Source organism: Streptomyces sp. NPDC048479 (assembly GCF_040651435.1).
Taxonomy (GTDB): domain Bacteria; phylum Actinomycetota; class Actinomycetes; order Streptomycetales; family Streptomycetaceae; genus Streptomyces.
Genome location: NZ_JBEZKA010000009.1, coordinates 1 through 53,837, shown reverse-complemented (window position 1 = coordinate 53,837; position 53,837 = coordinate 1). Strand labels below are relative to the sequence as shown.

Annotated in this window: 56 protein-coding genes, 2 tRNA genes and 2 pseudogenes; 26 read left to right on the top strand and 34 right to left on the bottom strand. The window is 69.9% G+C overall.

Going from position 1 to position 53,837, the window contains the following annotated elements:
• Positions 1-94 precede the first annotated feature (94 nt).
• The gene (locus AB0D12_RS16270; protein WP_362682255.1) at positions 95-892 is read right to left on the bottom strand and encodes an exodeoxyribonuclease III; all 798 of its coding nucleotides are present in this window, start codon (positions 890-892) and stop codon (positions 95-97) included.
• Positions 893-953: 61 nt separating this feature from the next.
• Here AB0D12_RS16270 and AB0D12_RS16265 point away from each other — a divergent pair, with 61 nt between their 5' ends.
• Both AB0D12_RS16265 and AB0D12_RS16260 read left to right on the top strand, forming a co-directional pair.
• On the top strand, positions 954-1,439 hold the full coding sequence (locus AB0D12_RS16265) for a GNAT family N-acetyltransferase (RefSeq protein ID WP_362682252.1): 486 nt from the start codon (positions 954-956) through the stop codon (positions 1,437-1,439).
• A gap of 110 nt (positions 1,440-1,549) precedes the next feature.
• A complete protein-coding gene (locus AB0D12_RS16260) occupies positions 1,550-2,503 on the top strand; it encodes a peptidase (protein ID WP_362682249.1) in 954 nt (317 codons plus the stop codon).
• A gap of 62 nt (positions 2,504-2,565) precedes the next feature.
• Here AB0D12_RS16260 and AB0D12_RS16255 read toward each other — a convergent pair whose 3' ends face one another.
• The 9 genes from AB0D12_RS16255 to galU form a co-directional block, all read right to left on the bottom strand.
• The gene (locus AB0D12_RS16255; protein ID WP_362682246.1) at positions 2,566-4,911 is read right to left on the bottom strand and encodes an MMPL family transporter; all 2,346 of its coding nucleotides are present in this window, start codon (positions 4,909-4,911) and stop codon (positions 2,566-2,568) included.
• A 175-nt stretch (positions 4,912-5,086) separates the two neighbouring features.
• Positions 5,087-5,269, bottom strand: a complete 183-nt coding sequence (locus AB0D12_RS16250; RefSeq protein WP_362682243.1) for a hypothetical protein — start codon at positions 5,267-5,269, stop codon at positions 5,087-5,089.
• Between the two features lie 204 nt (positions 5,270-5,473).
• Positions 5,474-5,547 (bottom strand) — tRNA-Ala (locus AB0D12_RS16245).
• A 100-nt stretch (positions 5,548-5,647) separates the two neighbouring features.
• Positions 5,648-6,763, bottom strand: a complete 1,116-nt coding sequence (gene glpR / locus AB0D12_RS16240; protein WP_362682240.1) for a gephyrin-like molybdotransferase receptor GlpR — start codon at positions 6,761-6,763, stop codon at positions 5,648-5,650.
• A 136-nt stretch (positions 6,764-6,899) separates the two neighbouring features.
• Positions 6,900-7,511, bottom strand: coding sequence for a GNAT family protein (locus AB0D12_RS16235; RefSeq protein WP_362682237.1), 612 nt, complete (start codon positions 7,509-7,511; stop codon positions 6,900-6,902).
• Between the two features lie 17 nt (positions 7,512-7,528).
• Positions 7,529-8,134 (bottom strand): MogA/MoaB family molybdenum cofactor biosynthesis protein, encoded by a 606-nt coding sequence (locus AB0D12_RS16230; protein ID WP_362682742.1) that lies wholly within the window; start codon positions 8,132-8,134, stop codon positions 7,529-7,531.
• A 65-nt stretch (positions 8,135-8,199) separates the two neighbouring features.
• Complete coding sequence (gene moaC / locus AB0D12_RS16225) at positions 8,200-8,679, bottom strand: cyclic pyranopterin monophosphate synthase MoaC (protein WP_362682234.1); 480 nt, start codon at positions 8,677-8,679, stop codon at positions 8,200-8,202.
• Positions 8,680-8,749: 70 nt separating this feature from the next.
• Positions 8,750-10,051 (bottom strand): gephyrin-like molybdotransferase Glp, encoded by a 1,302-nt coding sequence (glp, locus tag AB0D12_RS16220; protein ID WP_362682231.1) that lies wholly within the window; start codon positions 10,049-10,051, stop codon positions 8,750-8,752.
• 4 nt (positions 10,052-10,055) lie between these two features.
• Positions 10,056-10,958 (bottom strand): UTP--glucose-1-phosphate uridylyltransferase GalU, encoded by a 903-nt coding sequence (galU, locus tag AB0D12_RS16215; protein ID WP_362682228.1) that lies wholly within the window; start codon positions 10,956-10,958, stop codon positions 10,056-10,058.
• A gap of 94 nt (positions 10,959-11,052) precedes the next feature.
• Here galU and AB0D12_RS16210 point away from each other — a divergent pair, with 94 nt between their 5' ends.
• Positions 11,053-11,646, top strand: a complete 594-nt coding sequence (locus AB0D12_RS16210; protein ID WP_362682225.1) for a 5-formyltetrahydrofolate cyclo-ligase — start codon at positions 11,053-11,055, stop codon at positions 11,644-11,646.
• Here AB0D12_RS16210 and AB0D12_RS16205 read toward each other — a convergent pair.
• Entirely contained in the window at positions 11,636-14,371 is a 2,736-nt protein-coding gene (locus AB0D12_RS16205) for a penicillin acylase family protein (RefSeq protein WP_362682222.1), read from the bottom strand. The two genes, AB0D12_RS16210 and AB0D12_RS16205, sit on opposite strands and share 11 nt — an antisense overlap.
• Positions 14,372-14,562: 191 nt before the next feature.
• On the opposite strand from AB0D12_RS16205, the gene AB0D12_RS16200 reads away from it, so the two are divergent.
• The 6 genes from AB0D12_RS16200 (at position 14,563) to mscL (ending at position 20,350) form a co-directional block, all read left to right on the top strand.
• Positions 14,563-16,113, top strand: a complete 1,551-nt coding sequence (locus tag AB0D12_RS16200) for a potassium/proton antiporter (protein WP_362682219.1) — start codon at positions 14,563-14,565, stop codon at positions 16,111-16,113.
• Positions 16,114-16,375: 262 nt separating this feature from the next.
• Positions 16,376-17,638, top strand: coding sequence for an MFS transporter (locus AB0D12_RS16195; RefSeq protein ID WP_362682216.1), 1,263 nt, complete (start codon positions 16,376-16,378; stop codon positions 17,636-17,638).
• Between the two features lie 68 nt (positions 17,639-17,706).
• Positions 17,707-18,051: an FmdB family zinc ribbon protein gene (locus tag AB0D12_RS16190; RefSeq protein WP_362682213.1), complete on the top strand. Its 345-nt coding sequence runs from the start codon at positions 17,707-17,709 to the stop codon at positions 18,049-18,051.
• Positions 18,052-18,144: 93 nt separating this feature from the next.
• Positions 18,145-18,996 carry an S-methyl-5'-thioadenosine phosphorylase gene (locus AB0D12_RS16185; RefSeq protein WP_362682210.1) on the top strand — a complete coding sequence of 284 codons (852 nt, stop codon included), beginning with the start codon at positions 18,145-18,147 and terminating at the stop codon, positions 18,994-18,996.
• 271 nt (positions 18,997-19,267) lie between these two features.
• A complete protein-coding gene (locus AB0D12_RS16180; RefSeq protein WP_362682207.1) occupies positions 19,268-19,744 on the top strand; it encodes a hypothetical protein in 477 nt (158 codons plus the stop codon).
• Positions 19,745-19,885: 141 nt separating this feature from the next.
• The gene (gene mscL / locus AB0D12_RS16175; RefSeq protein WP_362682204.1) at positions 19,886-20,350 is read left to right on the top strand and encodes a large conductance mechanosensitive channel protein MscL; all 465 of its coding nucleotides are present in this window, start codon (positions 19,886-19,888) and stop codon (positions 20,348-20,350) included.
• A gap of 7 nt (positions 20,351-20,357) precedes the next feature.
• Here the strand turns inward: mscL and AB0D12_RS16170 are convergent, their stop codons facing one another.
• The gene (locus tag AB0D12_RS16170; RefSeq protein WP_362682201.1) at positions 20,358-20,564 is read right to left on the bottom strand and encodes a hypothetical protein; all 207 of its coding nucleotides are present in this window, start codon (positions 20,562-20,564) and stop codon (positions 20,358-20,360) included.
• 266 nt (positions 20,565-20,830) lie between these two features.
• Here AB0D12_RS16170 and AB0D12_RS16165 point away from each other — a divergent pair, with 266 nt between their 5' ends.
• The 4 genes from AB0D12_RS16165 to AB0D12_RS16150 all read left to right on the top strand — a co-directional run bounded on the left by AB0D12_RS16165 (position 20,831) and on the right by AB0D12_RS16150 (position 25,019).
• The gene (locus tag AB0D12_RS16165) at positions 20,831-22,027 is read left to right on the top strand and encodes a low temperature requirement protein A (RefSeq protein WP_362682198.1); all 1,197 of its coding nucleotides are present in this window, start codon (positions 20,831-20,833) and stop codon (positions 22,025-22,027) included.
• Positions 22,028-22,096: 69 nt separating this feature from the next.
• The gene (locus AB0D12_RS16160) at positions 22,097-23,221 is read left to right on the top strand and encodes a P1 family peptidase (protein ID WP_362682195.1); all 1,125 of its coding nucleotides are present in this window, start codon (positions 22,097-22,099) and stop codon (positions 23,219-23,221) included.
• A gap of 145 nt (positions 23,222-23,366) precedes the next feature.
• Positions 23,367-24,134 carry a DUF6227 family protein gene (locus AB0D12_RS16155; protein WP_362682192.1) on the top strand — a complete coding sequence of 256 codons (768 nt, stop codon included), beginning with the start codon at positions 23,367-23,369 and terminating at the stop codon, positions 24,132-24,134.
• Positions 24,135-24,311: 177 nt separating this feature from the next.
• On the top strand, positions 24,312-25,019 hold the full coding sequence (locus tag AB0D12_RS16150; RefSeq protein ID WP_362682189.1) for a VC0807 family protein: 708 nt from the start codon (positions 24,312-24,314) through the stop codon (positions 25,017-25,019).
• 58 nt (positions 25,020-25,077) lie between these two features.
• Here the strand turns inward: AB0D12_RS16150 and AB0D12_RS16145 are convergent, their stop codons facing one another.
• Both AB0D12_RS16145 and AB0D12_RS16140 read right to left on the bottom strand, forming a co-directional pair.
• Positions 25,078-25,251: a hypothetical protein gene (locus AB0D12_RS16145; protein ID WP_362682787.1), complete on the bottom strand. Its 174-nt coding sequence runs from the start codon at positions 25,249-25,251 to the stop codon at positions 25,078-25,080.
• 110 nt (positions 25,252-25,361) lie between these two features.
• Complete coding sequence (locus AB0D12_RS16140) at positions 25,362-26,876, bottom strand: MFS transporter (RefSeq protein WP_362682186.1); 1,515 nt, start codon at positions 26,874-26,876, stop codon at positions 25,362-25,364.
• Positions 26,877-26,939: 63 nt separating this feature from the next.
• On the opposite strand from AB0D12_RS16140, the gene AB0D12_RS16135 reads away from it, so the two are divergent.
• Positions 26,940-27,896 (top strand): transcriptional regulator, encoded by a 957-nt coding sequence (locus tag AB0D12_RS16135; protein WP_327324210.1) that lies wholly within the window; start codon positions 26,940-26,942, stop codon positions 27,894-27,896.
• A gap of 469 nt (positions 27,897-28,365) precedes the next feature.
• Here the strand turns inward: AB0D12_RS16135 and AB0D12_RS16130 are convergent, their stop codons facing one another.
• Entirely contained in the window at positions 28,366-29,364 is a 999-nt protein-coding gene (locus AB0D12_RS16130; protein WP_362682183.1) for a sigma-70 family RNA polymerase sigma factor, read from the bottom strand.
• Positions 29,365-29,511: 147 nt separating this feature from the next.
• Here AB0D12_RS16130 and AB0D12_RS16125 point away from each other — a divergent pair, with 147 nt between their 5' ends.
• Positions 29,512-30,042, top strand: coding sequence for an N-acetyltransferase family protein (locus AB0D12_RS16125; protein WP_362682180.1), 531 nt, complete (start codon positions 29,512-29,514; stop codon positions 30,040-30,042).
• 75 nt (positions 30,043-30,117) lie between these two features.
• On the opposite strand, the gene AB0D12_RS16120 is transcribed toward AB0D12_RS16125, so the two are convergent.
• Positions 30,118-30,900 carry a class III extradiol ring-cleavage dioxygenase gene (locus tag AB0D12_RS16120; RefSeq protein WP_362682177.1) on the bottom strand — a complete coding sequence of 261 codons (783 nt, stop codon included), beginning with the start codon at positions 30,898-30,900 and terminating at the stop codon, positions 30,118-30,120.
• Positions 30,901-30,990: 90 nt separating this feature from the next.
• Between AB0D12_RS16120 and AB0D12_RS16115 the strand changes: the two genes are divergently transcribed.
• Positions 30,991-31,506, top strand: coding sequence for a MarR family transcriptional regulator (locus AB0D12_RS16115; protein ID WP_362682174.1), 516 nt, complete (start codon positions 30,991-30,993; stop codon positions 31,504-31,506).
• Positions 31,507-31,590: 84 nt separating this feature from the next.
• On the opposite strand, the gene AB0D12_RS16110 is transcribed toward AB0D12_RS16115, so the two are convergent.
• On the bottom strand, positions 31,591-33,108 hold the full coding sequence (locus tag AB0D12_RS16110; RefSeq protein WP_362682171.1) for an MFS transporter: 1,518 nt from the start codon (positions 33,106-33,108) through the stop codon (positions 31,591-31,593).
• A 110-nt stretch (positions 33,109-33,218) separates the two neighbouring features.
• Positions 33,219-33,869 (bottom strand): helix-turn-helix domain-containing protein, encoded by a 651-nt coding sequence (locus AB0D12_RS16105; RefSeq protein ID WP_362682168.1) that lies wholly within the window; start codon positions 33,867-33,869, stop codon positions 33,219-33,221.
• Positions 33,870-34,193: 324 nt separating this feature from the next.
• Between AB0D12_RS16105 and AB0D12_RS16100 the strand changes: the two genes are divergently transcribed.
• A complete protein-coding gene (locus AB0D12_RS16100) occupies positions 34,194-35,477 on the top strand; it encodes a M6 family metalloprotease domain-containing protein (RefSeq protein WP_362682165.1) in 1,284 nt (427 codons plus the stop codon).
• On the opposite strand, the gene AB0D12_RS16095 is transcribed toward AB0D12_RS16100, so the two are convergent.
• Both AB0D12_RS16095 and AB0D12_RS16090 read right to left on the bottom strand, forming a co-directional pair.
• Complete coding sequence (locus tag AB0D12_RS16095; protein WP_362682162.1) at positions 35,464-37,230, bottom strand: class I adenylate-forming enzyme family protein; 1,767 nt, start codon at positions 37,228-37,230, stop codon at positions 35,464-35,466. The two genes, AB0D12_RS16100 and AB0D12_RS16095, sit on opposite strands and share 14 nt — an antisense overlap.
• A 646-nt stretch (positions 37,231-37,876) precedes the next feature.
• A complete protein-coding gene (locus tag AB0D12_RS16090) occupies positions 37,877-38,560 on the bottom strand; it encodes a TetR/AcrR family transcriptional regulator C-terminal domain-containing protein (RefSeq protein ID WP_362682159.1) in 684 nt (227 codons plus the stop codon).
• Between the two features lie 64 nt (positions 38,561-38,624).
• Between AB0D12_RS16090 and AB0D12_RS16085 the strand changes: the two genes are divergently transcribed.
• Positions 38,625-40,133, top strand: coding sequence for a monooxygenase (locus AB0D12_RS16085; RefSeq protein WP_362682156.1), 1,509 nt, complete (start codon positions 38,625-38,627; stop codon positions 40,131-40,133).
• Positions 40,130-40,693 (top strand): annotated as a pseudogene (locus tag AB0D12_RS16080) (NAD(P)-binding oxidoreductase); the annotation flags it as partial. The gene AB0D12_RS16085 and the pseudogene AB0D12_RS16080, both read left to right, overlap by 4 nt.
• Positions 40,694-40,905: 212 nt before the next feature.
• Here AB0D12_RS16080 and AB0D12_RS16075 read toward each other — a convergent pair.
• On the bottom strand, positions 40,906-41,481 hold the full coding sequence (locus tag AB0D12_RS16075; protein WP_362682153.1) for a helix-turn-helix domain-containing protein: 576 nt from the start codon (positions 41,479-41,481) through the stop codon (positions 40,906-40,908).
• 374 nt (positions 41,482-41,855) lie between these two features.
• Between AB0D12_RS16075 and AB0D12_RS16070 the strand changes: the two genes are divergently transcribed.
• Together AB0D12_RS16070 and AB0D12_RS16065 are read left to right on the top strand one after the other, a co-directional pair.
• The gene (locus AB0D12_RS16070; protein ID WP_362682151.1) at positions 41,856-42,746 is read left to right on the top strand and encodes an SDR family NAD(P)-dependent oxidoreductase; all 891 of its coding nucleotides are present in this window, start codon (positions 41,856-41,858) and stop codon (positions 42,744-42,746) included.
• A gap of 66 nt (positions 42,747-42,812) precedes the next feature.
• On the top strand, positions 42,813-43,391 hold the full coding sequence (locus AB0D12_RS16065) for a TetR/AcrR family transcriptional regulator (protein ID WP_362682148.1): 579 nt from the start codon (positions 42,813-42,815) through the stop codon (positions 43,389-43,391).
• A gap of 188 nt (positions 43,392-43,579) precedes the next feature.
• Here the strand turns inward: AB0D12_RS16065 and AB0D12_RS16060 are convergent.
• Both AB0D12_RS16060 and AB0D12_RS16055 read right to left on the bottom strand, forming a co-directional pair.
• Positions 43,580-43,858: pseudogene (locus AB0D12_RS16060) on the bottom strand (hypothetical protein); the annotation flags it as partial.
• A gap of 98 nt (positions 43,859-43,956) precedes the next feature.
• A complete protein-coding gene (locus tag AB0D12_RS16055; protein WP_362682145.1) occupies positions 43,957-44,166 on the bottom strand; it encodes a hypothetical protein in 210 nt (69 codons plus the stop codon).
• Here AB0D12_RS16055 and AB0D12_RS16050 point away from each other — a divergent pair.
• On the top strand, positions 44,153-44,854 hold the full coding sequence (locus AB0D12_RS16050) for a recombinase family protein (RefSeq protein WP_362682142.1): 702 nt from the start codon (positions 44,153-44,155) through the stop codon (positions 44,852-44,854). The genes AB0D12_RS16055 and AB0D12_RS16050 overlap by 14 nt on opposite strands.
• Positions 44,855-44,931: 77 nt before the next feature.
• On the opposite strand, the gene AB0D12_RS16045 is transcribed toward AB0D12_RS16050, so the two are convergent.
• The gene (locus AB0D12_RS16045; protein WP_362682140.1) at positions 44,932-45,960 is read right to left on the bottom strand and encodes a WYL domain-containing protein; all 1,029 of its coding nucleotides are present in this window, start codon (positions 45,958-45,960) and stop codon (positions 44,932-44,934) included.
• Positions 45,961-46,190: 230 nt separating this feature from the next.
• On the opposite strand from AB0D12_RS16045, the gene AB0D12_RS16040 reads away from it, so the two are divergent.
• From AB0D12_RS16040 to AB0D12_RS16030, 3 genes are all read left to right on the top strand, one after another.
• Positions 46,191-46,616, top strand: coding sequence for a VOC family protein (locus AB0D12_RS16040; protein WP_362682137.1), 426 nt, complete (start codon positions 46,191-46,193; stop codon positions 46,614-46,616).
• Between the two features lie 210 nt (positions 46,617-46,826).
• Positions 46,827-47,567 (top strand): aldo/keto reductase, encoded by a 741-nt coding sequence (locus AB0D12_RS16035; protein WP_362682134.1) that lies wholly within the window; start codon positions 46,827-46,829, stop codon positions 47,565-47,567.
• Complete coding sequence (locus tag AB0D12_RS16030; protein ID WP_362682131.1) at positions 47,564-48,658, top strand: winged helix DNA-binding domain-containing protein; 1,095 nt, start codon at positions 47,564-47,566, stop codon at positions 48,656-48,658. Before AB0D12_RS16035 ends, AB0D12_RS16030 begins: the two co-directional genes overlap by 4 nt.
• 55 nt (positions 48,659-48,713) lie before the next feature.
• On the opposite strand, the gene AB0D12_RS16025 is transcribed toward AB0D12_RS16030, so the two are convergent.
• A complete protein-coding gene (locus tag AB0D12_RS16025) occupies positions 48,714-48,914 on the bottom strand; it encodes a hypothetical protein (protein ID WP_362682128.1) in 201 nt (66 codons plus the stop codon).
• Between the two features lie 146 nt (positions 48,915-49,060).
• On the opposite strand from AB0D12_RS16025, the gene AB0D12_RS16020 reads away from it, so the two are divergent.
• Positions 49,061-49,136 (top strand) — tRNA-Arg (locus AB0D12_RS16020).
• Positions 49,137-49,204: 68 nt separating this feature from the next.
• Here AB0D12_RS16020 and AB0D12_RS16015 read toward each other — a convergent pair.
• The 9 genes from AB0D12_RS16015 to AB0D12_RS15975 form a co-directional block, all read right to left on the bottom strand.
• Positions 49,205-50,356: a site-specific integrase gene (locus AB0D12_RS16015; protein WP_362682125.1), complete on the bottom strand. Its 1,152-nt coding sequence runs from the start codon at positions 50,354-50,356 to the stop codon at positions 49,205-49,207.
• Positions 50,356-50,544, bottom strand: a complete 189-nt coding sequence (locus tag AB0D12_RS16010; RefSeq protein ID WP_362682122.1) for a helix-turn-helix domain-containing protein — start codon at positions 50,542-50,544, stop codon at positions 50,356-50,358. The genes AB0D12_RS16015 and AB0D12_RS16010 overlap by 1 nt, the downstream gene beginning before the upstream one ends.
• Positions 50,545-50,567: 23 nt before the next feature.
• Entirely contained in the window at positions 50,568-51,932 is a 1,365-nt protein-coding gene (gene repSA, locus AB0D12_RS16005) for a replication initiator protein RepSA (RefSeq protein WP_362682119.1), read from the bottom strand.
• Complete coding sequence (locus AB0D12_RS16000) at positions 51,929-52,123, bottom strand: hypothetical protein (protein ID WP_362682116.1); 195 nt, start codon at positions 52,121-52,123, stop codon at positions 51,929-51,931. Before AB0D12_RS16000 ends, repSA begins: the two co-directional genes overlap by 4 nt.
• A gap of 96 nt (positions 52,124-52,219) precedes the next feature.
• Positions 52,220-52,777: a GGDEF domain-containing protein gene (locus AB0D12_RS15995; protein ID WP_362682113.1), complete on the bottom strand. Its 558-nt coding sequence runs from the start codon at positions 52,775-52,777 to the stop codon at positions 52,220-52,222.
• A gap of 89 nt (positions 52,778-52,866) precedes the next feature.
• Complete coding sequence (locus AB0D12_RS15990) at positions 52,867-53,154, bottom strand: SpdD protein (protein WP_362682110.1); 288 nt, start codon at positions 53,152-53,154, stop codon at positions 52,867-52,869.
• A gap of 23 nt (positions 53,155-53,177) precedes the next feature.
• Positions 53,178-53,333 (bottom strand): hypothetical protein, encoded by a 156-nt coding sequence (locus AB0D12_RS15985; protein WP_362682107.1) that lies wholly within the window; start codon positions 53,331-53,333, stop codon positions 53,178-53,180.
• 20 nt (positions 53,334-53,353) lie between these two features.
• Entirely contained in the window at positions 53,354-53,542 is a 189-nt protein-coding gene (locus tag AB0D12_RS15980) for a mobile element transfer protein (RefSeq protein WP_362682104.1), read from the bottom strand.
• A gap of 3 nt (positions 53,543-53,545) precedes the next feature.
• Positions 53,546-53,764 carry a hypothetical protein gene (locus tag AB0D12_RS15975; protein WP_362682101.1) on the bottom strand — a complete coding sequence of 73 codons (219 nt, stop codon included), beginning with the start codon at positions 53,762-53,764 and terminating at the stop codon, positions 53,546-53,548.
• Positions 53,765-53,837 lie beyond the last annotated feature (73 nt).

Genomic DNA, 53,837 nt, shown 5'->3' with positions numbered 1-53,837 from the left:
CATGGACCGCTACCGCTCGTGCACCGCCACAGCCCATGGACCGCTACCGCTCGCGCGCCGCCACAGTCCGCAGACCGCTACCGCTCGTGCACCGCTAGAGCTCGTAGACCGCCGTCACCGGCGCATGGTCGCTCCACCGCTCCCCGTGCGTCGCCGCCCGCTCGACCCACGCCTTCACCGCGCGCTTCGCCAGACCCGGCGTCGCCACTTGGTAGTCGATCCGCCAGCCCGTGTCATTGTCGAAAGCCCGCCCCCGGTACGACCACCAGGAGTACGGACCCTCCTCGTCCGGATGCAGCGCGCGCACCACGTCGACGTACTCCGCCTCGTCAAAGACACGGGTCATCCACTCCCGTTCCTCGGGCAGGAAACCGGAGTTCTTCTTGTTGCCCTTCCAGTTCTTGAGGTCGGCCTCCTGGTGCGCGATGTTCCAGTCGCCGCAGACCACAACCTCGCGTCCGTCAGCCGCCGCCCGCGCCTTCAGCTCGGTGAGGTACGGCAGGAACTCCGCCATGAACCGCGTCTTCTCGTCCTGCCGCTCCGTCCCCACCTCGCCCGACGGCAGATAGAGGCTGGCGACCGTGACGCCGGGCAGATCCGCCTCGACATACCGACCGCTCGCATCGAACTCGCTCGACCCGAACCCGATCCGCACCTGGTCCGGCTCACGCCGCGTGTAGAGCGACACGCCCGCGCGGCCCTTCGCGGCGGCCGGGGCATGCACCGTGTGCCAGCCCTCCGGCTCGCGGACCTCGTCGGGGAGCTGGTGCGCCTCGGCCCGTACCTCCTGGAGGCAGATGGCGTCGGCGGCGGTACCGGCCAGCCACTCCACAAAGCCCTTCTTGGCCGCGGCGCGGAGACCATTCACATTCACGGTTGTCACGGTGAGCATCCCGGCACCCTACCGAGCACCACACCGACAGCCCGCATTGCATACATGTACGATCGTCCGCATGATTTTCCGCCACGTGCCCTTCGACCACCCCGATGCCGTCAAACTCAATGACCAGGTGCAGCTCGAATACGCCGAGAGGTACCAGAGCGAGGGCGATGTCACACCGCTCGACGCCACGATGTTCCTGCCGCCGCGCGGCCTCTATCTTCTCGCGTACGACGATCACGACCGTCCCGTCGCCAGCGGCGGCTGGCGCTCGCAGGAAGCAGGCGGCGAGGGCTACAGCGACGGAGACGCGGAGCTCAAGCGCATGTATGTGATCCGCGAGGCGCGTGGTCTGGGCTTCGCCCGCCGGATCCTCGCCGCGCTGGAGGACGACGCCCGCGCCGCCGGCCGTACCCGGATGGTTCTGGAGACCGGCACCAAGCAGCCCGAGGCGATCGCCCTTTACACCTCGTCCGGCTATCTGCCGTGCGCCAAATTCGGCCACTACCGCCATCACGACGAGAGCCGCTGCTTCGCCAAGCCTTTGTCGCGCCCCTGACATAAGCGCGATTCCCGTGGCACTCTGCCTCACGCACGCCGATCCGCACCGCCTCATCCCCCACCCTGCCCGCGCGACTCCATGCGCGGGCACGGCAGAAGGAGACATGCGTGAGACGCCATCGCACCGCCGCCGGGATCCTGTTGACCGTCGGCACCCTGCTCACCGGAGCGCTGTCCGCCACCACAGCAGGCGCAGCCCCCGCTCCGTCCCCCACACCCACTGTCTTCAAACAGCAGCAGACACAGGGCTTCTGGACCGCGGAGCGGATGCGCAACGCCACTCCGCTCGATCTGATCCAGGCCGTCCCCGGCTCGGTCAGAGCCCCGCGGTCCGGTAGCAAGGAGACGGTCGTCCCGCCGACTGCCGTATCCCCCACCGCCTTCCCGCAGGCCGGCGGCGCGTGGACGGGCGGCGGCGCCGTGGTCAAGACGTCCGGCCGGGTGTTCTTCACCTTCCAGGGCCGTACGGCATCCTGCTCCGGCGACTCGGTCACCAGCCAGAACGGCAGCACAGTGATCACAGCGGGCCACTGCGTGAAGTACCAGGGCAGTTGGCACACCAACTGGGTCTTCGTGCCCGCGTACAACAACGGCCAGGCGCCGTACGGTCAGTGGTCCGCCACCAAGACGTTCTCGACGGACCAGTGGGTGGCGAGCGAGGACATCAACTACGACGTCGGCCTGGCCGTCGTCGCCCCGCTGAACGGCAACAAACTCGCCGATACGGTCGGTGCGCAGGGCCTGAGCTTCAACGGCGGCTACAACAAGCCCATGTACGCCTTCGGCTTCCCCGCGGCCGCCCCGTACGACGGCACAAAGCTGATCTACTGCAGCGGCAACAGTTCGAAGGACTTCCTGTTCTCAAAGGACCACAGCCTGGGCTGCAATATGACGGGCGGCTCCAGCGGCGGCCCCTGGTTCACCTCGTTCAGCGAGGCCACCGGCACCGGACTGCAGGCATCGGTGAACAGCTTCGGCTACACCTTCCTGCCGAACCGGATGTTCGGCCCGTACTTCGGCAATGAGGCCAAGGCCGTCTACGACAAGGCCCAGACCTCCTGATCCCTTCGGGTGCCGGCCGGGGCCGCTCAGCCCCCGCCGGTCCCGCGCGCGTTCGGGCCGGGTCAGCGCCGCCCGCTGCCCGCAGGCACGCCGTCACCGGCCGCACCCGCCATCTCGTCCTCGTCCTCGCCCTCGGTGTCCACATGCGGCAGGATCCGGTCCAGCCACCGCGGCGTCCACCAGGCCGCCCGCCCCATCAGCGTCATCACCGCCGGCACCAGCAGCAGCCGCACCACGGTCGCGTCGATGAGCACGCTCACGGCCAGGCCCAGGCCCAGCATCTTGACCACGATGTTGTCGCTGACCACGAAGGCGGCGAAGACGCTCACCATGATGAGCGCGGCGCAGGTGATGACGCGTGCGGTGATCTCCAGCGCGTGCGCGACGCTCGCCTTCGGGTCGCCGGTACGCAGCCAGGCCTCGTGCACGCGGGAGAGCAGGAAGATCTCGTAGTCCATGCTCAGCCCGAAGACGATCGCGAACATCATCATCGGCACATAGCTCTCGATGGGCACCTTGCCCGACACACCCAGCGCCGGGCCGCCCCAGCCCCACTGGAAGACAGCCACCACAACTCCGTACGAGGCGGCGATGGACAGGACGTTGAGCACGGCCGCCTTGACCGCGACCAGCAGCCCGCGGAAGACGATCAGGATGATGAGGAAGGCGAGGGCGACCACCACGGCAATGATCAGGGGCAGTCGGCTGGAGACGATGTCCAGGAAGTCGACCTGGGCCGCGGTCGTCCCGGTGACATAGCCCTGTGCGGAGGTGCCGTTGACGGCCTCGGGCAGGACGTCGTCGTCCAGCCGGTTGACCAGCTCTGTGGTGACCTCGTCCTGCGGCGCCTGCTGCGAATAGGCGGTGCCGACCAGTACGTCTCCGTCCTGAGTGGGCTTCAGCGGGGTGATCACGGCGGCCCCGGACACATGGGCGAGCGCCTTCTGAGCCTGTGTCGCGAGCGCCGCGCGGTCGGCGGCCGGCACCGAGCTCTGGTCGATGACAAGGGTAATCGGCCCGTTGGACCCGGGGCCGAAGGCGTCGGACATCAGGTCGAACGCCCGCCGGTCCGTGAAGGACTTCGGGTCGGCGCCGTCCCCGATGTGGCCGAGCTGGATGGAGAACAGCGGGATGGCGAGCACGGCAATGACGACCACCCCGCCGGTCAGGAACCACCACGGCCGTCGCTCGACGCGCTGCGCGTACCGGCGCCAGCTGCCGTGCTCCCCGGCGCCCGGCTCGACGCCCGGCACGGCGTCCGTCTCCGCGACCGGCTTGCGCACCCGGTACTTGTCGATCCGCCGGCCGATCAGCCCCAGCAGCGCGGGCACCAGGGTGAGCGCGCCGGCGACCGCCGTGATCACGGTGACGGCGGCCGCCACCCCGAGTTTGGAGATAAAGCTGACCCCGGAGACCGACAGTCCCATCAGAGCGATGATGACCGTGCATCCCGAGACGAGCACCGCCCGGCCGCTGGTGGCCACCGCCTTGCCCGCGGCGACCACCGGATCGGCGCCGTTCATGAGGTTCTGCCGGTGCCTGGTGATCAGGAACAGCGCGTAGTCGATGCCCACGCCGAGGCCGATCATGGTGGCGAGCGTGGGTGAGACGGTGGCGAAAGTGAACGCGGCGGCGAGCAGCCCGAGGCAGGCAAGCCCGCAGATCACGCTGATCAGCGCCGTCAGCAGTGGCACACCGGCGGCGAGCACACTCCCGAAACCGATCAGCAGAACGAGGATCGCCACGCCGAAGCCGATCAGCTCACTGATCCGGTCGTTGGCCGCCGGCCTGGCCAGCTCACCCAGCGGGCCGCCGTACTCCACATCCACCCCGGCGGAGCGCAGCGGCTGGACGGCCGTGTCCACGCCGTCGAGATACGACTTCTCCAGAGTGGACGGCTGCACATCGAAGCGGACGGTGATGTACGCGGTTGCGCCGTCCGTGGACAGGGGGCCGATGTTCTGTCCGGACGGCTGTTGCGGGGGCGGCGTCGAGCCCGGCGGAGGCAACGGGTTCTGCGCGGACAGCACATGCGGCAGCTTCTGGAGGTTGGCGATCACCGTGGACATCTGCGAGGCGAAGCCGGTGAGCGGTTTGGCCGTGTCGCTCAGGACGATCTGGGCCGCGTAACCGCCGGCAGCGGGATCGTGTTCCTTGAGCACCTCCCGCCCCTCCGTCGACTGGACGCCGGGCAGCGAGAAGTTGTCGGAGTATTCGCCGCCGTACGCGTGCTGCAGAACCTGCAGGCCCGCGAGGGCGACGAGCCAGGCAAGGATGACGACCGCACAGCGGCGGGCGCACCATTCACCGAGCCGCCGCAGCAGGCCTTTGCGGACCGCGGGGGCGGGGGCAGGGGCAGAGGCGGAGGATGCGGCCGGGGAGTCGTGCGGGGGCTGAGCCAACGACATGCCTTTCTCCCGACGGGAACCGGCGCACGGATGGCTTCCGAGGTCTGGAGGTGCTCTCTCCGACATCGGTCCAGAGAAAGACACAGCGGACATTCAGCATTAAAAGCCCGATCCGCCCGCGCGGCATGCGCACTTCCGTGTGGAAGGCGCCCCTTGAGCGTTGGTCGGAGTCAGCTCACTTCGGATGCGTGGAGCCGAGTGCGCCGGGACTTCTGGGCACCCAGCCGGGTACGGCCGCCACCTGCTTCGGATTGGGCTCGCGCATCAGCGCGCGCCAACCGTCCTGGCCGCCGTTGCCGTCGAGCCGGACGTCAATGTCCTTGATCTGTCCGGTGTCGTGGAAGTACAGCACCACCATTTGGCGAGGATCCGCTCGATCGGGTTGCGCGTGCCGCGACAGCGGGCCAGGACATCGTCCAACGTGGTGTGGCTATTTCCTCGGTCTCTTGCGTCGAACACCGCGCGAATCCGGTGACTTTCGACAAGCAGAGGCGCGAACGACGAGATCCCGGTCAGACGGTGACCGTCTGACCGGGATCTCGTGAACAGCGTTGTTGTTTTGTGGACCTGTGGGGATTTGAACCCCAGACCCCCTCGATGCGAACGAGGTGCGCTACCAGACTGCGCCACAGGCCCTTGCAACGAGTGAAACCTTAGCACCCCCATTGGGGTGCTTGGAAATCCGTTCCCTCGCTGGTCACGGAAGCAGGCCGGCGGAGCCGGGACGCTTCCGCTCTCACTCGTTGGCGGCGCGCGGCCGGTCCTCTTCCGCGTACTGGTCGAAGAGCGGCGTACGGCCGCGGTCCCGGGTTCGGCGGGCCGGGGACGTCCGCTGGCGCGGAGGCGCATCGGCCGGCGGCTCCGCTTCCTGGGTCGGCTCCGCGGTCGAGGAGCGCGCCGAGCTCCAGGTCTCCGGGTCGCTGAAGTCCACACTGCTCGTTGCGCGCGGAGCGACCGGAGCGGTGACGTACGTCGGCAGCGGGACCGGGACCGGGTCCCAGCTGTCACCGCGCGCCGGGCCGCGTTCGCGCTGCTGGTCGACCCACTCCGCGTGGTCCGTCTGCTCGACCAGCGCGCGGCGTCCTGCCTCCTGCGGGGAGAGCGTGACGGGGGGTTCGGGCTCGGGGCGCGTCTCCTGCTCCTCGTCCGGCTCGACCGTGGACCCCGCCGCGGCCTGGTGCCGGCGCGGATGGTTCTCGCGCAGCCTCTGCGCCGCAGCCTCCGCCCGGCGCCGGTCCATGGTGAACGCGAAGCGCCGCCGCTCCTTACCGCGCAGATGCACGATGTACACGCTGAGGAGCACCGCGGGGAGGGCCGGGGCCCACAGGAGGCCGAGCCCGCCGACCGCGGCCACGATCGCGCCGAGGGTGAAGGCGAAGAAGAGGACCACGATGGCGCGTCTGCGGCGGGCCAGGACCTTGGTACGGCGGGCGCGCTCGGCGGCGGCGCCGTTCGGACGCGGACGCCGGGCGCCGGGCCGGGCCGACGGCCGGGACTGTGCCGGGGCCTGGGGCGGTTCCGCCTGCGCGGGCACCGGGCGGGCAGGGACGTCGAGCCGGGCTTCGGTACGGGCCGGGGGCGTGGCGAAGGCCCGGACGTCCACGGAACTCAAACGGTCCGTGGCCGCGTCCGGGTCCACGTCGGCCCCCGCCTCCTCGGCCGCGCGCTCTCGCAGCTCCTTGGCGTACCGGCGCTCCATCGCCCCGCGTCCGGACAGCAGCCGGATGGCGGTGGAGAAGCGTTCCGTCGGACGGGCTTCATTGAGCTCGTCCTGCCTGCGGAGCCACATCGGCACCAAGTAGGCGGCCCAGGCCCCGACAATGACTGCGTAGATGAGGCCACTGCTGCTCACACTTCACACCGTAGAGGGGTTCGCATGAGGGCATCCGCCAATTGGCCCGGTGTGTCGCACGATCTGGCTGATATCACGGACTTTTTTTGTGATTGTTCAGATCAGTTCATGGCTGACGGCGATCAATTTCGAACATTTATTTTATTTCCCGTGACGTTCCGGGTCGTGCCTGGTGCCAGCGGCGGAGCAGTCCCTCCGGTACCTCTTCGGCCGTGAGCGCGAAGACCAGGTGGTCCCTCCAGGCACCGTCGATGTGGAGATATCGGGGCCGCAGTCCCTCTTCGCGGAATCCGAGTTTCTCCACGACCCGGCGGCTGGGGCCGTTCTCCGGGCGAATGCAGACTTCGATGCGATGCAGTCCGACCGTACGGAAGCAGTGGTCTACGGCGAGGGCGACGGCCGTCGGCATGACGCCGCGGCCCGCCACCGCCCGGTCGACCCAGTAGCCGACATGCCCCGAACACATCGAGCCCCAGGTGATCCCGGCGACCGTCAGCTGACCGACGAGCTGTCCCCGGTACTCGATGACGAAGGGCAGCATCCGCCCGGCGTTGGCCTCGGCGCGCAGATGGCGGACCATCTGGCGGTAGGTGGGGCGCTGGGCGACCGGGCTGCCGGGGGCCGACGGCGGAATCGTCGCCTCCCAGGGCCGCAGCCAGTCGCGGTTGCGCCGGTTGACCTCGCGCCAGGCCCGCTGGTCGCGCAGCTTTATCGGACGAAGGGCGATATCGCCGTCCGCCAGGATCACCGGCCAGAACGGGGTGTTCAGCTTGGGCTCCCGGGGGTCCCCCCGGACGGAGTCCGGGGGATGGGTCTGGGGTGGTCTCCACCGCGGATCTGTTCGACGGCGTGGATCAGGAGCTTCTCCAGTACCACGAGTCCGTCGCGTACTCCGCCGGTGGAGCCGGGGAGGTTGACGATCAGGGTCCGGCCGGCGACACCGGCGAGGCCGCGGGACAGCGCTGCGGTAGGCACCCTCTCGCAACCGTACGCGCGGATCGCCTCGGGGATGCCGGGGATCTCGTGGTCGAGGACGCGGGCGGTGACGTCGGGCGTCCGGTCGGTGGGCGAGATGCCGGTGCCGCCGGTGGTGAGGATGACGTCGTACGCGGCGGCGACGCCGTCCCGCAGGGCCTGCTCGACGGGGTCGCCGTCCGGCACGACCCGCGGGCCTTCGACCTGGAAGCCGAGCGCGGACAGGCCCTCGGCGAGGATCGGGCCGCCCTTGTCGGCGTAGACCCCGGCGGAGGCACGGTTCGACGCCGTCACGACAAGGGCCCGGTACGGCGCGACCGGCTCGGTCGCCTCGCCGCCGGTCGCCTCGGGGGCGGTCGCCCGGGTGCCGGCCGCGTCGAGGTCGGCGGCTGCGATGTCGGCGGCTTCGGAGCCGGGCCCGTGGCTGTGGCCGTACACCTCTCCGGCCCGCGGTGCCGGGCTCATGACCGGATCCAGTCGCCGGACTTGCCGCCCGTCTTCTCCTCGACCCGGATGTCGCTGATGACCGCCGCCTTGTCCACGGCCTTGATCATGTCGACGACGGTGAGCGCGGCGACCGAGACCGCCGTCAGGGCCTCCATCTCGACGCCCGTGCGGTCCGTCGTCTTCACCGTCGCGGTGATCTCCACGGCGTCGTCCGCGACCCGCAGATCGAGTTTCACGCCGGAGACTGCGAGCGGGTGACAGAGCGGGATCAGATCGGGCGTGCGCTTGGCGCCCATGATGCCCGCGATACGGGCCGTGGCGAGTGCGTCGCCCTTGGGGACGCCCTCACCGCGCAGCAGTTCCACGACCCGCGGTGATACCAGGACCCGGCCGCTGGCGCGGGCGGTACGTGAGGTGACGTCCTTTCCGGAGACGTCGACCATGCGGGCCGCCCCCGCCTCGTCGATGTGCGTCAGCCTGTCGTGCGTGCTCATTGGTGCGGCGCTCCCGGTCCGGGCCCTCAGGGCCTGTGTGGGCAGACACGGTACCGCCACCGCACGCAGGTCACCCGAGGAGGACCACTTCCACCTCCGCGTCGGGCTCGACCGAGGTGTCGGCCTCCGGGACGACGATCAGGCAGTCGGCATGGGCGAGCGCCGCGATCAGATGGGAGCCGGATCCGCCGACCGGGGAGACGGTGCCCGATTCGGGGTCGTACGTACCCCGCAGGAACTGCCGCCTGCCGGAGGGTGACGACAGGGCCTTGTCGGCCTTGAGCACGGCACGGGCTTTGGGCCGGTGGACGTCCTTCAGGCCCATCAGGGCACGGATCGCGGGACGTACGAACAGTTCGAAGGAGACGTACGACGAGACCGGATTGCCCGGCAGCGCCAGCAGCGGGGTGTGCTCAGGGCCGATCGAGCCGAAGCCCTGCGGCTTGCCGGGCTGCATGGCGAGCTTGCGGAAATCGATCCCGCTGCCCGGCACGTCCTGGTCGCCCACGGACGAGAGGGCCTCCTTGACCACGTCGTACGCGCCGACACTGACGCCGCCCGTCGTGACCAGCAGATCGGCGCGGATCAGCTGGTCCTCGATGGTGGCGCGCAGGGTCTCCGCGTCGTCCGTGACCGCGCCCACCCGGTAGGAGAGGGCGCCCGCGTCACGCGCGGCGGCGGACAGCGCGAAGCTGTTGGAGTCGTAGATCTGGCCCTCGCCCAACTTCTCGCCGGGCTGGATCAGTTCGCTGCCGGTGGAGAGCACGACGACACGCGGACGGGGCCGTACGCGCACGGTGCCGCGGCCGATCGCGGCGAGCAGTCCGATCTGCGGCGGGCCGAGGACCGTGCCTTCCTCCAGCGCCAGATCGCCCGCCTGGACGTCGCTGCCGCGCCGGCGCACATGGGCCCCTGCCTCGGCCGGGCGGTGGACGCGGACCTCGCCGCTCGCACCCTCGGGGGCCTCGCCGGCCGGGCGCATCGTGGTGGCCGCTCCGCCGCCCGTACCGCCGTCGGTCCACTCGACCGGGACAACCGCCTCCGCGCCGGGCGGCAGCGGGGCGCCGGTCATGATGCGCGCGGCCTGGCCGGGGCCGACCGTGGTCAGACCGCCGCCGCCGGCCGCCACATCGCCGATGACCGTGAGGACCGCCGGAAACTCCTCGCTGGCGCCCGAGACGTCGGCCGTACGGACCGCGTACCCGTCCATGGAGCTGTTGTCGAAGGGCGGCAGGGCGACCGGCACCGTGACGTCCTCGACGAGGACGCAGCCCTGCGCGTCGGGCAGTTGCAGCTCGATCGGGTCCAGCGGACGGATCGCGCTGAGGATGTCCTCCAGATGGTCGTCCACCGACCAGATCGTGCTGCTCACAGCGCTACATCTCCTCGGTCACATAACTGCGAAGCCAGGTCCGGAACTCCGGGCCCAGGTCTTCACGTTCGCACGCGAGTCTGACAATCGCCCGCAAATAGTCGCCACGATCGCCGGTGTCATAGCGGCGGCCCTTGAAGACGACGCCGTGCACCGGCCCGCCCAGCTTCTCGTCCTCGGCGAGCTTCTCGAGGGCGTCGGTGAGCTGGATCTCGTTTCCGCGGCCCGGCTCGGTCTGCCGAAGTATCTCGAAGACCGCGGGGTCCAGGACATAGCGGCCGATGATGGCGAGGTTGCTCGGCGCCTCGGACGGCTCGGGCTTCTCGACCAACTTGGTCACCCTGACCACGTCGGACTCGCCGGTGGCCTCGACGGCCGCGCAGCCGTACTGATGGATCTGGGCGGGGTCGACCTCCATCAGCGCGATGACACTGCCACCCTCCCGCTCCTGGATGTCGACCATGCGGGCGAGCAGCGGGTCGCGCGGGTCGATCAGGTCGTCGCCGAGGAGGACCGCAAAGGGCTGGTCACCGACGTGCGGGGCGGCGCACAGCACGGCGTGGCCGAGGCCGCGCGGGTCGCCTTGGCGTACATAGTGCATGGTGGCGAGGTCGCTCGACTCCTGCACCTTCGCCAGACGTTCGGCGTCGCCCTTGCGGGTGAGCGCGCTCTCCAGCTCGTAGTTTCGGTCGAAGTGGTCCTCGAGCGGGCGCTTGTTGCGGCCTGTGATCATGAGTACGTCGGAGAGGCCGGCCGCGACCGCCTCCTCGACGACGTACTGGATAGCAGGCTTGTCGACGACAGGCAGCATCTCTTTGGGAGTGGCTTTCGTGGCAGGCAGGAACCTGGTTCCGAGGCCTGCGGCAGGGATAACAGCCTTGCTGATCCTGGGGTGCGACTGAGTCATGCGATGCACACTATCCGGTAAGTATGGGCTGAAGATGAGCCTCCGGTTAACTTCGTGCTCATAGAGGCGCATACGCGAGGTTTGTGAAGGTGACATGAGCGGCGACTTGTCCAGAAAGAGTGCGGTACGACGTGAACTCCTCGACGCCCGGGGCCTTCTGTCCACTGAGGACGTCCAGAAGGCCGCCACGGTTCTCGCGCGACAGGCCCTGAGTCTCCCGGAATTGACCGAAGCGGGCACGGTCGCCGCATATGTCTCGGTGGGGCGCGAGCCCGGCACGCGCGCGCTGCTCGACGCGCTGCGCGAGCGGGGCGTACGCGTCCTGCTGCCGGTCCTGAAGGCGGACAACGACCTGGACTGGGGCGCTTACAGGGGCCCGGAGCATCTGGTGCGCGCGGGCCGCGGGCTGCTGGAGCCGGACGGCGAGCGGCTGGGCGTGGACGCCGTACTCGAAGCGGATGCCGTGCTCCTTCCGGGGCTCGCGGTGGACGCGCGCGGTATGCGACTCGGCCGCGGAGGCGGTTCGTACGACCGAGTCCTCTCCCGTCTCGCAGCCGCCGGCGCCGACCCCGCGCTGGTGGTTCTGCTGTACGCGAACGAGGTGCTCGCGCGGGTCCCGGAGGAACCGCACGACCACCCCGTGCACGCGGTGGTGACACCCACGGCCGTCAGTCGCTTTACGGAGTGAGCTTGAGGGTGTCGACGGTCTTCGCCTTCACGGCCGCTTCGCCGTAGGCCCAGTCGAGCAGCTCACCGTTGGCCCACTTGTCCGTCTGGTCGGTGTAGTGCGCGCTGTACGCGTGCCCCGACGCACCGGTCAGATTGATCCAGCGTGACTTGTCCCAGTCGCCGACGTTGACAACCATCCGCATCGCCGGCACCCAGATGACGCCATAGCCGCCCGCCGCATTCCAGCCGGTGGCGTTGACCGCCGCCTCGCCGCCGCCCAGGTTCCACGGGCCGCGGTTGAGGACGAACTGCAGGAAGCCGGGACCCTCGGTACCGAGGGTCTGGTTCTTCAGCGTCAGCTGGTGCAGCCTGCCCCAGCTCCAGCTGGAGGCGTCCTTGCCGAGCTCGGCCGTCAGCTCCCAGCGGGCGTCCTCCATGGCCCTGGCGAGCAGCTGGTCCCGCGTGGTGGTGGCCGCGTCCGTACGGCTGGCCGGGGAATGCCACCACTGGTTGTTCTCGTCCTTGAGGATCCTGCGCACGACCTCGAACCAGCGGTCGCCGCCGTCCGGCTGCGCCGACTCCGCGTCGCGCTGGCCGCACTCCCGCACCCGCTCGCTGAGCTGGTCGTCCGGGGCGGAGCTGTCGGCCGGGCGGACGTTGAGGCACTCGCCCTCGACCCGCAGCTCCTTGGGCAGCTTGTTGCCGAAGGCGAGCTTGAGGACATTGCGCCAGACCCCGTTGAAGTACGCGGCGGCACCGGAGTCCGGCTCCTGGGTGTAGTCCCAGCCCTCCAGCAGCTTCTGCGCCTCGCGGACGTAGCTGTCCGAGACGTCGATCTTGAGCAGATACGGCGTCAGCAGCTTGGCGATCTCGCTGCTGTTGTCCATCTGCATGGTGCGCATGTCTTCGGTGGAGATCTTCCCGCCGCCCTGGATCTTCGACTCGATGAGGTCGTTGATCCGCTGGCTGCGGGCGCCGTAGGCGTAGTCCTTGGTCAGCAGGTACGGGTACTTCTTCGCATCGATCACCGACTGGTTGGCGGTGACGATGTAGCCGCGCTCGGGGTCGTACTCGTACGGCAGCTCATCGAAGGGGATGTAGCGCTTCCACTTGTACCGGGGGTCCCAGCCGGGAACGGGCTTCGTGCCGTCGCCCTCGGCGCGGACCGGGATCTTGCCGGGAGCCTGGTAGCCGATATGGCCCTTGACGTCGGCGTAGACGAGGTTCTGCGAAGGGACCTCGAAGTTCTTGGCGGCCGCGCGGAAGGAGTTGAAGTCCTTGGCGCGGTTGAGCTCGAAGACCGCGTCCATGGATTTGCCGGGCTGCAGCGCGGTCCACTGGAGCGCGACCGCGTATCCGGCGCCACGGTCAGGGGCTGCATTGGGGACGGGGGCCTTCTGGCCGACCTTCTCCAGCTCGCTGCTGCGGTCGGAGACCAGCGGGCCGTGACCGGTGGAGCGCACCGTGATCGTCTTGGCGGAGCCGCCCGCGACCTTGATGACCTCCTTGCGGGTCGTCAGCGCCTTCTCCTCGTTGCCCACCTGGTAGCGGTCGCCGGTGAGCTTCTCGAGGTAGAGGTCGGTGACGTCGGCACCGAGATTGGTGAAGCCCCAGGCGATGTTCTGGTTGTGACCGATGATGACGCCGGGCAGGCCGGAGAAGGTGTAGCCGGCGGTGTCGTACTGGCAGGTGGCCGAGACGGTCCGGCAGTGCAGGCCCATCTGGTACCAGAGGGAGGGCAGCGACGGCGCGAGATGCGGGTCGTTGGCAAGCATCGGCTTGTCGGTCGTCGTGTACCTGCCGGAGACGACCCAGGAGTTGGAGCCGATGCCGCTGCCGCTGGGGCCCAGCAGGGCGGGGATCGTGTCGAGGGTCTTGGAGAGCGCGGAGAGCTGGGAGTTGAGGCCCTCGGCTGCGCCCGCCGCGCTGTTCCCGCCGCCGCTGCCGCCGTTGGACCCGTCATACGGCTTGGCCGCCGGGTCGAACTTCCCGGTCGCGGGGTCTATACCGCCCCTGTCGACAATCGGCTTGTTCCGGTCGTACGGATAGGCCGGATACAGGTCCTTGATCTGCTTCTCACTCAGCCTGCTCGTCAGCAGTGAGCGGTCGATCTCCTCCTGCATATTGCCGCGCAGGTCCCAGGCCATCGCCTTGAGCCAGGCCACCGAGTCGACGGGCGTCCACTGCTCGGGCTTGTAGTCATTGCTGAAGGCGAGGGCGGCGTACTCGACCGAAAGGTCCTTGCCCTCGCGGCCCTTGAGGTAGGCGTTGACGCCGTCCGCGTACGCCTGGAGGGACTTCTTGGTCGCGGGCGTGAGGAGGGTGTCGTACTCCTTCTGCGCCACCTGGCGCCAGCCGAGAGTGCGCAGGAAGGCGTCCGTCTCCACCTGTCCCGAGCCGAACATCTCGGAGAGCCGGCCGGCCGTCATATGGCGGCGGACGTCCATCTCCCAGAAGCGGTCCTGCGCCTGGACGAAGCCCTGGGCGCGGAACAGGTCTTGGTCGCTGTCCGCGTAGATCTGCGGGATGCCGTAATTGTCGCGTCTGACCTCGACCGGGCCGGAGAGGCCGTCGAGTTTGACCGTTCCGGTGGTCTGCGGGAACGAGGCGCGCACGGTACTGATGCTCCAGTACGTCCCATATCCGACACCCGCGACAAGCGCCAGCACCAGGACGATCACGAGCAGGCGGGCGCGTCGCCCCTTCTTCTTCTTGGGGGAAGAGGCGGTTGTGTTGGCGGGCATCGCTGTCCTTCGAGGCGCAGGCTGGTCCTGGAGTGCTGGGAGCAACCATAGGCGCAGCGCTCCACCGGCCCGGACGCGGTATCCGTAAGGCGACAGCCGGACCCCCGCTCGCACGGATGATCGACCCGTCAAGGAAACGTTAAAGATTAGGTAAGGTAACGAAGTGTCGCCGGCTGGATGAGCGATCCGGCGTGAAGGCGCTAGGGAAGGATCGGCCACTGACTGTCCACCAGCTCAACGAACTCCTGCTCATCTGCTCGCTCGTTCTGCTCATCGCCGTCGCGGCGGTACGCATCTCGTCCCGCAGTGGGCTCCCCAGCCTGCTGCTGTATCTCGGGATCGGGATCGCGATCGGGCAGGACGGCATCTTCGACGTCAGGTTCGACGACGCCGGACTGACGCAGGTGATCGGCTATGCCGCACTTGTGGTGATCCTGGCCGAGGGCGGCCTGGCCACCAAGTGGAAGGAGATCAAACCCGCGTTGCCCGCGGCGGTCGTGCTGTCGACCGTCGGCGTCGCGGTGAGTGTGGGCATCACGGCGGCCGGAGCGCACTATCTGGTCGGGCTCGAGTGGCGGCAGGCGCTCATCATCGGCGCGGTCGTGTCCTCGACGGACGCCGCGGCGGTCTTCTCCGTACTGCGCAAGGTGCCGCTGCCGTCCCGGGTGACCGGTGTGCTGGAGGCCGAGTCGGGCTTCAACGACGCCCCTGTGGTGATCCTGGTGGTGGCCTTCTCGACGCCAGGTCCGGTCGACGACTGGTACGTACTGGTCGGGAAGATCGCGCTGGAGCTGGCGATCGGCGCGAGCATCGGCCTCGCGACGGGCTGGCTGGGCGCGTTCGGGCTGCGGCATGTGGCGCTGCCCGCCTCGGGTCTGTACCCGATCGCGGTAATGGCGATCGCGGTGGTGGCGTACGCGGCCGGCGCCATGGCGCACGGCAGTGGCTTCCTCGCCGTCTATCTCGCCTCGATGGTGCTCGGGAACTCCAAGCTGCCGCACGCGCCGGCGAACCGCGGATTCGCGGAGGGCCTCGGCTGGATCGCGCAGATCGGCATGTTCGTGCTGCTCGGTCTGCTGGTGACGCCGCACGAGCTGCTCGACGACTTCTGGCCCGCGGTCGTGGTGGGTCTGGTGCTGACCATGGTGGCGCGGCCGCTGGAGGTCTTCGTCAGCCTGCTGCCCTTCCGTATTCCGTGGCAGGAGCAGGTGCTGTTGTCGTGGGCGGGACTGCGCGGCGCCGTCCCCATCATTCTCGCCACCATCCCGCTGGTCACCTCCATCGACGGGAGCGACCGGGTCTTCAACATCGTCTTCGTCCTGGTCGTCGTCTACACCCTGGTCCAGGGACCGACGCTGCCCTGGCTGGCGAAGGCACTGCGGCTCGGCGGCACGTCCGACGCCGCCGATCTGGGCATCGAGTCGGCGCCGCTGGAGCGGCTGCGCGGGCACCTGCTGTCGGTGGCGATCCCGAAGGGATCGAGGATGCACGGCGTGGAGGTCGCGGAGCTGCGGCTGCCCGCGGGCGCCGCGGTCACCCTGGTCGTACGCGACGGGAAGAGCTTCGTACCGCTGCCGTCCACCGTGCTGCGGCGGGGTGACGAGCTGCTGGTGGTGGCGACGGATCCGGTGCGGGACGCCGCGGAGCGGCGACTGCGGGCGGTCGGACAGGGCGGAAAGCTGGCCGGCTGGCTGGGAACGGGCGGAACCACCGGAGGAAGATCCACGGGAAGATCCGGTTAATCACAGGCGATCTTGGAATGTGTGAGCTATTTCCCAGGTACGAATCGAAGATTCCCTGTAGCATCAAGGCACACTGATCGACCAACTCTGCCTGACGCAGAGCTGGCGCGACCGTATGGCGGCCGCGGAGCCCTCGCAGTGGGCCCCGGTATCTACCGCAGTTCAGCGCAAGAGGACAGCTCTCGGCGGCTCACGTGCGTCTCGTACCACAAGTACGACGCGTACCAGGGGAGCGCTACCAGGCGGCAGAAAGGCACGGACCGTGGCATCCACGGTCAACCACCGTCCTGGATACGGGCAGCTCCTGCGCACACCCGGCGCCTGGACATTCCTGCTCCCCGGCTTCCTGGCGCGGCAGCCCTTCGCGATGCTGACCATCGGCATCGTCCTGCTGGTGCAGCAAACCACCGGTTCGTACGGCAGCGCCGGCGCCGTCGCCGCCTTCACCGGTGTCTCCATGGCGCTCTTCGCGCCGCAGAGCGGCAAGCTCGCGGACCGTTTCGGACAGCGGGCCGTACTGCTGCCCGGCGTGCTGGTGCACGCCGCTTCCGTGTCCGCGCTGACGGCGCTCGCGCTGGCGCACGCGCCCCTGTGGGCGCTGTTCGTCGCGGCCGTGCCCACGGGTGCTTCCGTACCGCAGGTCGGGCCGATGGTGCGAGCCCGCTGGGCGGCCAAGCTGGAGGGTTCGCCGCTGATGTCGACGGCGGCCGCCTTCGAATCCGTGACGGACGAGTTCACCTTCGTCGTCGGACCTGTGCTCGCGACCGCCCTGTGCACCGGGTTGCACCCGGCGGCCGGACTGATCGCCGAGGCGACACTGACGCTCGCCGGCGGTCTGCTCTTCGCCGCCCAGAGCGGCACGCAGCCTGCGGTACGCCCCAAGGCGACGGCCGCCGAACCGCACGCGTCCGCGCTCTCCGCCCCGGGAGTGCGGGTGCTGGCCGTGGCCTTCCTCGGCATCGGTTCGGTCTTCGGTGGAATGCAGGTCTCGCTGACCGCCTTCGCCGAGGAGATCGGCAACCCCGGCGCCAACGGACTGCTGTACGGAATCTTCGCGGCCGGCAACATGCTGGCCGGCATCGCCTGCGGTGCCATCGCCTGGAAGAGCGGGCCGCGGCGGCGGCTGGTGCTCGGCTACGCCGGGCTGACACTGGCGGCCTCCGCGCTGTGGGCGGTGCACTCCGTGGCGCTGCTCGCGGGGCTGGGACTGCTGGTCGGCCTCTGCATCGCGCCCGCCCTGATCAGCGGCTACACGCTGGTCGAGTCGCTGGTGCCGGCCTCGGCCCGTACCGAGGCCTTCACCTGGCTGACGGGCGCCGTGGCGCTCGGTCAGGCGGCGGCCGTGACGGTGGCCGGGCGGCTGGCCGACGAGAACGGCGCGAGCGCCGGATTCGTGGTACCGCTGGTGGGCACGTTGCTGGCGCTGGTCACCCTGGTTTCGCTCCGCTCGCGGCTCTCGCCGAAGGCTGCGGGGCGGATCGCGGCGCGTGGGATGAGTCACCGCGTGCCGCTGACGGTGGACTGATCCAGCGGAATACGTCACTATGGACCGTCGTTAGCACTCATTGAGTGAGAGTGCCAGGAGGAAGACAAGTGCCGACCTACCAGTATCAGTGCACCGCATGTGGCGAGGGCCTCGAGGCGGTGCAGAAGTTCACCGATGACGCCCTGACCGTGTGCCCCGGCTGTGATGGACGCCTGAAGAAGGTGTTCTCGGCGGTGGGCATTGTCTTCAAGGGATCCGGTTTCTACCGGAACGACAGCCGTGGTGCGTCCTCGAGCAGCTCGTCCGCGTCGACGTCATCGTCGCCGGCGTCCGCGTCGTCGTCCACGAGCGCGAAGTCGTCGGACTCGAAGCCTGCCGCTTCTTCTTCCTCGACGTCGGCTTCCTCTTCGTCGGGCTCGTCCTCGAGCTCCAGCGGCAGCTCCGCCGCCTGACACAGTTCGGCCGCCTGACGCCTGCTTTTCCGGACCCTGCCGTTGTGTACGGCGGGGTCCTTGGCGTTTTCGCGTACGGATAGTGTGATCGCCATGGCGACGAATGCGACCAACGCGAACGCAGAGATCGGCGTGATCGGCGGCTCGGGCTTCTACTCCTTCCTGGAGGACGTCACCGAGATCCAGGTGGACACCCCGTACGGCAGTCCCAGCGACTCACTGCTCCTCGGCGAGATCGCCGGGCGGCGGGTCGCCTTCCTGCCCAGGCACGGACGCGGCCACCATCTGCCGCCGCACCGCATCAACTACCGCGCCAATCTGTGGGCGCTCCGGTCGGTGGGCGCGGGGCAGGTGCTGGGGCCGTGCGCGGTGGGCGGGCTGCGGCCGGAGTACGGTCCCGGGACGCTGCTCGTGCCCGACCAGTTCGTGGACCGCACGAAGGCACGTGCGCAGACGTACTACGACGGTCTGCCGTTGCCGGACGGGACGATTCCGAACGTGGTGCATGTGTCGCCCGCCGATCCCTACTGCCCGGATGGGCGCAAGACGGTGCTCGCGGCCGCGCGCGGGCGGGACTGGGAGCCGGTGGACGGGGGGACGCTGGTGGTGGTCGAGGGGCCGCGCTTCTCCACCAGGGCGGAGTCGCAGTGGCATGCGGCGATGGGCTGGTCGGTGGTCGGCATGACCGGGCACCCGGAGGCGGTGCTCGCCCGTGAGCTGGGGCTCTGCTACACGTCGATGACGCTGGTGACGGACCTGGACGCGGGGGCCGAGACGGGTGAGGGCGTCTCGCAGGGAGACGTGATGAAGGTCTTCGCCGCAAGTGTCGACAGGCTGCGCGCGGTGCTCTTCGACGCGGTTGCGGGGTTGCCGGCGGGTGAGACGCGTGACTGTATCTGTTCGCATGCGCTGGACGGCATCGACACGGGGCTTCAGCTGCCGTAGACCTTCGGCCCGATGCGGTGAACCCTCCTGCGGGTGAGGGAGTTGTCCACAACGCCGGGGTCGTCCACAGGCGTCGGCGGGATACGCGCGGAGAGTGGATCGTGAGGAGTGGTCAGTCCAACTCCACTCCTCACGGCAGGCGGTGTGTGTCATGTCGCTTCCCCCTCCTTCTCTCCCTCCCCTCCCTTCCCCTCTGTCCGCTCTCCCTTCTTCTTCCCTCCCTTCTCCGCTCCCTCCTCTCTCTTCTTCCCCGGCGCCGGAGCTGCTCGGCGTGCCGCCGTTCGCCCCGCTGCGGGTGCGCGGTGGGGCGCACCGCTTGCGGCGGGCAGTGCTCCGGCGGCGACGTGCGATGGCGGCGGGGCTCGCCATGACGGCGGCGGCGCTTGCCGCTTCGGGTGCGCGTGGAGCGGATGGTGGCGGCGCCGAGGCGTTGGCTGCCGCGCCGCAGCGTGAGCGGCGGCCCGCCGCGGCGATGGTGTCCGCTCCGGTGCGTATCGCGGATGCCGCCACGGTCCGGCTGCTGCGCCCGGGAGACCGGGTGGATGTGATCGCTGCGGCCAACTCCCCTGTGGGGGAAGGCACTGCGGCGCGGGTGGTGGCATCGGGCGCCCGAGTGACCGGAGTTCCGGCGTTGCGCGGGGCTTCTCCGGACGGCGGTGCGCTGGTTGTCCTGTCTGTGCCGCGCGCCACCGCCGCGGCCCTGGCAGGCGCGGGAGCGACATCGCGACTGGCAGTGACGGTGTGCTGACTCGGATCCGGCGCCTCCGTGGTGCTGACGTACCGTCAGGCACTTTCTTCGCGTGTGCGGACTGGACAGCGCGGCTACACGCTGACGTAGGTTTCGGAGCGTTTGGCTCCGTGTCCTGCACATGCGAAGAGAGGCTCAGTGGTGAGCGAGAAGAAGGTCAGCGTCCTGGAGGGCTTCAAGGCCTTCCTGATGCGCGGCAATGTCATCGACCTGGCCGTCGCCGTGGTCATCGGCGCGGCGTTCACCCAGATCGTGAATGCCGTGGTGAAGGGCGTCATCAATCCGCTGGTAGGCGCGTTCGGCACCAAGGATCTCGACTCCTACAGCTCCTGTCTGAAGGGCACCTGCAAGGTGGTGCACGGCGAGGTGGACGGCATCAGGATCATGTGGGGGTCCGTGCTCGGCGCCACGCTCACCTTCCTGATCACCGCGACCGTCGTCTACTTCCTGATGGTGCTGCCCATGTCCAAGTACCTGGCCAGGCGGGCCGCCCGGGATGCTGCCAAGGATGGCGCGAAGGAAGTGATCGAGCTGACCGAGCTCGAGGTCCTGAAGGAGATCAGGGACGCGATCGTGGCACAGCGCGGCTCGGGCCGCGACCAGTAGCGACGGCTCAGATGTGGTGCGGCGGCTTCTCGTCGAGGAAGCGCGCCAGCTCGGCGGCGCTGTCGCCGCTCGCGAGAGGCCGCTCGCCCCACCCACGGTCCGTATCGTCCGCGGATTGCTGGTCCAGCGGATCGTCGAAGATCAGCTTCGGTTTTGGGGACTGCTGCCGCGGCTGCTCCGCATCACGCGGTCCGGGGGCGGGGGCGGTGCTCATACGTCCAGGGTACGGCGGCGAGTACAGGTGCGGGTACGGCGGCGGGCGACCTGGACGCCGGGGCGGATACGGCGGCGGCAACCTGGACGCCGCGGTGGATACGGCGGCGGGCACGGCGGCAGGTACGGCTACGGCGACCTGGACGCCGGGGCGGGTACGGCGGCGGACGACCTGGACGCCGGGGCGGGTCGGACCCGCGGGTGGCCCGGCCCGCGGCTGTGCGCGTCTCGCCCGCCCAGCAGCTCACCCTCTGCTGTGCTTGCCGCATGACTCATACGCCCGGCGCCGACCGTCCAGTGACCCCGTCGAGCATCCTGCGCCCGCTGGTCGCCCGCCGCCGCGACGAGGAACACCGCGCCGCCACCCCGCTCGAGCTCTTCTTCGACCTCTGCTTCGTCGTGGCAATCGCCCAGGCCGGTGTGCAGCTGGTGCACGCCGTCGCCGAGGGACACACGGCGGACGGCATTCTCAGCTATGTGCTGGTCTTCTTCGCCATCTGGTGGGCGTGGATGAACTTCACCTGGTTCGCTTCGGCGTACGACAACGACGACGCTCTGTACCGGGTGGTGACCCTCGTCCAGATCGCGGGAGCACTGATCCTGGCGGCCGGCGTCTCCCAGGCCTTCCAGGACCACGATTTCCTGGTCGTCTGGCTCGGCTATCTGGTGATGCGCCTCGCGCTGACCACGCAGTGGCTGCGCGCCGCCCGTGCCGCGTCCGGCGCCGAGCGGACCATGGCCCTGCGGTACGCGGGCGGCGTGATCCTCTGCCAGGGCGGATGGACCGCCCTGCCGTTCGCGCCCGAGCCGGCCCGCGGCTGGATCTTCCTGGTGATGGCGATCGCCGAGATGTGCGTACCGGTGTACGCCGAGAGAGACTTCCACACCAACTGGCACCCGCACCACATCGCCGAGCGCTACGGCCTGTTCACCATCATCGTGCTCGGCGAGACGATCGCGGCGGCCACCGGCGCCGTGAAGTCCGGAATCGACGAGAACGACGCGCTGGGCGAGGTGCTGCCGATCGCCGCAGGCGGCCTGCTGATCGTCTTCGCCGCCTGGTGGATCTACTTCGTCGTCCCGGCCCATGACCGACTGGCCTCCAACAAGCAGGGATTCCTCTGGGGTTACGGCCACTACGGGATCTTCGCCTCGGCCGCCGCGATCGGCGCGGGCATCGAGGTCGCGGTCGAGGCAGCCGTGGGCAAGACGCATATCTCCACCACCGCGGCATCAGCCGCGGTCACCATCCCGTCCGCCGTCTTCATACTGCTGGTGTGGGGACTCCACTCGCGCTACTTCAAGGTGGGGATCGCCCAGCAGCTCATCCTTCCCGTCGCCGCGCTGGCGACCCTGCTCTGTACGTTCGCCGGGGAGTGGGCGGTCCTGGCGGCCGGGGCCGTGGCGGCGGCGGCGACCGCGGCCGGCGTCACGCTCACCGCCAGGATGGCGGCCGGGTCGTGAGCGACGCCATGGCCGGGACGTAGCCGTGGCCGGGGCGCTGAGCCAAGTCCCGTGGTACGCATGGGCTTCATGGCAACAAATGACGCACCGACGGGCGGGACGACAGACGGGCCGAGGGACAGGCCGACGGACGGACAGGCCGACGGGCTCACGGACAGGCTCACGGGCGGCCTGACCGATGTGGCCGGCCTCCGGGTCGGCCACGCGCGCGTGCCGGGCGACCGCGCGCTCAGCGGCACCACCGTCGTCCTCGCACCCGAGGGCGGGGCCGTCGCCGCCGTCGACGTACGCGGCGGAGGCCCGGGCACCCGGGAGACCGACGCCCTCGACCCCCGCAACCTGGTCCAGCGCATCGAGGCCGTCGTACTGACCGGCGGCAGCGCGTACGGGCTCGACTCCGCCGCCGGAGTGATGGCCTGGCTGGAGGAGCAGGGCCGCGGTGTACGGGTCGGGCCCGAGCCCCACCATGTCGTGCCGGTCGTGCCCGCGGCCTGCGTCTTCGACCTGGGGCGCGGCGGCGACTGGCAGGCTCGCCCGGACGCCTCGACCGGGCGCGCGGCGGTGGAGGCGGCGGCCGCCACCGAGAGCGGCGCACCGGTCGAGGAGGGCGCTGTGGGCGCCGGTACCGGAGCGGTGGTGGGACGGCTGAAGGGTGGGCTCGGCACGGCCAGTACCGTCTTCGGCTCCGGGGTCACGGTCGCCGCGCTGGTGGTCGCGAACGCCGCGGGTTCGGTGATCGACCCGCTGACCGGTGCGCTGTACGGCCAGTACTTCGAGGGCCGCGTCGATTACCCGCCGACCGAGGTCCACACGGCGGCGTGGCAGCGGCTGGACGAGACGGGCCGCGCAAGCGGATGGCCTCCGCTGCCGCCGCTGAACACCACCCTCGCCGTCGTCGCGACCGACGCCGATCTCAACCGTGCCCAGGCCCAGAAGCTCGCGGGCACGGCGCACGACGGCATCGCACGCGCCGTACGCCCCGTCCACCTCCTCAACGACGGCGACACCGTCTTCACGCTCGCCACCGGCGCCGTCCCGCTCGACGCCACCAACCCCCTCGCCCTCAACGAGGTGCTCGCGGCGGGCGCGGACGTGGTGACCCGGGCGATCGTGCGGGCGGTTCTCGCGGCCCGGGGCGTCGACGGGCCCGGCGGCACCTTCCCTTCGTACCGGGATCTGTACGACATCGACTGACGTACAGGACAGCCGTGTTGACCGGGAGGACGGGAACTTCCCGCGTACTCCCCTTCGTTTTCCCGAACGCAGGACACGTTGTCAGACCCAGGGGCTACGTTTAGCAATCACCAAGTGACTTGCGGCGACGGCCTGGAGACCCACCTTGAACGATCCGTACGAGACAACCGAGATGCAGCTCGAGCGACTCCTGGGTCGGGCGCTCAACTCCTTCGATCTGCCCGACACGACAGTCGAGCGGCTCGAATCCGCGCTGGCCCATGCCAGTTCGCTGCATTCGTCGCACCACAGTGCGGCCCTGCACCGTGCCACGTACCGGCATGCCTATCTGCTGAGCGACGGCACCTCCCTGGTCCTGTGGGAGCTGGTGCACAACACCGGTCGCGACGGCGCCGAGCAGCACGAGCTCTACACCGAGGAGTCCGAGGTCCGCCTCGCCGCGTCGCGGCTGCCCGCCGGTTTCCCGGGCTTCGCCGGGCCCACGGACACCGGCCGGGACTCCGACGTCGAAGACGACGACCTCGACGCCGATCTGGAACTGCTCACCTCGCTGATGTCCGCGCCCCCTGCCCCGCTCCCCCGGATGTACGTCCCAGACGACTCCGCGGACCACGCGCGCCGCGTGCTGCGCCGCGCGGAGAACGCCGACCGGCCGGGCGAGGAGACCGCGCGCCTGCTGCGGGCCGCTTTCGCCCACCACATCACGCAGGTCTTCGGCCGCCAGTGCCGGGTGGAGGGGAAGGACGCGGGCTTCACACTGTACGAGCACGCGTTCCTGCTGCTCGACGGCACCGAGACAAGCCTGTGGGAGGTGGAGCACACGGCGACGCCCGACGGCCGCCATATGTGCGAGGTGTACGCCGCGGAGCACATAGCGCGCGAGGCGATGGAGCTGCGCGCGAGCGTGCGGTGAACCGGCGTGCGGTGAGCGTCCGCCCAACGGCCGGAGGGGACGAGGCCTGCCCCTTGGCCAAACCCTGTCTCTGATCTTGGTCAAGATCACGCCAAGCCGGCCCTCTGCCCACATTCACTCCATAAACTCCGGCCCGTCTTTGCGGCGAACGACCGCTCGGGGGAATGGAGTTCAACCATGGCTGAATCCGGCAAACGAGGAAACATCCTTCTGACCTGGGGACCTACGATCCTGTTCGGCGTTCTGCTGCCATGGATCACGTACGGAATGCTGATCGACCACGGCATCCACGAGGTCCCCGCCCTGCTGCTCATCTCCTGCTGGCCACTGGTTGAGCTGACGATCTACTTCGCCATGAAGCGGCGCGTGGACGAGTTCAGCATGCTGATCCTGATCACTCTGCTGCTGGGAGCGGTCAGCGCCCTCGCGTACAACAGCGCGAAGCTGCTCTTCCTCAAGGACTCCGCGCTGACCGGGCTGCTCGGGCTTGCCTTCCTCGTCAGCCTCACGCTCAAGCGGCCGCTGATCTTCTACTTCGGCCGCAAGTTCGGCACGGACGGTACGCCTGAGGGCATCGCCGACTGGAACGCGATGTGGGACAAGTACCCGGGCTTCCGTACCGGCCAGCGGCGGTTGACCATCGTCTGGGGCGTGACGTTCCTGGCCGAGGCGGGCGTGAAGGCCGGGCTGGTCTACGTACTGGACACGGAGACGATGGTCGGGGTCTCCAACGTGCTGCCGATCGTCATCCTGGCGGGCCTGATGGTGTACACGATCCGGGCCGGGAAGCAGGGCCGCGCGCGCCGCGAGGCGGCGGAGGCGGAAGCGGCGGCTGAAGCGGAAGCGGCAGGAGCGGCAGGAGCGGCAGCCCAGGCTCGGGCCTGAACCGTCGCTCGTCCGTTGCCAGTTGTCAGTTGTCCGTCGTCTGTCGCCCCGACGTCCCTCAGGCCGCGACGGGGACCTTCGCCTCTTCGGCGGCGGAGGTCCCGGTGACGGCAGCCTCCGTCTCCGTCCTGCCCATCCCCTTGGGCAGGATCAAGAGTCCGGCGCTCACCACCGTGCCGGCCGCGATCGCCAGCAGATACAGGAACGGGCTGCCGATCAGGTATCCGGGCATGCGGCGGACACATTCGGGCCCTGACCCGCGGCCGGGCAAGGCCCGACGACGCAGCGAGGCTCGGCCCGGGACATGTCCCGGGCCGAGCCTCGTCGTACACCTTGGCCGCGTCAGTGCGAGAGCACGGGCTCCAGGTCCACCGGGCCCTCGGTCTCCGTCTCCGCGTCCGCCCCCTCCACATGCTGCTTCGGCCGCGCTGGCAGCGCGAACATCACCAGGAAGATCACGACCAGCACCGCCACCACCCACCACAGCGAGTTCTGGAACGCGTCCGCGAAGGCGTTGCCCACCGCGCTCGGCGCGATCCGGTCGTCGATCGACCCGAAGAAGACCACCGAGACCAGGCCGAGCCCGAGTGCATTGCCCATCTGCTGCGTCGTGTTGATCAGCCCGGACGCCGAGCCCGAGTGCTCACGCGGCACGTCCGACAGAACCGCGTCCGTCAGCGGTGCCACGATCAGGCCCATCCCGACGCCCATCACCACGAGCGGCAGGCTCATCTGCCAGGAATGGATCGCCGTGCCGTACCGCCCGGCCTCCCAGATGTAGAGCAGCAGCCCTGCGGCCATCGTCACCGCGCCCCCCTGGAGCACCTTCCGGCCGAAGCGCGGCACCAGCTTCTGTACGGATATCCCGGCTGCCGCGGACACGGCGATCGAGAACGGGACACCGGTCAGGCCCGCCCGCAGCGGGCTCCAGCCGAGACCGATCTGCATGTACAGCGTCCAGACCAGGAAGAAGATCCCGCAGGCGATACCGAAGGTGAGCTGCACGGCGATACCGGCGGCGAAGCTCTTCACCCTGAACAGCGAGAGCTCGACCAACGGGGAGCCGTCCTTGCGGGTCTTCTTCTTCTCGTACGCCACGAAGGCGGCGAAGACGACCAGGCTGCCGGCCATGCACAGATGGCCCCAGAGCGGCCAGCCCAGCTCACGCCCGCGGGTCAGCGGATAGATCAGCATCAGCAGTCCGAGCGTGACCAGCGCGACGCCGACCAGGTCGAGCTTGAGCGCCTTCGGGGCGCGGGACTCGGTGATGAACTTCCGGCCCAGGATCAGACCGGCGATGCCCACCGGCAGGTTGATCAGGAAGATCGGGCGCCACTCGAGACCGAAGAGGTTCCACTGGGTCAGCAGCGCGCCGAGCAGCGGTCCGGACACCGCGCCGAGGCCGATGATCGCGCCGAACATGCCGAAGACCTTGCCGCGTTCGTGCGCCGGGAAGGTGACATGGATGATCGCGAGCACCTGCGGCACCATCATCGCGGCCGTCGCGCCCTGCAGCAGACGGGAGGCGACCAGCATCTCCTCGTTCGCCGCGAAACCGCAGAGCGCGGAGGCGAGCGTGAAGCCGGAGATGCCGATCAGGAAGAGGCGCTTGCGGCCGTAGATGTCACCGAGCCGGCCACCCGTGATCAGACCGGCGGCGAAGGCGAGCGCGTATCCGGCGGTGATCCACTGGATCGCGCCGAACGAGGCGCCGAGGTCCCGCTGCATGCTCGGGATCGCGATGTTGACGATGGTGACGTCGACCAGGTCCATGAAGGCCGCGGTCATGACGATGGCGAGCGCGATCCAGCGACGACGGTCTGATGCCGTATCCGGTACGGCGGGCTGTGAACTCATAACGGTGAATCTAGAGTGGATATAGGTCAGCCCATGTCCTAGATAGCGGGCATTCTGAAGAACATGACGGACACTCCGGCACGACTCCTGAATCTGCTCTCCCTTCTCCAGACTCCGCGCGAGTGGCCGGGCAGCGAGCTCGCCGAGCGCCTCGAGGTGAGTCCGCGCACGATCCGGCGCGACATCGACCGGCTGCGGGACCTCGGCTATCCGGTCGAGGCGACGAAGGGGGCGGTCGGCGGGTATCGCCTGGTCGCGGGCGCGGCGATGCCTCCGCTGCTGCTCGACGACGAGGAGGCGGTGGCGATCGCGGTGGGCCTGCGGGCGGGGGCCGGCCATGCCATCGAGGGCATCGAGGAAGCTTCCGTACGGGCTCTGGCCAAGCTGGAACAGGTGCTTCCGTCGCGACTGCGGCACCGGGTCACCACGCTCCAGGCGGCGACGATCCCGCTCACCCGGGGCGACGGCGCGACGATCGACCCGCAGACTCTGACCGTCATCGCGGGCACGGCGACCGGGCGCGAGCGCCTCCGCTTCGGCTACCGCGCGGGTGACGGGACCGAGACCAAACGGCAGGTCGAGCCGTACCGGCTCGTCTCGACGGGCCGTCGCTGGTATCTCGTCGCGTACGACATCGAGCGGGACGACTGGCGGACGTTCCGGGTCGACCGGGTCTCGGAACCCTTTGCCACGGGGGCGCGCTTTGTGCCGCGGGAGCTGCCGACGGGGGATGCGGCGAAGCTGCTCGGGCACTCGATGTCGCGGCAGCCGGAGTACGACATCGACGTGAGCTTCGAGGCGCCGGCGGCGTTTGTGGCGGCGCGGCTCCCGGAACATCTGGGCGCGCCGGTGCCGACGGGCGAGGAGACGTGCAGGCTGCGGGCGCGGTCCGCGGACTCGGTGGAGTGGCTGGCGCTCCGACTGGCCCTGGTGGACTGCGAGTTCACGGTCCATGGCCCGGGACGGCTGTCGGAGTACGTAACGGACCTGGCCGCGCGCCTGAGCCGCGCGGCACGGTGAGCCTCTGCTTGTGGCCCGGGGCGCGGGGTGCGGGGGTCTTGTGGCCCGGGCCCGGGGTCGTCCGGTCTTGCCCGGTGCGGGTTGCCTCCGGCGGGGTGCGGGTGCTTGTTGCCCGGGCTGCGGGGTGCGGGTTCTTGTCGGGTGCGGTCTCCGGTGCCCCTCCGGGCTCGACTCCTCGGGGTCGGCGGCGTCCAGGCTCTTGGTGCGTGACCCCGGCTTTGCCGCCAATCCCCCCACGGTTCGCCGGAGGAAACCACCCACGGAGAGCAACCACCAACGCCCCCGGCCCACGCTCCCACGTAACCCTCCCCCCGGCAGGGGGTCCGGGGGCACAGCCCCCCGTTCGGGAAGGGGCGGGATAGGGGAAACACTCCCCGGTCACCGGACAAGGGCCTCCGCCCGGGGTGACCCGGGCAGAGAAGGACCCCGGCACCGGGGGGGAAGGTACCGGGGTCCGCTTTAGGGGCGGTTACGCCGCCGCGTCGAAGCCCGTGTCGCGGGCCATCCGCTTCAGCTCCAGCAGCGCGTGCTTCTCGATCTGGCGGATTCGCTCGCGCGTCAGGCCGTGCTCCTTGCCGACCTCCGTCAGCGTGCGCTCCCGCCCGTCCTCGATGCCGTACCGCATCCGGATGATCGACGCCGTACGGTGGTCGAGCCTGCCGATCAGGTCGTCCAGCCCCTCGCTGCGCAGCAGCGTGAGCACCGACTGCTCGGGCGACACCGCCGAGGTGTCCTCCAGCAGGTCACCGAACTGCGTCTCGCCCGCGTCGTCCACCGCCATGTTCAGGCTGACCGGGTCGCGCGCCCAGTCCAGGACATCCCTGACCCGCTCCGGCGTCGAGGCGAGCTCCTTCGCGACCTCGGCCGCCTCCGGCTCGCGGCCGTTCTCGCGGTTGAACTCGCGCTGGACTCGGCGGATGCGTCCGAGCTCCTCCACCAGATGGACAGGGAGCCGGATCGTGCGGGACTGGTCGGCTATGGAGCGGGTGATCGCCTGGCGGATCCACCAGGTCGCGTACGTCGAGAACTTGAAGCCCTTGGCGTAGTCGAACTTCTCCACCGCGCGCACCAGGCCGGCGTTGCCCTCCTGGATCAGGTCGAGCAGCGGCAGACCACTGCGCGGATAGCGTCGCGCGACGGCCACCACGAGCCGGAGGTTGGAGCGGATGAAGATGTCCTTCGCGCGCTCGCCTTCGGCGACCAGCGCCTCGAGCTCCTCGCGCGTGGCACCGCCGGCATCGCTCTCCACCTCTTTGTCGAGGATCTGGCGCGCGTACACACCGGCCTCGATGGTCTGGGACAGTTCGACTTCCTTGGCGGCGTCGAGCAGCGGCGTACGCGCGATCTCATCGAGGTACATGCCGACCAGGTCGCGGTCGGCGATCTCCCCGCCCACGGCGCGAACGCTGCTTGCCCGGCCGGTCCCACTGGAGTCGGACTGACGACGGGCGACGGCACGGGTTGCCATGCGAGCTCCCTTGCTGAGTAGGTCGCGACACCCTTCCGGGTGCCCTGCATCCGATGGAAACAACGACTGGAATCGGGACAGAATTCCCAGGCGGCCCATCATTTTCGTGATCATGCAGTACCCTGTCCCGTCACCCGGGGAGGACGAATGCCGCAGGGACGTACAGAGGTGCAGGTCAGCGCGGGCACGGAAGCCGATCTCGACGCCCTCACCGAGCTTTACAACCACTACGTACGCGAGACGGCGATCACGTTCGACACGGCCGTCTTCACGCCCGAGCAGCGCCGCCCCTGGCTGCACTCCCACCCCGAAGACGGCCCACACCGTCTTTTGGTTGCTCGGGATGTCCGTTCTGCCCTCATTCTCGGCTACGCGACAAGCAGCCCTTTCCGCCCCAAGGCCGCGTACTCCACCTCCGTCGAGGTCAGCGTCTACTGCACCCCCGAGGCGGCGGGCCGCGGCATCGGCACCCTGCTCTACAAATCGCTGTTCGAGGCTCTGGACGGCGAAGACCTGCACCGCGCGTACGCCGGGATCGCCCTGCCGAACGAGGCCTCGACCCGCCTGCACACCCGCTTCGGCTTCCGCCGCATCGGGACGTACGAGCAGGTGGGCAGGAAGTTCGGGAAGTACTGGGACGTGGCCTGGTACGAGAAGAAGCTGGGCCTGGAGGGGTAGGCCGTCAAACGGCTTGGGCCGAGCCGCACTGGGCCGAGCCGGCCGAACCGGGTCGAACCAACCGAACTGGACGGACTAACCGAACTGGACGGACCGCTTCGCCAGGCCCATCCAGAAGCCCTCGATCACACTCCGCCCGCTCTCGAGCTCGCCCTGAGACGCTCCCAGCGTGACGAAGAGCGGCGCGAAGTGCTCGGTCCGCGGATGAGCCAGCCGCCCGGCCGGTGCCTTGTTCTCGAAGTCCAGCAGCGCGTCCACATCGGCCGCCGCGAGCGCCCGCTGCCCCCAGTCGTCGAACTCCGCCGACCAGCCGGGGGTCCCTTGATGCCGCAGCGCGGCCAGATTGTGCGTGAAGAAGCCGCTGCCGACGATCAGCACGCCCTCGTCCCGCAGCGGCGCAAGCCTGCGCCCGATCTCCAGCAGCTTCTGCGGGTCGAGCGTGGGCATGGAGATCTGAAGTACGGGTATGTCGGCGCCCGGGAACATCTCCACCAGCGGGACGTACGCTCCATGATCGAGGCCGCGGTCCGGGATGTCCTGCACGGGCGTACCGGCTCCGCGCAGCAATTTCCGTACGGAGTCGGCGAGTTGCGGAGCACCGGGAGCGGCGTACGTCACGCGGTAGTAGTGCTCGGGGAAGCCCCAGAAGTCGTACACCAGCGGCACGGTCTCTGTGGCGCCGAGCGCGAGCGGGGCCTCCTCCCAGTGGGCGGAGACCATCAGGATCGCCTTGGGGCGCGGCAGGCCGGCGGACCAGGCGGCGAGCTCGCCGGGCCAGACGGGGTCGTCGGCGAGCGGCGGGGCACCGTGGGAGAGATAGAGGGCGGGCATGCGCTCTGAGGTGGGGGTGGCACTCATGACAGCTCCCGGTCTACTTGAACTTTCAAGCTATCCGAACTCTAACTCCATATAGTTCAACTTTCAAGAATGGGTCGTAGAGTGGAATCCATGAACACGGCATCCACCGGCGGGGGCGACGCCGGACCGCGCTGGCTCACCGACGACGAGCAGCGCGTCTGGCGCTCGTATCTGCACGCCACCACCCTCTTCGAGGACCACCTCGACCGCCAATTGCAGCGCGACGCCGGTATGCCGCACATCTACTACGGCCTGCTCGTCCAGCTCTCCCAGGCCCCGCGCCGCCGCAAGCGGATGACCGAGCTGGCCATCGACGCCAAGATCACCCGCTCCCGGCTCTCGCACGCGATCGCACGTCTGGAGAAGAACGGCTGGGTACGTCGTGAGGACTGCCCCTCCGACAAGCGCGGGCAGAACGCCGTACTGACGGACGAGGGCTTCCAGGTCCTGCAACGGACCGCACCCGGCCATGTAGAGGCCGTACGCCAGGCGATGTTCGACCGGCTCACGCCCGAACAGGTAGGGCAGCTGGGCGAGATCATGCGGATCATGGCCGAGGGGCTCCAGCCGCAGGACTCGGGCGCGGACCTGCCCTGGCTCCGCTGACGCACCACGCGAAGGGCCCTGCCCGGGTTCACCACCCGGGCAGGGCCCTTTCCGCTTGACCTCTCAGCGTCCGCCGAACTCGCGTCAGTGCGCGACGACGGGAACCTTGATCTCGTCCTCGACACCGTCACCCGAGGCCGCGGTGACCGAACCGGCCCCCGGACGCCCGGTGTTGATCAGCGTGAGGGCGATCGCGGAGGCGGTGGCGAGGATGCCGACCGCCCACCAGATGGCGCTCGAGTAGCCGTGCACCATGGCCTGCGCCTGCAGCAGCTGCTTGTTGGTGGCGCCCGCCGCGTGCGAGGTGATGTACGCGGTCGTGGCCGAGGCGGCGATGGTGTTCAGCAGTGCCGTACCGATGGCACCGCCGACCTGCTGCGAGGTGTTGACCATGGCGGACGCCACACCGGCGTCCTCCGGACGCACCCCGTGCGTGGCCAGCGACATGGCCGGCATGAAGGCCGTACCCATGCCCAGACCCAGCAGCAGCTGCGCGGGCAGGATCAGACCGGCGTAGGAGGAACCGACGTCCAGCTGCGTCAGCATCAGCATGCCGACTCCGGCGACCAGGAAGCCCGGGCCCATCAGCAGCCGCGGCGCGACCCGGGTCATCAGCCGGGCACCGATCTGGGTGGAGCCGGTGATCATGCCCGCGATCATCGGGAGGAAGGCGAAGCCGGTCTTGACCGGCGAGTAGCCCCTGACGATCTGCAGGTAGTAGGTGAGGAAGAGGAACAGCCCGAACATCGCGATGATCGCGAGGCCCAGCGAGAGGTAGACACCGCCGCGGTTGCGCTCGGTCAGGACGCGCAGCGGCAGCAGCGGCGACTTGACCTTCGCCTCGGTGAGGACGAACGCGGCGAGCAGCAGGGCGGAGGCGACGAACAGGCCAACGGTGGTGGTGTCGGACCAGCCGTCGGACTCGGCCCGGGTGAAGCCGTACACCAGCGAGACCAGACCCAGGGTGGACAGGACCACGCCGGGAATGTCGAGCGTCGAGCGGTTACGGCCGCCGGCCGGCTCACGGATCACGAAGTACGCGCCGGCGGCGGCGACGATCGCGAACGGGATGTTGACGAAGAACGTCCAGCGCCAGTTGAGGTACTCGGTCAGCACGCCGCCGAGGATCAGACCCACCGCGCCACCGCCACCGGCGATCGCACCGTAGATACCGAAGGCCTTGGCGCGCTCCTTGGCGTCGGTGAACATCACCGCGAGCAGCGAGAGCGCGGCGGGCGCGAGCAGCGCGCCGAAGGCACCCTGCAGTGCGCGGGAGCCGAGCAGCATCGCCTCGCCGGTCGCCGCGCCGCCGAGCGCGGAGGCGCCGGCGAAGCCGAGCAGGCCGACGACGAAGGCGCGCTTACGGCCCCACAGGTCGGCGATCCGGCCGCCGAAGAGCAGGAGTCCGCCGAAGGCGAGCGCATAGGCGGTGATGACCCACTGCTTGTTGGCCTCCGAAATTCCCAGATCGTGCTGGGCGTGCGGGAGCGCGATGTTCACGATCGTCGCGTCGAGCACCACCATCAGCTGGGCCAGGGCTATGAAGACCAGGGCTTTCCAGCGACTCGGGTCCGGAAGTGAGATGTCGGCTGTTTTTGGCATGCGAGAAGCCACCTAAGGATGCAAAGAGGTCATAACGGGACGTGGTCAAGAAGTCGTAGGGGGGACTGGCGGAGCCGCCCGAAGTAATCGGAAGTGACGGATCTACTGCTTCACGGGGTGCTCCGCAGGTCCTCCAAAGTCGCGGCCGTGCCCGGCAGTTCGGAGCGCGCGGGCGCTTCCAGACCGTCCAGGAACAGCTGCAGATGACGGTGTACGAACCGGTCCATGTTCGGGCACACGGTGCCCGGCAGCGGCCGGGTGAGCTGGGAGAGCGCGACGAGCAGATCTCCGACGGCGACGTCGGTACGCAGACGGCCCGCCTTGTGCGCGCGTTCGAAGAGGCCGTCGACTGCCTCTTCCAGGCGTTCCTGCTCATGGGTCAGGTCGGGAAAGTGCCGTTCGAAGGTGCCGGTCAGCAGCGGGCACAGGGCCCCGATCCGTTCGTCCGCGGCCGCGTGGGCGAAGCGGCGAAGCGCCGCGAAGGTGTCCACTTCCTCGGCGGCCGCCTCCTGCGCCCGTTCCGTGGTGCGGGCGAGAACGAAGAGGACGACCTCATGGATGAGGGCGTCGCGGTCGGCGAAGTGCCGGTAGAGCGTGGCGTTTCCGACGCCGGCCCGGCGGGCGATCTCGTCGAGCGGGACCTCGGGTCCGAACTCGACGAACATCTCGCGGGCGGCCGTCACGATCCGCTCCCGGTTCCGCAGGGCGTCTGCCCGAGGCCGTGGGGAGCGGCGCGCTTCGGTGTCGGCGGCGGGGCTCACGGCTCCACTTCCTCTCTGTCCGGCTCTCGCATCCGGTCTGTCTCCCGGCCCGGCCTGTCCGGCCCGTCCGGCTCGTATCGCTCCCGAATCGCTCTCGTATCGCTACGCAAGCGGGGACCGCTTCCCCGTTTCGCGGGGACACGAGTTCAAACGGGGAAACCCTCCCCGGTTATTTCCCGCATCCAATGTGACCTGCATCACGCATTAGCCGCGGGAAATACCCACGATCGGCCCACCCCGCGCGCGGCCCGCCACCACCCGTCACAGGCTGATCGCACAGCGCAGCGAGGGCCGGCCTGCTGCCGCGGACCCCGAGGCGATTGCATGGAGCAGACGCGCCACCGGATACGCGGAGCCGGCAGGCACCGGCGCCTCAGCGCGCTCGCCCTCCTCGCCTCACTCGCGCTCGCCGCCCTCACCACGGCGAGCGCCACGCTCCCCGCCCCCACGCGGGCATCGGCGGGACCCGTGGCCGCCCAGGAGCGGGGGCTCGGCCCGTGCCGGATCGCGTCCACCATCGGCGTGCAGATGTCGGAGGGCATGCCGACCCCGCCCGGATATTCGCGCTCCACCGGCGAGGTCCGCGCCCTCAACCTGATGATCGACTTCCCGGACGCACCGGGCCCGGGGCCGGCGCGAGACCGGCTCGCGGAGTTCTTCCCGCAGACTTCGGAGTGGTTCAAGACCAGTTCGTACGGACGGCTCAGCTACCGCCCGGACGCGCCGCTCACCGACTGGCTGCGGATGCCGATGCCGTTCGCGGCGTACGGGATAGAGCGCGGCTCACCCTACGAGCCCGGCTACCGCAAGCTCGTCCAGGACATCGTGGCCGCCGCCGACCCGAAGGTGGACTTCAGCACATACGACCTGGTCAACATCCTGGTCACACCCAATGCCGGCCCCTCGGCGCTGGACACCGTGCTCTCCGTGACCTTCTCGGGCAACGACGACGCCCCGCTCGCGGACGGCGTGCCGCTGGCCAACACGTCCTTCGTCTACAGCCGCCAGGACGACGGCTCGGGGTCGTACGACGAGACGGGCTTTCGCGTACTGCCCCATGAGAACGGCCACGTATTCGGCCTGCCCGACCTCTACACCACCGAGGGCGGCGGCGCGGTCGGCCACTGGGACATCATGTCCGAGGACTGGGGCGCCAACAACGATCTGCTGGGCTGGCACAAGTGGAAGCTCGGCTGGCTGGACGCCGACCAGATCAGCTGCGCGTCCGCGCCCGGCACCACCGAGTACTCGCTGACCCCGCTGGCCACCTCGGGCGGCGCCAAGATGGCGATCGTTCCGGTGACCGAGGACTCCGGGTACGCGGTGGAAGTACGCACCAGGGCGGGCAACGACGAGGCCGTGTGCGAGCCGGGCGTACTGATCTACCACGTGCAGTCCGACGTGGACACCGGACAGGGACCGGTGGCGGTCTCGGACAGCAAACGCAACAGCGGCGGCTGCACCCGGCGGCCCAATGTGCACGCGGAGCTCTCCGACGCGGCGTACGGGCCCGGCCAGACCTTCACCGACGCCCGGAACAGGATCCGTATATCGGTGATCCGCGAGGCCTCGGGCGGCAGCTACCGGGTGCGCGTCACGCGTTCTTGACCGACCGGTCCTGCGACAGCTGCTCCTGGACCGGCCCGCGGAGCTCCCGCTTGAGGATCTTCCCGGTGTGATTACGGGGTATCGGCTCGTCCCGCAGCAGGACATGCGCCGGCACCTTGAAGGCCGCGAGGGACCTGCCGACATGCGCCCGCAGCTCGTCCACCGCGACGGTGGCCCCGGCGCGCAACTGCACCACGGCCGCGACCTCCTCCCCCAGCACCGGGTGCGGTACACCCAGCACAGCGGCGTCGGCCACCCCCGGGTGATCGTGCAGGACCGCCTCGACCTCGACGCAGTACACGTTCTCTCCGCCGCGGATGACCATGTCCTTGAGCCGGTCGACGACGCTGACCCGCCCCTCCCGCACGGTCGCGAGATCGCCGGTCCTGAACCAGCCGTCGTGGAACGCGGCGGCGGTGGCGGCCGGATCGTTCCAGTAACCGCGCACGAGGGACTGCCCGCGCAGCCACAGCTCACCGACCTCGCCCTCGGGCAGCGGCTCGCCGGCGGGCCCGGCGATCCGCACCTCGGTCGCGGACGACGGCCGCCCCACACTGCCCGGGTTCTCCCGGTAGCCGGCGCCGAAGTTGGCGAGCACGCCACCGCTGGTCTCGGTCAGTCCGTAGCCGTTGCGCGGCTCGATCCGCTGTCCGTACCGGGCCGTCAGCCGCGCCACGAGATCGGGCGGCGCGGCGGCCCCGCCGGTGCTGAGGTGCGAGAGCGTCGCCAGCTCCGACCCGGCCCGCTCGGCTGCATCGAGCAACTGCAGCGCGGTGGTCGGCACGCCGGAGTAGTACGTGATGCGGTGCCGCTCGATGAGCTCGAGGGCCTGCTCGGCGTCCCACTTCCGCATCAGTACGAGCGTTCCGCCGGCCGCCATCGTCGAGTACAGCGTGGTGAACGCGGCCACATGGAAGAACGGGAACGTCAGCAGGACGACGGGCGCGGGCCCCTGCCCCGGCATCACTCCGCGCGCGAGCGCGGAAGCGGCCGCGTGGAACCGCGGATTGAGTGCTGCCCCGGCCTGCGCGAGCTGTGTGGCGACGGCGCCCTTGGGCCGCCCGGTGGTCCCTGAGGTGTAGATGATGGTGGCGTCGTCCTCGGCCCGGACCTCGACGGCGGGCGGCGCGGCGAGCGGATCCGGGCGCTCGAAGTCCTCGTACCGCTCGACCCCTTCGGTCGGCTCGACTCCTTCGGTCGCCTCGCCCCCTTCGGTCGGCTCGACCTCCTGGTGGAAGACGACGGCCCGGACACCGGCCCGCTTGCGCCAGGCCTCGACCCGCGGCAGCCGCTCGCCGTCGACGAGGAGCACGCGCGGCGAGCAGTGGTCGAGGGCGTACGTGAACTCGTCCTCGGTCCACCAGGCGTTGAGCGGCACGGCGACCAGCCCGGCCAGCTGTGCGGCCCAGAAGGCGATCTGCCACTCGGGGTGATTGCGCATCGCGACGACCGCCCGGTCGCCGGGCCGCAGCCCGTACTCCTCGACGAACCGCCGCGCGAGCGCGGAGGCGGCGGCGAAGAACTCCCGGTAGGTGTACGACCCGGTGGCGGCAATGAGGAACGGCCGGTCGCCGAAGGCCCAGGTGGCCTCGACGAACTCCCGCAGGGTGCGCGGCCCGTCCGCGTACAGCAGTCCACCGTCCTCGCCGCGGACGACAGCGAAGGGGGCCCCTGGGGCGACGAGCGCTTCGGGAGCATGCGCCGGGGCGGGCGCGGGGGCGGACGGATCGGGGTGCGGGTGGGGGTGCGGCACGGACGACCCTCTCTAAGCGCTTGCTCAGTACGCTGGCGTACGCTATGCCCGCACCCGGACACCGTCAAGGTGGGTGTACCGCCCACCGAGGCCTGATCACGCTGTGTGCCGACCGCCTGCCACAGAGCCTGGCGGCAGGCCCGGACGGCGGGATGCCTGCTGCGGTCACCCGTACGCTGTCGGCGGCGGCGAAGCCCTCACCGGCCGCACCACCACAACACTGTCGGGACCCCAACTGGCTGGATCCGCCCATCCTTCGGGCGAATTCCAGACACGTTTACCGACAGATCCCCGCCTCCGTCCGGTTCGACCGGCGGGCGTTGCTGCTCCTCCTGGACGAGCAGCACCGGCTGCTGCCGAGCAGTCGGCAGCCCCTGCAGGACACGTCCAGCGGCCACACCCTGTGGACGGTGCACCAGCTACGCCGACGGCGCCGGGATTTCTTCCCTGAAGGAGTCGTTCTACTTACCGCCGGCTTCACCGAAGGCCGGCTACCGAACGGCCGTCTCGAGCTGTCATGACCCGGATCTGAACTGCGGGAGCGTGCATGCCCCGCCAGCGGCAGCCTCAGGGGAGATAGGCGCCCGAGACCACTGCGGCGGCGAACGATGTGCCCCACAAACGAACACACAGACCCCGTCGTGCCTCACCGCTCCAGCGCGCGCAGGCCGTCGACGAGCAGTCGCAGGCCGAACTCGAAGTGGGCGTTGAAGTCGGCGTCGGCGATGACGGGCACCGCCGCAGTCAGGTGGGGGAACGCGGACTCCGTCACCGCCTGGCGCAGGCGTTCGGGGTCGGCCGGAGCCTCGCCGCTGAGGGCGGCCTGCTCTTCCAGGGTGTGGCCGAGTGTGAAGCTCACGACGGCCAGCATCGCCTGTGCCGCGTCACCCGAGTTGAAGCCGGCCTCGCGCAGCGTGCCGATCAGAGCCTCGGCGAAGCCGAGCGTGTTCACGCCGGTCGAGTAGGTGCCGGCGAAGACACGGGCGCCGTCGCGGTGGCGGAGCAGTGCGGCACGCAGAGCGCGGGCCAGCCCGGCCAGTTCCTCGTCCCAGCCCTGCCCCGCTCCCTCGGGTGCCGCCGTGTCGCGATCCGCCAGCATCCGTTCGGCCATCGCGGTCAGCAGGTCCTGCTTGGTGGCGAAGTACCGGTACAGCGCCCCTGCCTGCACCCCCATGGCCTCGGCCAGCCGCCGCATGGTCAGCGCATCCAGCCCGGCCTCGTTCAGCAGGTCGAGTGCGGTGGCGATGGTGCGGTCCGGGTCCAGCTTCGGGGGGCGTCCACGGGTCGGCGTACGCGTGGGTGGCTTGGCGGGGCTTGACGGGGAGCTCATGGCCCCCACTATAGTGAACAACGTTCACGTGAACGTTGTTCACTAAATAGGAGAGGTGACGCCGGTGGACCCCGATGTGATCGTCGTTGGAGCCGGGCCGACCGGGCTGATGCTCGCCAGTGAGCTGGCCCTGGCCGGCGTACGGACCCGGATCGTGGAGCGCCGCTCCGAGCCGCAGCACCAGTCACGGGCGCTGACCCTGCATCCCCGAAGCGTGGAGGTGCTGGACCAGAGGGGCCTCGCCGACCGCTTCCTCGCCTTGGGCCGGACCATGGCCGGCTGGCACTTCGCCGCCCTGGACACGAAGCTCGACTTCGCCGCCCTGGACTCCCGGCACGGCTACACCCTCTTCCTCGCGCAGGCCCGTACCGAGGCCCTGCTGGAGGAGCGGGCGCGCGAGCTGGGCGTGGAGATCCTGCGCGGCCACGAAACCCTCGATGTGCGCCAGGGCGCCGACGGCGTCGACGTGGACGTGCGCGTCGCGGGCGTCCGGCGGACCACGCGGACCCGGTACGTGGTCGGGTGCGATGGCGCGCGCAGTGTGGTGCGTCAGGCGGCCGGGATCGGCTTCCCGGGGACCGGCGAGACATTGACCGGCATGCTCGGGGACTTCGAGGCCGTCACTGCGGACTCCGGCACGCTGGACCGGGCGCGGGCGGGCGGCGTCCTGGTCGTCGGCTTGGAGCACCGGCTGACCCGCTTCGTGCTGATCGCCCCGCAGCGGATGCGGGTGCCGTCCTCGGAGCCGGTCTCGATGGACGAGTTCCGCACCGCGCTCAAGGAGGCCTGCGGCAGCGACTGCGGTATCGGCGAACCCCATTGGCTGTCCCGGTTCGGCAACGCCACCCGTCTCGCGGAGTCCTACCGCGCCGGGCGCGTGCTGCTGGCGGGCGACGCGGCACACATCCACTTCCCCGCGGCCGGGCAGGGGCTCAACACCGGCCTCCAGGACGCGATGAATCTGGGCTGGAAACTGGCCGCCGAGATCAACGGATGGGCGCCGCCGGGGCTACTCGACACCTATCACGCCGAGCGCCAACCGGTCGGGCAGTCCATCACCGAGAACACCGAGGTCCAGACCCTGCTGGCGGAACTCACCCTCGTAGCCCAGTACGAACGCCCCGCCACCGCCCTCCGGAAGCTGATCAACGACCTCCTGGGCATGGAGCAGGTCAACCGCCGCCTCGCCGGCGCCGTCTCCGCGATCGACACCGCCTACCCCTCCAAAGGCGACCCGCTCACCGGCCGGCGCCTGCCCGACGTCGCCCTCGTCACCACGACCACCGGGGCGGGCAGGGTCTACGACCTCCTCCACGAGGGACGCTTCGTCCTGCTCTGCCTCGACGGCGACACGAGTGCACGAGAAACCGGACGGTGGGCGTCCCGTGTCACCTCGGTGACCGTCACCCGGCACGACGCCCACCCCGTCCTCGACGGGCTCACGGAGGTCCTGATCCGCCCCGACGGACACATCGCCTGGGCCACCCGGGCCCACGACCTGCGAACCCGCCGAATGGAACGCACTCAGGCCCTGACCACTTGGGCCGGCACCCCGACGGGGAGCGAACTGTGACGACCGTGACCCGCGTCAACCCCCCGGCCGCGGGCACCGAGTCACCGCCCGTCCGGCACCCCGAGGGGCTACCGCCCCACCCGGGCCTGACCGTGGTCACCGGAGCGGTCGCCGACGAGCCCGACCGCGTGCACACTGCGCTCCCCGGACACGACGCCGTGATCATGGCCATCGGCAACCCGCTGTGGCTCAAGGGACGGCGCGGTCCAGCCATCGTCGCGGCGGCCACCCGCAACCTTGTGTCCGGGATGCGCGACAACGCGGTGCCACGTATCGCCCTGCCCCTCGCCTGGGGCGCCGGAGCCAGCACAACTGCCACTTCCCCCCTAGTCCGGGCGGCCACCAGTCCGGGCGGCCACCCGGATGTTCATCCGACGCGACTACAAGGACTTCGACGCCGCCGAGGAGACCCTCGGGCGTCCTGCCTGAACTGGACGATCGCCTACTTCGGCAGCCTGACCGACGATTCCCCCGGTCCGCGGTGGTCCGCCTCTCCCACACTGCGCACCCCGCCCGCCCTGGCGATCTCCCGAGCGGACGTGGCCCAGTTCCTGCTCGCCTCGGTGGAGAACAACGACTACGCCCACGCCCGCGCCGTGCTCAGCGGGCCGCCTCCGGGTCGCCGCAGCTCCAAGACCCGGCACTGGGGACCCACTTGTGGAACCTCGCCCAACACCTCACCAGCCGCCGCCCCTGAGACCCGAAGGTCCAAGCGATGCCCGGCGCCGGTGGCGGCGGTGCGCCACGGTGCGGTGAGGCCCAAAGGCCTTGGTCAGACGGTTGCGCGTGCCGCGAGTACGCTCCTCAGTTCCTCCGCCGATGCACGGAGGACGGCCGGCAGGTCCGGCTGGCCCGGCTCGCTGATCCAGCGTGCGAAGGCAACCTTGAACACGGCGATCCCCGTCTCGGCGGCCAGGCTCGCGGCCGGCTCGGGGACACCGCGGCCGCGCAGCGCGTCCGCCATGGCCTCGGCGATGCCAGCGAGCTTGATCAGCTCGCGTTCCCGTAGTTCCGCGTTCGCCGACACGATGGCGTCGCGCAGTCTGACCCGTTCGGGGTTCTCCTGGAGCATGGCGCCCAGGGCTTCAAGTCCGGCGCCCACGATGTCCATCGGCATCGCGCCGGCCGGCGCCTCCGCGGCGGCCCGCGCCAGCAGATCCCGCGCCGTCTCCGTGCCGTAGAAGAGGACCTCGCGCTTGTCCGCGAAGTGCCGGAAGAAGGTCCGCTCGGTCAGCCCGGCCCGCGCGGCGATCTCCGCCGCCGTGGTCTGCTCGAACCCCTGCTCGGCGTAGAGCTCCAGCGCTGCCTGCGCCAGCCTGCCGCGCGCGTTCGGTTCCCATCGGCCCATGGCCCGATCCTACGTGATGACAGTGACTGACATCGCAGTGTATGTTGATGACAGTCACTGACGTCAGCGAGTGCGCAGCGCCCTCTACCCCGAGGACACCAGCCGGCAGGCGGCGACCACCGCAATGGAAGAGAGCCCCAACTCGCCGGGGAAGCCGCAGAGCAAGTAAGCGAGCCTCACCAGGACCCGCCGCGCGAGGCGGGCGGTGCCCGTGCGCGGCCCCGTCACCTGGTAAGCCGCACTCGCCAGCGAGGCACCAGGACCTCACGCCACGTGAGCGGCCGGATGAAAGGTAAGCGGATAGCTCATCCGAATGTGTGTTACGGTCACGTCAAGCGGATGAGCTATCCGGATACCTGCTGGGAGGATGGGCCATGAAGAGGACTGCTGTGGTCACGGCCGGAACGGCCGGCATCGGCTTGGAGACGGCGCTGGGGCTCGCTGCTGCCGGGTTCTCGGTCACCGTTATCGGACGCAACGCCGACCGGGGCGCCCGGGCGGTCGACCGGATCAACGCGACGAGCCCGGCACACCCTGGTCGGTTCCTGTCCGCCGACCTCGCCTCGCTCGACGAAGTCCGCGCGTTGGCCGACCGGATCGCCTCCGACCACGCCGCCTCGGGCGAGCCGCTGACCGTGCTGGTCAACAACGTCGGGGCGATGTTCGCGGATCGACGGGACCTGGGAGGCGTCGAGGCGTCGTTCGTCGTCAACCACCTCTCGCCGTACTTGCTGACCGAGCTGCTGCTGCCCACACTGACCGCCGGTGCGCCGAGCAGGATCGTGAACGTGACCTCGGGTGCGGTCGGAGTCGCGAAGCGGGTGTTCGACGCCGTCGAGCCGCCCGGTGGCTACTACGGCTTCCACTGGTACGGCCGCGCCAAGCTCGCCAACCTCTCCTACACGCTCGACCTGGCCGCGCGGCTGGACGGCACGGGCGTATCGGTCTTCGCCGCCGACCCCGGAGGCGCCGCGACCGACATGACCAACGGCACCATGGCCGACCCGAAGATCGTCTCGCCCGCGCTACGGCTGCTGTGGCCGGTGGTGCGCCGCAAGTTCGAACGCTCGACTTCCGGTCCGGCGTCCGCGGCGGCCAGGCCCTCGATCCTCGCCGCCACCGACGACGCCCTGGCGGGTCGGACCGGCGTCGTCATCGGCGCCAAGGCGAGCCCGGTGGCGCCGTTCCGCGCGGCGACCGACCCCCGCGTCGCCGAGGCCGTGCGCCGACTCAGCGAACGGCACGCGCCTCTTGCGGCCACCTGACCTGCCAAGCGATGCCGACACGGGCGGCGGGACCATCCGGATGGGCCATCCGGTTAACATGTCCCCATGACGACGCCACTGCGCAAGGACGCGGCCCGCAACTGGGACCGGATCGTCGCCGTCGCCCGTGCCCTGGTCGACCAGGGCACGCCGTTGCAGCTCAACGACGTCGCCCGCCGCGCCGGACTCGGTGTCGGCACCGTCTACCGCCACTTCGCCACGCCCGAGGCGCTGCTGGAGACCGTCGCCACACCCTGCCTGGAAGCCCTGGCCGCCCACGGCGAGCAGGCGCTGGCCGACACCGACCCCTGGCGCGCGCTGGAGGTATTCCTGACCCACACCGTCGAAGCGCAGGTCACCGACGCCTCCCTGGCTCCGGTCACCGCCGCACCCGCAGACACCCTGCCGCGCACCACGGAGCTCAAGAGGTCGCTGTGGTCGGCAGGCACCACACTCCTCGACCGGGCCCGCGAGGCCGGGGCGGTCCGCCCCGACCTGGTCTCGGCCGACCTGGTCCCGCTCATGTGCGGCATCGCCTACGCCGCGCACGTCCACGGCGGCCCTCCCGCCGACCGGATCGACACTGCCCGTCGCTACCTGGCCACACTGCTCGGGGGCCTGCGAGCCACACCACCGAACGCGTGAGATGCGTCCCGCGTCACGGAGACCGGGACCCAGCACCCACACTCCATTCCGGCGCCGACCGGGCAGGAGCCCTCCGACGGACAGCGGCCGGATCAGTGGAGCACCTTCAGGTTCAGGGCTTCGAGATCATCTCATTGCCCCTTTGACGCGTGTCTGGGTCACACCCCGACTACGCGGCCTGAGTCGGCTCACTCCTGCCCCTCATCGTCATCATCGAGGCCGACCGCGTCCGGGTCGCGCAGCGGGCGCAGGCCGCCGCCGGCCGGGACGGTGACGCGGAAGCTGTAGCGGCCGAGCACGTTGAGGTTCGCGTGTCGCGGCGGGGAGAGCCGGGCGGCATCGGCGTCCAGGATGTGGTGCTCGCGCTGGTCGGCGGGCAGGGCCCGCAGCGCGGTGACGGAGGCGTCCAGGTAGCGGGTCGTCCGGAGCACGGCGGCATTGAGGACCAGGCCGAGGGCGCCGAGCTGGGGGGTCTCGCCGGTATTGCTCCAGGATTGAACGCTAAGGATTGATCTTGGCTGGGGCTTGGGACTTCGGCGGACCGCGCTCGCCTTCACCCCGGAGATCAGTCGCTGGGCGGCTGCTCGCGCAGCACCGTGGCCAGGGTGGTGGGTTCGCGGCGGAGCAGGGTGGCCAGTGTCGGGTCGACGGCGGCGAACTCGCCGGCGCGGCTGGCGGCGAAGATGCCCAGCAGCTGGTCTGCCACCTCGGCAGGGACGCCGTGGCCCGCCAGCTGCTCCCGGAACTGGTCGTCGGGTGCGGTGGTCTCGCGCAAGCCGGACTCGGTCTGGACCGAGCTGCCCCGGCCCGCGAGTGCGGGCGTCGAGCCGGTCGGGCACATCCGTCTCGGGTACGCCCGCGCCTCGACCGCCAGGCAGCCCTTGGACGCTCAGCTGGACTCCCTCGCCGAGGCTGGGGTGACCCGGGCCTTCTCCGAGAAGATCTCCACCCGCGCTACCAGACGCCCCGAGCTGGAGGCCGCCGTCAAGCTCGCCTCAGAGATCCGTTCCTCCGGCGTGCGTGTCACCCTCGTCGTCCACGAACACAAACGCCTCGGCCGCCGCATCGAACTCGCCATGCTCGCCGAGGAACTGAGGGCGAACGACGTCGGCCTGGAATTCCTCACCGGGGAGCTGAAGGGCTCGCACGACCCCTCGGGCAAAGTGTTCACCATGCTGGCGGCCACGTCTGGCATGGAGCGCGAATACATCCGCGACCGCACCCTCGAAGGCCACGAGTCCGCCCGCAAGCGCGGCAAGACCATCGGCGGCGCGGGCGTCACCGACGACGACATGCTCTCCATGGCCCTCCAGCTGCGCGACCAGGAGATGAGCCCGCGCGACATCGCCAAACGGCTCGTCATCACCACCGGAAAGAAGAAGGGCCGGCACCCCTCGCCCGCGACCGTCATGCCGATGCCGCGCGAACACCACGAACCGGCCGCCGAGCCGGCGAGCACATGACCACGGTCACGAAGCCCCGCGGGCTACTCCGCGGCTGGTTTCTGGGCCAGGACTCCGGGGCCGAGAGTGCGCGTCGCTCAGTGGCTTGAGGGTGGCGTGGTGAGCTTGGTGGGTCCGTCGGTCGCGGCATGGGCGTAGCGGCGTGCCAGGTGCGCGAAGGCGTGTTTGAGTTCGGGTGGGCCGACGACCTCCATGTCGGCGTCGAAGCTGCCGATGGTGGCGGCCAGGCCGGGCCATGACCACGAGCCCAGGACGAGCCGGCAGCGGTCCGGGCCGAGTTCCTCGACGACTCCGTCGCGGGTGTAGCGGAACACTGCGGCGGCGGGCAGGTCGAGGATCACCTCGCCGCGGCAGGGCCAGTCGCCCGAGCCTTCGGAGCCCCGGAATCTACCGGCGACGAAGGCGGCCACCTCACCTCCGGGCAGCTCGCGCGGGGTGAAGCGGGGCCCGGTGGGTGTGCGCGGGGTGATCCGGTCGGCGCGGAAGGTGCGCCAGTCCTCGCGGTCGAGGTCCCAGGCGACGAGGTACCAGCGCCCGCCCCAGGTGACGAGGTGGTGGGGCTGCACCCGGCGCGGAGGGGGTTCGGCGCGGTCGATGTCGGTGGCTACCGGTGGGGATGCGGGGGTGTAGTCGAAGCGCAGCACTTCGCGGGCGTGGACGGCGGCGCTGAGCGCCATGAGCACGCCGCTGTCGACCTGCGGGTCCGGCCGGATCGCGGGCCGCTCGACGGCGGTGACCTGGAGGGTGTCGATGCGGTGGCGCAGCCGGGCGGGCATGACCTGCCGGACGGTGTTCAGCGCGCGTGCCGCGGCTTCCTCGATGCCGGCGCCGGTGGTGGTGGCGGTCTGGAGTGCGACGGCGAGGGCGACGGCTTGCTCGTCGTCGAACAGCAACGGGGGCAGTTCCGTGCCGGCGTCGAGCCGGTACCCGCCGTCGGGGCCTTTGGTGGCCACTACGGGGTAGCCGAGTTCGCGCAGGCGGTCGACATCGCGGCGCACGGTGCGCGGGCTGATGTCCAGCCGCTCGGCCAGTAGCGCACCGGGCCAGTCCCGGCGTGCCTGGAGCAGCGAGAGCAGCGACAGCAGTCGCGCTGAAGTCTTCTGCATGACTCCCATCCTGCCCCGAGAAGCGGCCACACCCTGGCCGCTTCCCCTGCGACTGTGGTCACCAAGCAAGGCCAAGCAAGCCGATCCTCGTGATCGTCATCGGCAGCGGGGGACCAAGCTCCCGCTGTCACAGCGAAGCGATCCTGCGGTCGGCACGCCTTGTGGGCTGTTCGGACAGGGACGCGTAAGTCGGCCCAGACCAAGATAAATCGAGAGACAAGGAACCAATCATGTCCGTCAACGCTGTGACCCACCTGAACTTCCGAGGCGACGCCCGCGCGGCGCTCACGTTCTACCAGTCCGTGTTCGGCGGGGACGTGGTCATGGTCACGTACAAGGACGCCGGAAACGTCCAGGACCCGTCCGAGGCAGACCAGGTGATGTGGGGCCAGGTGGCCGCCGACAGCGGTTTCCGTGTGATGGCCTACGACGTGCCCTCGTACATGCCGTGGAACCAGGGCGAGAACGCGTTCTTCGTCTCGCTCCGCGGCGAAACGACCGAGGAGATCACCGCGTACTGGAAGAGGCTCTCCGACGGCGCGAACGTCCTGCAGCCGCTGGAACCCGCGCAGTGGGCGCCCCTCTACGGAATGCTGAAGGACCGGTTCGGCATCACCTGGGTCCTGGACGTCGTCAGCCAGTACGACGCTTCCTGACCACCAAGGCCCGGGGGGCGGGTCTCCGCCGCCCGGCCGACGCTGCGACAACGGCGTTCAGCAAAGGTCTTCCTGCCCGCCGGCCGGTGGCCGGCGGGCAAGCCGCGGCAGCTCCCGGCCAGGAGCGTGCCCGGCGGAGCTGCCGCGGCTTGCCACGGCACCCCCGGCTCTTACCGGACCAACACGGGACTCGAAGGCAAGGACGCAGCAGTGAAGATGCGCGCGCTGGGGCGAACCGGGATCCAGGTCAGCCCCTACGGCCTGGGCACCATGATGTTCGGCCAGGCAGGTAACCCTGACCATGACCATTGCGTCCGGATCATCCACCGGGCACTGGACTCAGGGATCAACTTCGTCGACACCGCCGACGTGTACGTACCTGGCGGAGAGTCCGAGGAGATTGTGGGCAAGGCCCTCAAGGGCCGGCGCGACGACGTCGTGCCGGTCACCAAGGTCAACGGCTCGATGGGTCAAGACCCCAACCGTGGCGGCGGCTCACGGCGCTGGATCGTCACGGAGGTCGAGCACTCCTTGCGGCGCCTGCAGACCGACCACATCGACCTCTACCAGATCCATCACCCCGACCCGCAGACCGACATCGAGGAGACGCTCTGCGCCCTGACCGACCAGCGCAAACTCGACGCCGGCGAGCAACTCACCCCGCTGGCCGAAGAGGCCGGCCTGTCACTGACCCACCTCGCGATGGCCTTCGCCATCACCCACCCCGGCGCCACCTCGGCCATCATCGGCCCCCGCACCATGGAACACCGTGAGGACCTCCTGGCCGGCGCCGCGACCACTCTCGACGACGAGGTCCTCGACCGGATCGACCAGATCGTGGCGCCCGGAACCGACATCGGCCCGCTCGACGTGTCCTACAACCCGCCGGCCATCACACGAACGACGCTACGCCGACGATCGGCCGACGAGCGCGCCGCGGTGACCCGATGACCGTTCTCGACACCCGGGCCCTCAACCGCGCGACGCTCGCCCGGCAGTTGCTGCTCGATCACGCCGACCTCCCGGTCCTCGACGCCGTCGCGCACCTCGGCGGTCTACAAGCACAGGAACCGCAGGAACCCTTCGTCGGACTCTGGTCGCGGCTACGCGCGTTCGACCCGGCGGCGCTCTCGGATCTGCTGATCCGGCGGAACGTGGTGCGGACCCACCTCATGCGCCGCACCGTCCACCTCCTCACCGCCGACGACGCCCTGGCCTGGCGGGCACGCCACGACACGATGCTGCGCCAACGGGTACTCGGCACCTACCGCCGCGAGCTCAACGGGATAGATCTCGACGAACTCGCCGCGGCAGGCCGGGCGGTCATGGCCGACGGCAAGCCCCGCTCGATGACCGAACTCGCGCGAGCGCTCGCCGACCGCTGGCCGACGCCGGGACCGCGGGCGCTGGGGGAGATGCTGATCGCCGCCCTCGTCCCGATGGCGCAGCTGCCACCGCGCGGACTGTGGCGGACGAGGGCAGGCGTGCGCAACCTCCCGCTCTCCTCCTGGCTGGGGCGTGAGATCGACCCGCCGTCCCCGGACGGCTCCGACCCTGTGGGCCAGACGCTGGTACGGCGCTACCTGGCCGCGTTCGGCCCCGCCGCCTCGGCCGACCTGCGCGCCTGGTGCGGCCTCGCCGGACTCCCGGCCGCGGTCGCCGCAATACGCGAAGAGCTCGTCACCTTCCGCGACGAGCGAGGCAGGGAACTGCTGGACCTCCCCGACGCACCGCGCCCCGACCCCGAAACACCGGCCCCGGTGCGGTTCCTGCCGGCGTTCGACAACGCGATCCTCGGCTACCACGACCGCGGCCGGATCATCGACGACGCCCACCGCGGCCTGTCCGTCGCCGGCGAACGCGTCGTCCTGCTCGACGGCCGGGTCGCCGCGACCTGGACCGTCAAGGACGACACCGTGATGGTCACCCCGCTGCGCCGCTGGTCCCAAGCCGACCGCACCACCGTCGCCGAGCAGGGGCGGGAACTGGCGTCGTTCCTCTCCGACAACGACAGCCACCGCGTACAGATCGCTCCCCTCTGACCGGTACACAGCGGCGCTCAAGCCGATCGGCGCCCTGACCGGTCCCTGACGCCGTTCAGTCCTCCGCGCCGTCCTCGTCGGCGTCGAGCCCGGCCGCGTCCGGATCACGCAGCGGGCGCAGGGTGCCGCCCGCCGGCGAGTCCCGGCCTACGGTGCCAACGCGGCCCTGCTGATCTACATCGGCTACGCCTGGCTCAGCAACTCCGTCTCCCGAGCCAAGATCACCCACGCTCTCGCTGCCTGAGCCAGTGCGCACGTATCTCCGCCTACCGATCATGCACCACCCGCTACACTGACCGCGGCGGCTAAGCCCTCACCGGCTGCCACCGCGACCTGTCCAAGCACGCCTGAAGCAGTCCGCCACCCCGGCAAACTTTCAGACACGTTTTCCGACAGATCCCGGCCTCCGTAGCTCAGGGGATAGAGCACCGCTCTCCTAAAGCGGGTGTCGCAGGTTCGAATCCTGCCGGGGGCACCAGCGAAAAGACCCCGGACCGATCATGGTCCGGGGTCTTTGACATCCACGATTGACATCAACGGCGGCGGTCACTCACGGCCTGGACGCCTCTTGAGCAGCCGGTCCATGTGGCTGATCGCCTCGCGCTGCGTGTCCTGCACGACGTGCGTGTAGACGTCCATGGTGATGCTGATCTGACTGTGGCCGAGGATCTCCATCACGACGCGAGGAGCGACACCGGCCGCGGTGAGCAGGGTCGCGCAGCCGTGGCGGGCATCATGCAGCCGGATGACGCGAAGGCCGGCGGCCTCGGCGACGCGAGTGAAGGAGCGGTAGATGTTGCGCGGCTCGACCGGGCGCCCGCTGCGGGTGGCGAAGACGTACCCGCCCTCACCCCACGACTCCCCCGCGCGCTGCTTGGCGGCAGCCTGCCGCATACGGTGCCAGCGAAGCGGGGCGATGCACATCGCCGGAAGCGGCACGGCCCGACGACGACGGCCTTTGGGATCGTCGTTGTAGAGGACACCGCGCCGTCGCTGAGTCTGCTGCCGAACGTAGAGCACGCGCTTGTCCAGGTCGACATCCACCCAGCGAAGACCGACGATCTCACCCCGCCGGAGGCCCATCGCGATGGCGAGGACGAAGGCCGCGTACAGCGGGTCCTTCCGAGCAGCCGCGAGGAAGTCCAGCGTCTCATCCAGCGTCCACGGGTTCAGCTCCCGGGACTTCGGCCGCGGCGGCTCCACGAGACTCGCCACATTCCGAGCCACGAGTTCTTCGCGGCAGGCAGCGGTCAGGGCCGTGCGCAGGACCCGGTGCGATTCCTTGGCGGTGGCCGCGGTGGTCCTGTTCTCCAGCTGAACGAGGAAGCGGCGGACGTCAGCAGTGCCCAGCGACTCCAGCCGCTTCGCTCCGATCATGGGCACGAGGTACAGCCGGACGTGCGCTTCGTACTTGTCGTACGTGCTGAGCTTGCGCCGAAGCTTGATCACATTGTCCAGCCAGTAAGGCAGCCATTCGGAGAGCTTGGCGGACCGGGTGGGTACGGGCACGCCCTGGTCCACTTTGTCGAGCAGTTCGCGGCGCTTGACGTCGCACTCAGCCCAGGTCTTGCCGTAGGCGAACTTGCGGGCGCGGGTACCGTCCGGCTGGAGGACGTAGACCGCGGCTTGGTACCGGCCGTCCTTGCGCTTGGTGATCGTGCCCGCGCCGTTGGGGTTGCGCTTGCGCTGGGAGCCCATCAGGCAGCCTCCTCGATCCGATCGCGGATGTAGTTCTGCAGCGAGATCTCAGGGATTCGGCGAGCGCGCCCTTCGGTGATCGAGACGAGACGCTTCGAGCGGATCAGGTCATAGACCTTCGAGCGTCCGAGCTTGAGCCGCGCCATGACGTCAGGCACGGTCAGCAGCTGGTCGGTGGCGGTGGTCATGCTGGGGCTCCTTCCAGGGCGAGTTAGGCGCGCAGGGCTTCGCGGGCGGTTTCGCGGTTGAGCTGGAGGTCTCTTGCGATGGAGGCGGCGAGGACGGATTCGCCGGGGCTGTGGCCTTGTCCGGCGTACTGCCAGGAGGCGAGGACGAGCACGGTGTCCGGTTCGGCGTCGGCCAGGCCGAGTGCCTCGTTCTGCTGGGCGGCGCGGTAGTCGGCGCGGACCTGACGGAGCGCACCGAGCGTCGTCGAGTAGTGGCGCGACTTGGAGGAGAAGTGGCCGCGGAAGCCGAGCATGTGAGCCCAGGCGCGCAGCCTGCGGTCCGGATACAAGGCGTCGAGGTCGAAGCAGGCCTCGATGAGGCGGCGCGGGTGCTCGGGTACGTCGAGGAGCACCAGGACCTCACGGTTGCCGACGCGGCGGTCTACGGTGCCCGTCGTTTCGGCAGCCTTGGTCGCGTACTTGGCGACGTAGGAGGCGACCGCCTGCTCGGTGATGTCGGTGCCGGCCTCGAAGGCGCGGATGGGTCGGATGTCGAGTTGGGTGCCCCAGCGCAGGGAGCGGGCGGGTTGGTCGGCGGCGGCCGGAACGGTGACGGTCGTGTACGCGTGGGCGACGGCGGCCCGGATGGCATCGGTCAGCAGCTGCACCGTGGCCCAGGAGGGCGGCGGGTCCTCGGGCCCGTCCGGTCCGTCCAGTCGTACGACGGCATGGAAGTGGACTGCCCCGCGCTTCTGGAACTCGGCGACCTTGCCGTAGGAGACGCGTGCAACTTCCTTGAGTTCGCGTTGGGTGAGTCCGGCGCGGGCGGCGATCTCGCGGCGGAGCCGGTTGGTGAAGCGCTGCCAGAGGTTCCCGGCGTGGTTGTTGAAGAGGACGGCGGCCGCGTAGTCGTACGTCGCCGGGTCGAGCGGCGTACCGAGGGAGTCGTCGTCCGGCGAGTGGCTGGTGCCGCAGCGGCAGTGTCCGGAGTCGGGGCGGTTGTGGACGGGGCCGAATGACGGGGCGGTGAGGGTGGCGAAGACGCGCGGGTGGTCGCGGACGGTGGCGGGGATGTTTTTGTCCTGGTCGCCCGCGAGTCCGGCACGGATCAGGTGGTAGGTGTCGGCGGCGTACATCCAGGCGCAGGCCGGGCAGCGGGAGGCCCGGCGGTTGCCGCAGGCGAGGCGGAGCCGTCCATCGGGCTCGTCCTCGGTGGAGTAGCGGTGCAGGGTCTCGCCGGTGGTCTTGTCCTTGGTGAGGGTCCAGCCGGTCAGGTGGATGGGGTTGGCGCAGCCGCCTGTCCGGCGGACCTGGTCGCGCCAGCGGTCGAACCCGGCGGACCCGGCCACGCGCAGCACGTCGCCGAGGGTGGCCGGGTCCAGACCCGCGATGGTCACGGTGTCGGTCACGCGCGCTCCCGAAGGCCGACAGGGGCGGGGGCCGAGACGGTCGCCAGGCCGGTTCCACGGCAGCGGCGGCAGACCACGTTGAGCGTGGCGCGGGTCCCGTCGGAGAGGAGCGACCCGGTGTCGATGGCGACCACGGGGAAGCCGTCGCAGTCGGAGCAGATGCGCGTCCGGGCAGGGCGAAGCTGGGCCATGATGGTGGTCCTTTCGATTGCGGTTGGAAGGGGCCGGACCGTCCGGGCGGCGGCGATGCTTGGCGGCTTGTGCGCCGCCCGGAGGCCGGTCAGTGCTCAGTGCGAGAGAGTGCGGGTGCCGCGACGTCCTGCCTTGCCCTTGGCCGCGTACATCGCGAAGTCGGCGGCGGCGAGCGCGTCGGACAGGCTGCGGACCGGAAGGTCGGCGAGGCGGCAGGAACCCACGGAGACGTACAGCGGCAGTCGTCGCCCGGCGTACGCGAGCGGCTGATGCAGAGCATGGGTGAGCGAGCCGAGGTCCGGACTGCCGTCCGTGCGGATGACGGCGGCGAACTCGTCCCCGCCGAGGCGACCCGCGATTCCCTGTCGGCCGCACCATGCGGTCAAGCGCTCGGCGGTGGCGGTGAGCGCCACATCACCGGCGGCGTGGCCGTGAGAGTCGTTGAGGTTCTTGAAGTCGTCGAGGTCCAGGAGCAGGACGACGGTGTCTCGGTGGCGACGGATGATGCGTTCGGCGCGAGCCGTCCACCCGGCGCGGGTGCGCAGGCCGGTGAGCGGGTCTCGGCGAGCAGCGGTCAACTTCTGGGCGAGGTAGGTGGAGTGGGCGGCCCAGCCGATCAACGGCAGGGATAAGGCGAGCGCTTGCGTGTCCACGGTTCTCCTTCGTTGCGGTTGGAAGGGGTTGCGTGGGCCGTCCGGGCAGTGGCGATGCTTGGCGGCTTGTGGCACTGCCCGGCGGCCGGTCAGCGGTGGAAATCCTGGCGGAGCATGCGGACGAGGACCAGGAGGACGACGCCGCTGATGGAGAGCGCGAGTCCGGTGATGGCCACCGCGAGGAGCATCGAGGTGAGCACCACGCCGGTGACGACGACACCCGTCACAGCGGCAGCGGGGTTGCTGCGGACCACGTCGACGAGGCCGGAGCGGGCGGGCGCGGGTGCCGGCTGCGTGGGCTGCTCGACCGGGACGGGAGCATGGGTGTGAGTGGTCGGGACGTAGGTGTCGGGCGTCGGGTACTTGGGTTTGAACATGGCCGTTCTCCTTCCGGGGCGGACTACTTGGCGAACGGGTCGATGACCGGGGCGAGCAGGCTGTCCGCGAGGAGGTAGCCGCCGAGCAGGAGGACGGCCACAAGCCAGATGGGCGGGCGGACGAGCTTGATGCCGAGCCAGCCGACGACGATCAGGGCGAGCCAGAGCGGAACGTTCATGGCGGTGGTCTCCTCGGCGGTCAGCGGGGGTTGCAGCGGTGCGTGCGAGCGGCGAGTTCGGCGGCGGCGCGGTTCAGGTAGTCGGCGGACCAGTCGCAGCCGGGTGCCGTGCAGGCGGCGGCGTGGGCCTCCCGGCCGTGGCGGTCGTGATGGGTGCCGATCTGGACGGGGCCGATGCGGTCCATGTCCCAGAAGCGGTTACGGGGCATGGGTCACCTCTTCGCAGGTGCGCTGGGGGTGAGATCGGCGGAGGTGTACGTCTCGACCGCGGCGGCGTAGGCGGTGGCGGCCGCACGCAAGTCCTGTGCGAATTTGAGCTGTTCGGCCAGGGGAAGGCTGTCGCGGGCGTAGAGCGTGAACGACGCGTGCGCGTCATGCACGGCGAGGATCGGAGTGCGCGTCGTGCCGTAGATGCCCCTATGTTTCGTCAAGCGGCTGAAGGTGCCTGTGTGGCCGTCGGAGGCTGAATGTGCCGGTAGAGCTCGCGGGCCACGTAGCGTTTGA

Bases quoted from the DNA above. Each gene is read 5' to 3' on its own strand.
- AB0D12_RS16270 (WP_362682255.1), bottom strand. From the start codon at position 892: ATGCTCACCGTGACAACCGTGAATGTGAATGGTCTCCGCGCCGCGGCC.
- AB0D12_RS16265 (WP_362682252.1), top strand. From the start codon at position 954: ATGATTTTCCGCCACGTGCCCTTCGACCACCCCGATGCCGTCAAACTC.
- AB0D12_RS16255 (WP_362682246.1), bottom strand. From the start codon at position 4,911: ATGTCGTTGGCTCAGCCCCCGCACGACTCCCCGGCCGCATCCTCCGCC.
- AB0D12_RS16250 (WP_362682243.1), bottom strand. From the start codon at position 5,269: ATGGTGGTGCTGTACTTCCACGACACCGGACAGATCAAGGACATTGAC.
- moaC (WP_362682234.1), bottom strand. From the start codon at position 8,679: ATGAGCACGCACGACAGGCTGACGCACATCGACGAGGCGGGGGCGGCC.
- galU (WP_362682228.1), bottom strand. From the start codon at position 10,958: ATGACTCAGTCGCACCCCAGGATCAGCAAGGCTGTTATCCCTGCCGCA.
- AB0D12_RS16210 (WP_362682225.1), top strand. From the start codon at position 11,053: ATGAGCGGCGACTTGTCCAGAAAGAGTGCGGTACGACGTGAACTCCTC.
- AB0D12_RS16205 (WP_362682222.1), bottom strand. From the start codon at position 14,371: ATGCCCGCCAACACAACCGCCTCTTCCCCCAAGAAGAAGAAGGGGCGA.
- AB0D12_RS16185 (WP_362682210.1), top strand. From the start codon at position 18,145: ATGGCGACGAATGCGACCAACGCGAACGCAGAGATCGGCGTGATCGGC.
- AB0D12_RS16170 (WP_362682201.1), bottom strand. From the start codon at position 20,564: ATGAGCACCGCCCCCGCCCCCGGACCGCGTGATGCGGAGCAGCCGCGG.
- AB0D12_RS16165 (WP_362682198.1), top strand. From the start codon at position 20,831: ATGACTCATACGCCCGGCGCCGACCGTCCAGTGACCCCGTCGAGCATC.
- AB0D12_RS16160 (WP_362682195.1), top strand. From the start codon at position 22,097: ATGGCAACAAATGACGCACCGACGGGCGGGACGACAGACGGGCCGAGG.
- AB0D12_RS16150 (WP_362682189.1), top strand. From the start codon at position 24,312: ATGGCTGAATCCGGCAAACGAGGAAACATCCTTCTGACCTGGGGACCT.
- AB0D12_RS16145 (WP_362682787.1), bottom strand. From the start codon at position 25,251: ATGCCCGGATACCTGATCGGCAGCCCGTTCCTGTATCTGCTGGCGATC.
- AB0D12_RS16140 (WP_362682186.1), bottom strand. From the start codon at position 26,876: ATGAGTTCACAGCCCGCCGTACCGGATACGGCATCAGACCGTCGTCGC.
- AB0D12_RS16135 (WP_327324210.1), top strand. From the start codon at position 26,940: ATGACGGACACTCCGGCACGACTCCTGAATCTGCTCTCCCTTCTCCAG.
- AB0D12_RS16130 (WP_362682183.1), bottom strand. From the start codon at position 29,364: ATGGCAACCCGTGCCGTCGCCCGTCGTCAGTCCGACTCCAGTGGGACC.
- AB0D12_RS16125 (WP_362682180.1), top strand. From the start codon at position 29,512: ATGCCGCAGGGACGTACAGAGGTGCAGGTCAGCGCGGGCACGGAAGCC.
- AB0D12_RS16120 (WP_362682177.1), bottom strand. From the start codon at position 30,900: ATGAGTGCCACCCCCACCTCAGAGCGCATGCCCGCCCTCTATCTCTCC.
- AB0D12_RS16115 (WP_362682174.1), top strand. From the start codon at position 30,991: ATGAACACGGCATCCACCGGCGGGGGCGACGCCGGACCGCGCTGGCTC.
- AB0D12_RS16110 (WP_362682171.1), bottom strand. From the start codon at position 33,108: ATGCCAAAAACAGCCGACATCTCACTTCCGGACCCGAGTCGCTGGAAA.
- AB0D12_RS16100 (WP_362682165.1), top strand. From the start codon at position 34,194: ATGGAGCAGACGCGCCACCGGATACGCGGAGCCGGCAGGCACCGGCGC.
- AB0D12_RS16090 (WP_362682159.1), bottom strand. From the start codon at position 38,560: ATGAGCTCCCCGTCAAGCCCCGCCAAGCCACCCACGCGTACGCCGACC.
- AB0D12_RS16075 (WP_362682153.1), bottom strand. From the start codon at position 41,481: ATGGGCCGATGGGAACCGAACGCGCGCGGCAGGCTGGCGCAGGCAGCG.
- AB0D12_RS16070 (WP_362682151.1), top strand. From the start codon at position 41,856: ATGAAGAGGACTGCTGTGGTCACGGCCGGAACGGCCGGCATCGGCTTG.
- AB0D12_RS16065 (WP_362682148.1), top strand. From the start codon at position 42,813: ATGACGACGCCACTGCGCAAGGACGCGGCCCGCAACTGGGACCGGATC.
- AB0D12_RS16045 (WP_362682140.1), bottom strand. From the start codon at position 45,960: ATGCAGAAGACTTCAGCGCGACTGCTGTCGCTGCTCTCGCTGCTCCAG.
- AB0D12_RS16040 (WP_362682137.1), top strand. From the start codon at position 46,191: ATGTCCGTCAACGCTGTGACCCACCTGAACTTCCGAGGCGACGCCCGC.
- AB0D12_RS16030 (WP_362682131.1), top strand. From the start codon at position 47,564: ATGACCGTTCTCGACACCCGGGCCCTCAACCGCGCGACGCTCGCCCGG.
- AB0D12_RS16015 (WP_362682125.1), bottom strand. From the start codon at position 50,356: ATGGGCTCCCAGCGCAAGCGCAACCCCAACGGCGCGGGCACGATCACC.
- AB0D12_RS16010 (WP_362682122.1), bottom strand. From the start codon at position 50,544: ATGACCACCGCCACCGACCAGCTGCTGACCGTGCCTGACGTCATGGCG.
- AB0D12_RS16000 (WP_362682116.1), bottom strand. From the start codon at position 52,123: ATGGCCCAGCTTCGCCCTGCCCGGACGCGCATCTGCTCCGACTGCGAC.
- AB0D12_RS15990 (WP_362682110.1), bottom strand. From the start codon at position 53,154: ATGTTCAAACCCAAGTACCCGACGCCCGACACCTACGTCCCGACCACT.
- AB0D12_RS15985 (WP_362682107.1), bottom strand. From the start codon at position 53,333: ATGAACGTTCCGCTCTGGCTCGCCCTGATCGTCGTCGGCTGGCTCGGC.
- AB0D12_RS15980 (WP_362682104.1), bottom strand. From the start codon at position 53,542: ATGCCCCGTAACCGCTTCTGGGACATGGACCGCATCGGCCCCGTCCAG.